We start from the raw sequence: 55,095 nt of genomic DNA, 5'->3' as shown, positions 1-55,095 counted from the left end.
TCTGGTGCAGGGAAAATAATCAAAACGATCGTCTTCAACGCTATATGTCTCGTTTTCGCACCGACGTGAAAAACGGCGTGCCAAGGGAAGCCCTGAACAGAGATTATTATCGTCAGTTTAAAGGTGTGTCTTGTCGTTATCTGGAAGAAATGGGTGAGAAGTGGTTCAGGCGTAAGCTGGAAAGCGAGTTTTTTATTGAGAGTGCTGTTTCAGCCCTTAAAAAACATCAGAACCAGAACATGTATACCGTATTTATATCGGGCTCTATGCTTCCGATTCTTTCACCCATTGCAAAATATCTTGGAGTAACGGAAGTACTCTGTGCGCCGGTGATAATAAATGACGCAGGTGAGTTGACGGGTGAAATCGGCCTGCCTCAAACAATTGGAACAGGTAAAAAAGACGCGCTTATCGCCTTTTGCGATGATAAAGAGATTAACCCCGTGGATTGTTATGCCTACGGCGACGATCTTTCGGATATTCCAATGCTGGAAGCCACTGGCCATCCCGTCTGTGTGGGAGAGCATTCCGCGCTTACCAGATATGCAACTGAAAAAAATTGGCACATTATTTAAATCCTTATTGAGGTAAGTAGTATGACTTCAGAACTCACTCCGCAGAATATGACGTTAAGGTCATGGCTTGCTTTATTCATTCTGGCAATTTCAACCTTTACTATTGTCACCACCGAACTGGCGCCAGTCGGATTATTAACGCCAATCGCAGAGGGGCTACAGTCTTCGGAATCTGCGGTGGGCATGACCGTGTCGCTTTATGCCTGGGTGGGGGCGTTGAGTGCGCTGTTTGCCTCCGTCTTTTTAGGGAATGTGGCCAAGAAGCGGCTTTTACTTGTGCTTACCGTGGTACTTCTGGTCTCTAACGTTATGGCTGCGACGGTAAACGTCTATAGCATGCTGCTTAGCGCCCGCGTACTGGGAGCGCTTGCTCACGGCGCATTCTGGGCGATGATCGGCGCAACGGCGGTGGCTATGGTCCCTGCCAGATATATAGGGGCGGCGACGTCAATCGTATTTGGTGGTGTTTCCGCAGCAAGCGTTTTTGGCGTACCGGTATCCAACTATATTGGTATTCACTTCGGCTGGCGGCAGGCATTTTGGCTGATGGCCGCGCTGAGCGTAATTGCCTTTGTGGGTATTAGCGTTCTTGTTCCCAGGATTACCAGCAAAAGCGCGCTCGGGCTGGATGCGCTTAAAGGCGTGCTGAAATCGTCAACATTATGGAAAATTTACTCAGCAACCTTGCTGGCTGTGACGGCTCACTTTGCTGCCTTTACGTACATTGAACCCTGGCTACACACGCAGAGTTTACTGTCCACCACCATTATTCCTGCTGTGCTTTTTGTTTACGGCATCGCGGGTCTGGCAGGTAATTTCCTGACCGGCGTGTTGATTGATAAGTATCTCAAGCTGACGGTCTCTTTGTCTGTACTGCTGATCTGTGCAGTGCTGCTGTTCCTGGGCCTGTCTGGTTCCTCGCTCTCTGCTGCGTTGATATTTACCAGTATGGTTGTCTGGGGTGTCGCCGTATCAGGAATATTTGTCGGTTTCCAGACGTGGGTTTTACGTATGGCAGAGGATAAAGCCTTCCCGGCCTCCGCAATCTACGTTTCATTTTTCAATACCGCCATTGGTATCGGTGCGTCAGTCGGTGCCTGGATGGTTTCATCATTTTCAATGCCGCTCCTGTATATCGTCGCCGGTACGGCCATCGGTCTGTCCGTTCTGCTTGTCGCGGTTATTCCGGCAACGTTAACCGCAAAACAATCCCGTATGGAGAAATCTTATGAGTCAAATTAATGACCGCACGCGCTATGGCAGAGAGATTATGGACCGTCTTGAAGCGGGGCTCGCGGATAAAGTCACCCGCCGCCTGAGCGAGCTGGACCCGGGGCTGCCCGCCCTGATTACCGACTATGCGTTCGGGGATGTGGTGGGTCGTCCGGGACTGGATCTCAAAACGCGCGAAATGTTGACCGTCGCCTCGCTTGTGACGCTGGGTAATGCCATGCCGCAGCTAGAACTGCATATGCGAGGCGCGCTCAATACCGGCGTGACGCCGGAAGAGCTGCTTGAAATTGTGATACAGATGGCGGTATATGCTGGCGTTCCCGCCTGCATGAATGGTCTTACTGCATACCGCGCGGCAATGGCCGCGACGGGCCATAGTTTGCCAGGACTGAAGGGAAGCGACGCATGAGCGAGATTGTTATTATTGCAGCCCGCCGCACGGCGACGGGCGCATTTCAGGGCGCGCTTGCGGAGCATTCAGCCTCTGATCTGGGAAGCCGCGTCATTCAGGCGCTCCTGAAAGAATCTGGCGTAGAAGCCAGTGATATCTCTCAGGTCATTATGGGACAGGTACTTACTGCGGGGTGCGGCCAGAACCCGGCCCGACAGTCGGCACTGAATGCTGGGTTGCCCGTAGATACGCAATGTCTGACGGTAAACAAAGTGTGCGGGTCCGGGCTTAAGGCGGTCCATCTTGGCATGCAGGCGCTGCAGACGGGGGAGGCTGAGTTTGTTATCGCCGGTGGTCAGGAGAGTATGTCCAACGCGCCGCATATCGCCACGACGTCGCGTAGCGGAACGCGGCTGGGTGATATTACTCTCAAAGATAGCCTGGTTTCTGACGGGCTCTGGGATGCCTTCAACGATTATCACATGGGTATCACTGCAGAGAATGTTGCGACGGAGTTTGGTATCAGCCGCGAAATGCAGGATGAATATGCCCTTGTCTCTCACCACAATGCGCTTGAAGCGCAGGCGCGTGGCATTTTTGAGCGTGAAATTGTCCCGGTTGAATGGCAGACGCGAAAAGGTGAAACGATCAGCGTGGAGAGGGATGAAGGACCCCGTGCAACCAGTATCGAAAAATTGACGAAACTGAAGCCTGTCTTCCGAAAAGAGGGTACGGTGACGGCGGGAAATGCTTCATCGTTGAATGACGGTGCTGCGGCGGTCCTGCTTTGTACGCGTGAGACTGCCGAAGCACGTGGTTTGCCGGTTCTGGCATCGCTGGGCGTATTTTCCAATTCCGGTATCCAGCCGGCATTAATGGGTGCAGCCCCGATTCAGGCCATTGCCGACTGTCTTTCCCGCTCGGGATGGAAGCCTGAGGATGTCGATCATCTCGAATCCAACGAAGCGTTTGCCGCCCAGGCGTTGGCCGTGATTCAGCGGGCCGGGATTTCCCCGGATCGTATCAATCCATACGGCGGGGCAATCGCGCTTGGGCATGCGATAGGTGCATCCGGCTGCCGAATTTTGGTGACGCTGGTTCATTCCCTGATCCGTAATGATGCCAGGCGTGGCGTTGCCGCACTGTGCGTTGGCGGCGGGGAAGGCGTCGCGTTGAGCGTTTATCGCTAACGGCGTATCTATAGATATAAAAAAACCGGGGAAACCCGGTTTTTTATTTTCAAGATGCTGTATCAGGCATTCACGCCCTTCATACCCTCAGCAGAATAACGATCGCCTTTAATCGCTACCCGGCGATGAAGGTTGTTCAACGATTCGATATCGCTCTTCTCAAGCACAATATCGGCAGCGCGCGCGTTCTCGGCCAGATAGCTGACGTGCTTAGTACCCGGAATGGGAACCAGCCGATCGTATTGTGCTAACAACCAGGCAAGCGCAATCTGACCTGCGGTACAGCCGTATTTTGTCGCCAGCGGGGTAATGATATCGAGCAACTGGCGATTATGATCGAGGCTGGACTGAACAAATCGTTCGTTATTCTTGCGGAAATCACCTTCTGCAAAATCGTTGTTGTTCAGGTATTTTCCCGTCAGGAAGCCTCTGCCAAGAGGTGAGTAGGGCACCAGGCCGATACCTAGCGCTTTCACGACCGGCAAAATGTTTTCCTCGATGTCTCGTGTCCACAGAGAATATTCTGTTTGCAATGCGGTGACCGGATGCACCGCATGCGCCCGTTGCAGCGTTGAAGCCGACACTTCGCAAAGGCCGATGTGGTTGATCTTACCCTCTTTAACAAGGGTGCGCAGGCAATCCATACTCTCTTCGATCGGGGTTGCGTTACTCACCCTGTGAAGGTAAAAGAGGTCGATTCGCTCCACGCCAAGCCGCTTAAGGGATTCGTTACAGCAGCGGATGATATAGTCCGGCGTATTGTTGATGGTGCGGGCGTAGGAGTCGTCAGGAGAGCGATCGATGCCGCACTTCGTGGCGATTTTGAACTGGTCGCGAGTGTTTTTATCCAGCCCGGCAAGAAAGTGACCGATTAGCCTTTCATTATGGCCACGGCCATATAAATTTGCGGTATCAATAAACGTCACGTTCAGATCGATGAGGTTATGCAATACCTGCAGTGAGCCTTTGTCATCAGTCTGGCCATAAAATTCACTCAGACCCATGGCACCGTAGCCGATGGCACTGACGGTAAGATTTTGAGATAAAGTACGTGTTTTCATAGTTTCTCCTTTTCAGACCCTATGATTGTTTCACCTCAATTGTGGTTACTGAATTTTCATTTTCGTTATGCTGAAAAGGTATCAGTCACCGCCGCTCTACCTTCCGAATCATTAAAAACGACAAAAGTTGTCTAAACGTTAAATTCGTCACACTTTTGATGATAAACTGCGCGACTTTTCCGCACGTTATTATCTTCAGGTGATGCCATGACAGAACATATCCAGCCCACAACCAGACCGCAGACCAAAGAGGTGTCGCGCCCCAACTGGTCGGCGGTTTTCTCCGTGGCGTTCTGCGTCGCCTGCCTGATTACCGTTGAGTTTCTGCCGGTGAGCCTGCTGACGCCGATGGCGCAGGATCTGGGCATTTCCGAAGGCGTGGCGGGGCAGTCGGTCACCGTGACCGCGTTTGTGGCGATGTTCGCCAGCCTGTTTATCACCCAGGTCATTGGCACTATCGACCGCCGCAAAGTGGTCATTCTGTTCAGCGTGCTGCTGACGGCATCCTGCCTGCTGGTCTCCTTCGCGGAAAGCTTCACCCTGCTGCTGCTCGGTCGCGCCTGTTTGGGGCTGGGATTAGGCGGCTTCTGGGCGATGTCGGCCTCGCTGACCATGCGCCTTGTGCCCGCGCGCACCGTGCCAAAAGCGCTGTCCGTTATCTTCGGCGCGGTCTCTATTGCGCTGGTGATTGCCGCGCCGCTGGGCAGCTTCCTTGGAGGGATTATCGGCTGGCGTAACGTCTTTAACGCGGCGGCAGTGATGGGTGTGCTCTGCATTATCTGGGTGTGGAAGGCGCTGCCGTCCCTGCCGGGCGAAGCGGCGCACCACAAACAGAACATGTTCGTGCTGCTCAAGCGTCCGGGCGTGCTGGCGGGGATGACCGCCATCTTTATGGCCTTTGCCGGGCAGTTTGCCTTTTTCACCTACATCCGCCCGGTGTTTATGACCATGGCGGGCTTTGACGTGGACGGCCTGACGCTGGTGCTGCTGAGCTTCGGTATCGCCAGCTTTATCGGCACGTCGCTGTCGTCCCAGTTCCTGAAGCGCTCCCTGAAGGTGGCGCTGACGGGTGCGCCGTTGCTGCTGGCGGTGAGTGCCACGGTGCTGATTTTGTGGGGTAGCGACAAATGGGTTGCCTCGGCGATTGCGATTATCTGGGGCTTTGCCTTTGCGCTGGTACCGGTGGGCTGGTCGACGTGGATCACCCGAACGCTTGCCGATCAGGCGGAAAAAGCCGGGTCGATTCAGGTGGCGGTGATCCAGCTGGCGAACACCTGCGGCGCGGCCATTGGCGGCGTGGCGCTCGACCATCTGGGGCTGACGTCACCACTGGTGATTTCCGGTACGCTGATGCTGCTGACGGCACTGCTGGTGGCAGGGAAGGTGAAGGCGCGTTGATTGATAAACAGTCACTACATCGATATACTTGTACCGTAACTTGTACAGGAGGAAATATGCAGGTTGTGACGTTTACCGAAGCACGAAGCCGACTCAAAGATGTGTTGGACGACGTGAATGACAATGTGGAGACAACCATCATCAGCCGCCGAAACGGGGGGGATGCGGTGGTTATGTCTCTGCAGCACTACAACTCAATGATGGAAACCATCCATCTGATGAGTTCGCCTGCCAACGCCAGTCGACTGATGGAGTCAATCGCACAGGCAAATTCCGGAAAAACCACGCAGAGGGATCTGATAGATGACCAGGCTACTGATTTGGACTGATAACGGCTGGGATGATTACCTGTGGTGGCAGGAGCAGGATAAGAAAACGCTTCGCAGAATCAATAAATTGATTGAAGATGCGAAGCGTCAACCCTTCGATGGCCTGGGTAAGCCGGAACCGCTTAAAGGTAACCTTTCCGGATACTGGTCCCGCCGAATCAATGATACTGACCGTCTGGTTTACGGGGTGTCGGATAGCGCTCTTACTATTTTAATGTGCCGCTACCACTATTATTCGTAGATCACGCCGATGTCCTCATCCGTCTTCTCGAATCCATCGAAATCAACACCACTGACGACACAATCAATAGCGTTCCCAGCCAGTCCGGCAGGGTGAAGGCCACCCCCAGCAGGATCACCGACAGTAACGCGCTGCTCAACGGCTCGGCGCAGCTCAGAATGCTCGCCTTCGGCCCGCCGATCATCTGTGCGCCTTTCAGGTACAGGCTGAACGTCAGCGCGGTGCCAATCACCACCAGATAGAAAAATGCCAGCAGCAGGCTGCCGTCGATCACGAAGGTGGTACCGCGTCCGGCGTAGAACGGCGTCAGCATTAATCCGGCAATCAACATACTCCAGCCGACAATCGGCAATGTGCCGTAGCGGGCAATCAGCGTTGACGGATAGGTGGTGTAAAACGCGGCGGCAAACGCCGAGGCGATGCCGAAGAACAGCGCGGCTGGCGAGATGGAGAGCGAGGTTGGGTCGCCGTGGGTCACCAGCAGGAACGTCCCGACAAGCGAGGTCACAATCGCGGACAGAACAAACACGCCGGGGCGCGTTTTCCGCGCCAGCGCAAACCACGCCACAATGATGGTCGGTGACAGGAACTGGAGCACGGTCGCCGTAGCGGCGTTGGATTTTTCAATCGTCAGCAGGAAGGTGAGCTGCACGGTGAGCGCGCCGACCAGCGAGAAAAACAGCAGACTGAGGGCGTCTTTACGATGCTTGATGATCGAGAAAATCTTGTCGCCGTGAACGAAGGAGAGCGTCAGCAGGATCACGCCGGTAAACAGCAGGCGAACCATGGTCAGGTAAGGCGAAGAAATGTGGCTTTTCTCCATGATGTACTGCGCGCAAACGCCGGAACTGCCCCATAAAACGGCGGCGATCAGGACGTTCAGCATCCCTTTACGTGTGGAACCCATTTTCTCCCCTGCTATGTTGTCGTTAATTGGCCAACAGCATAGCATGGTTGTGTGCGGCTTGATGCCCTCACCCCCGTAGGCCGGGTAAGCGTAGCGCCACCCGGCATGTTGTTGACCTTAGAACCACGCCTCCCACATCGCGCCGACGTTGAAGTCGTCGAGCGTCTCGTCTTTGGTATTGTTCACGCGCGCGGTGCGTTCATTATCCACTTTGCCGCCGGTGACGTAGAAGCGCAGCATCGGACGGAACTCAGGCCCCATGGCGATAGACATGTTCTGCGACAGGGTCAGCTTCCAGCCCTTGTTGTCGCCGCCGTTATCGTAGTCAACGTGCTGCCAGCCTGCTTCCAGCCAGGTGGAGTGAACGTCGTTCCACCAGTGCATCGGGCGCACGATGGCGTTGTAGTTCTTGCGGTTATCAGTCTTATCGCGGCTGTTGTCGTAGTCGTGGAAGGCGAGGATGTACTCCACCTGCGTGGCCTGGGTGAATTTATACAGCCCTTCGAAGCTGGCGTAGACCGTGGTCAGATCTTCGGTTTTGTTGAACACGCTGTTGTCCGCGTTATCGGAGTAGCGGGCGATCACCTTGTTCACGCCGCTGTCGTTGGTGTGGCTCAGCACCACGCCGCCCTGCCAGGCGTTCAGACGCTCGTCGCTCTCCACCGCTTTGGAGTCAAAGCCGTAGTTGGCGTACAGCTCCATGTCGATCGGGCCGAGCTTCATGCCGTGGATTTTGGAGGTCGCGGCGTAGTTGCCCTTGTCGCCCGTGCCGGAACCGCCGGTACAGGTGATGCGCGACGGGTTCGCTTCGTCTTCCATCACTTCCGGGCTACAGGATTCGACTGCCGCCACGGCAGCCACGTCAAACTGCACGCCGCCGATGTCAAAGTTCTTCACGCCTGCGCCCTGGCCGTCGTGGTTCATCCAGAAGTAATCGTTGATGCCCTGCTGCGGACGCTGGTGGAAATCACGACCAGCCCAGAAGTAGGCATTTGGGTTGGAGGCCATAATGTTGGTCACCCCCGCGTAGGCTTTTTTCAGGTTAACCTCGTCGCCCCAGTGGTCGATCATCACGTTGATGTCCCAGATGGCGCCGTTGTCCCCTTTGAAGGCCTTGGAAAGCTGGAATTCCCCGCCGTTACCTTCGTTACCCAGACGACCAATCGCGGACGCGCCGTTGTACGAGCCGTCCACCGCCACGTATTTCTGATCGGCGGCCTGGAAGTGCGCGCCGTAGCGGGCGTAGCCGGTGAATTTAATGCCGAACGGGATCGCCATATCCGGGGATTGCGCCGCGCTTTGCGGCTCGGTTACCACGTCCGCTTTTTTCGCAACCGCCGCATCCATTTTGGCCTGACGCTCGGCCAGAGCTTTATCTACCGCTTTCGCCACAATGGCGTCGATTTGCTCCTGGGTAAATTCTTGTGCGAGTACGGAAATTGGGCAAAGCGCGGCGATAACCGCCATGGTTAATGGAAGTTTTTTAATCGTATTCATGGTTATCTCAATATAGTTTAATTTTATTCAGACAATAACCATCCCGCTCCGATCTGACAGAGTATGTCGCTATCATCAGAACAAGTGGATCTCTATTTAGGGTACAGAGGTATTACATTAACTTTATTTCGCCATAGACTATCTCTGATATAAATGAATAATTTCTTCAGACAGTTCACGCGCTAATAAGGAATTCATTAAATGATCCTGCGCGTGCACCATGATTAACGTCATCGGCTGGCGGCCTTCGCCCGCATCCTGCTCGATCAGTTTGGTCTGCATCTTGTGCGCCTGGCGCGCGTAGCCGTCGGCTTCGTGCAGCAGGCTTTTGGCCTCGTCAAAGTTGCCCTGACGCGCCGCGTGCAGCGCTTCAAAGCACAGGCTGCGGGACTGTCCGGCGTTGACGATAATTTCCATTACGGCTTCTTCTAGTGCGATCATCATTATTACTCTTTTTCAAAACTATTATTTAAGGCGGTGGCGGCAAACCACTCTCCGCTTTTCTTAATGGTGCGCTGCTGCGTCTCTAAATCAAGCTGGATAAATCCGTAGCGGTTTTTATAGGCATTACACCACGACCAGTTATCAATAAATGTCCACATATGGTAGCCAAGGCAATTGCACCCTTCGCTAATACCTTTGTGCAGCCACGTTAAATGCTCAGAAATAAACTCGATGCGGTATTGATCGTTAATCTGGCCATTTTCAATAAAGCGCTGTTCATTTTCGACGCCCATGCCGTTTTCAGAAATAAAGCAGCGAGGGTTGTCGTAATTGTCGCGCAGGTTAACCAGAATATCGTAAATACCCGGCGCGTAGATTTCCCAGCCGCGGTACGGATTCATCTTGCGGCCCGGCATCTCGTAGTTATCAAAGAACCACTCCGGCATAAACGGCGCCTGCGGGTTCACCGCGCTGTCGCGACACTTCACGCGGCGCGGCTGATAGTAGTTCACGCCGAGCAGGTCGATTTTCCCTTCCGCAATCAGGAAGCCGTCTTCCGGCTTGCAGGCGGGCAACTGATCGTAGGATTTCAGCAACGCCACCAGGTCGGCCGGATACTCCCCGCGCAGTACCGGGTCAAGGAAGCTGCGGTTAAACATCAGGTCCGCGATGTGTGCCGCCTTCACGTCCGCCGGGTTCTGCGAGCGCGGGTAGGACGGCGTCAGGTTCAGCACGATGCCGATCTCACCCGCGTAATGTCCGGCGCGGTAGGCCTGAACCGCCTTCGCGTGGGCCAGCACGGTGTGATACGCCACGGTGGCCGCCCGGCGGAAATCCACCACGTTAGGATAGTGGAAGTCGTACAGATAACCGCCCTCCACCGGGACGATCGGCTCGTTGAAGGTAAACCAGTGCAGTACGCGGTCGCCAAACAGCTCGAAGCAGATCTGCGCATAGCGGGCGTAAGCGTCCACCACGTCACGGTTTTCCCAGCCGCCGATCTCCTGCATCGCCATCGGCATGTCGAAGTGGAACAGGGTGATAAACGGCGTGATGCCCTGTTCATTCAGCTCATCAATGACCTGATTGTAAAAATCGACCGCTTCCGGGTTCACTTCACCGATACCGTCGGGGATCAGGCGTGCCCAGCTAATCGAGGTACGAAAGCTGTTGTGGTTCAGCTGCTTTAACAGCTGAATGTCCGTTTTCCAGTTTTGATAAAACGTGGAGGTCTGCTGCGGCCCCACGCCGTTGTGAAAACGGTTCGGCTCGCGGGCAAACCAGTAATCCCATGTGGTTTCCCCCTCTCTTGCTCCTTCGGTCTGGAGAGCGGAGCTTGCGCTGCCCCACCAGAAGTTATCGGGAAATGCGTATTTCATGTCCTTTCCTCTTTGACTTAATTGCTTGCGGCTTCAGCGGTACCGACGGTTGCCTGGGCTTTCTGCTCTTCGTTTTTCATCAGCGTACGCTCATAGGCGCGCAGGAACGGCAGGTACATCAGCGCGGACATCACCATACAAACCAGGCACATTATCACCGGACTGAGCGCCCAGTTTGCCGCCCATGAGGCACCAATCGGCGCGGGGGTGGTCCACGGGGTTAATGACACCACCTGAGCCAGCCAGCCGAGCTTCGTTGCGCCGTACGCCAGGCAGGCATTGACCAGCGGAACAAACACGAACGGGATAAACAGCATCGGGTTCATGATGATCGGCGCGCCGAACAGAATCGGCTCATTGATGTTAAAGAAGCTCGGCACAATGCCCATTTTGCCGATGGTGCGCAGGTGCGTGGCGCGGCTGCGCAGCAGCAGGAACGCCAGCGGCAGCGTGGAGCCTACGCCACCAATCAGCAGGTAGTGATCCCAGAAGCCCTGCAGGTAAACGTGCGGCAGTGCCGCGCCTGCGGCGAGCGCCGCCTGGTTTGCGGAGAGGTTCGCCATCCAGAACGGATTCATGATGCCGGTGACAATCAGCGAGCCGTGAATACCGGCAAACCAGAAGATCTGGCACAGCAGCACGGAGAGCAGTATCGCGGGCAGGGAGTCGGATGCGGATACCAGCGGCTCCAGCAGGTGCATGATCGCCTGCGGGATGATCATTCCGGTCTGCGCTTCAATGAACAGGTTCAGCGGGTGCAGCGTACCGATCACCACCATCACCGGGATCAGGATCTCAAACGAACGCGCCACGCCGGTGGGCACTTCCTTCGGCAGGCGGATGGTCACATTGTTCTGCTTCAGCCACGCATAGACGCGGGTGGCGTAAATCGCGGTGATAAGCGCGGTAAAGATGCCCTGACCGGAGAGATACTGGGTCGAGATTTTACCGTCGGCATACGGCGCGGCGACCAGCAGGAAGGCCATAAAGGCCAGCAGGCCGGACATCACCGGGTCGAGGTTAAACTGACGCCCCAGGCTCGCCCCAATCCCCACCGAAATGAAGAAGGTCATCACGCCCATGCTGAGGTTAAACGGCAGCATCAGCTGTTCGCGGTAGGTCTGGGAGAAATCCAGCCAGCCGCGGGCGAAGCTGTTGGTGGTATCCGCCGAGAACGGCGGGAAAATGAACACCAGCATAAACGAGCCGATGATCATAAACGGTAGCGCGGCGGTAAAGCCGTCGCGGATGGCAATCACATACTTTTGCTGGCCGAGCTTCGCGGCCAGCGGGGTAATTGACTGCTCAATCACCGCGACCATGGATTGATATAACGAACTCATGTGAACACCTTTTAGTGTGCCGCTTCGATGAGCGACAGAGCATAGTCCAGTACTTTATCGCCACGCTGCATGCCGTAGTCCATCATGTCGATGGGCTGCACCGGAATGCCTTTCGTAGCCGCCTTGTCTGAGAGTGTCTGTAACATGTATTTCACTTGCGGTCCGAGAAGTACCACCTGGTATTGCGGAAACTGCGTATCAAATTCGGAAACACCGTACGCATCAATCTTCACCGGCAAACCACGTTCTTTCGCGACATCGACCATTTTGCTGACCAGCAGGCTGGTGGACATCCCGGCAGAGCAACACAGCATAATCTTGAACATCGACAACCATCCTCTAAATGTAAATAGTTATTGCGAGGATGATTGGACATGATACGGAAACCGGTTTCCATTTATAAAAAGCAGAACTGTGATAACCATCAAGATCCAATGCTTATGAGGCTGATTAACCGGATGTGTGTCACATAATTTGGCTGTTTTGACATCATTTTGAGTGGAAACGGAAAATCGGTTTCCATGAAAAACGGAAACGGATATACTCCGTTCTGGCTATAATGTGAGCCGTAGCGGTTATGGAATTTGCAGGCGCGAGGTTAGCCTGCCAGGGGAAAGAGATGTCGACAATCAATGATGTATCACGTCTGGCCGGGGTGTCTAAAGCCACGGTATCGCGAGTGTTGAGTGGGTCACGTGGCGTTAAGGAAGCCAGCCGTCAGGCCGTGCTGAAGGCGGTGGATGAGCTGAACTACCGGCCTAACGTGATTGCCCAGTCGCTGCTGAGCCAGTCGACGGGCTGCATTGGGGTGATTTGCGCGCAGGAAAACATTAACCAGACCACCGGGTATCTTTACGCGCTGGAAAAACAGCTCAGCCAGCACCAAAAACACCTGCTGCTGCGCTTCGCCCATAGCAAAGCGGAAGTGATGCACGCCCTTGAAGAACTCTCCTGCGGCCTGTGTGATGACATTCTGGTGATTGGCGCCCGTTTCCCGCTGGACGTGGATATGGACAACGTCATCCTGGTGGACTGCATGGAAGCTGATAACTCCAACAGCATTCAGTTCGATCACGCCTTTGCCGCCGAAACCGCCTGTAACTATCTGACCAGCCAGGGGCGTCGCCAGATTGCGCTGATCCACCCGCACGGCAGCGGGTTTGCCGACCAGGTGCTGCTCGGCTATAAGCACGCGCTGGAGAAAAATTTCCTGCCCTTTAATCGCAACCTCGTCTTTATGGACGCGACCTCCTCGTCCGTTGCGCTTCAGGAATTACTCAACAATGCGTCCACGCTGAACTTCAACGCGCTGCTGGTGGCGGATGAGCAGGAAGCCCAGCGGGTGATCCCGCAGCTGCAGGCGTTTAATAAATCCGTACCGGACGACATTATGGTCTTTAGCCTGGCCGGATCGCTGCACCTGCCGGGTATTCCGGTGATCCCGGCGATTGAATATTCAATGGATGCCATGGCGTCACGCATTGTGAGCTGGCTGACGGAGAAAACGCAGATGCTCGGGTCCTATGTTCTGCGCGGGGATCTCATCATTCCGGACGTGCGGAAGCGTTAAAACATTTTCCAGGCCGGGTAAGCGCAGCGCCACCCGGCGAGAACTCAATAATCTTCCAGACAATCCACCTGACCAACCGCAGCCCAGTAGGCGTCCAGGTTGTCGCGCTTCACGGCGGTGATGGCGTTTTTGATCAGCAGCTGATTGGCCTCGGACGACAAAATCATCTCCTGCCAGGCCTTATCGCTCTGCTTTTTCTGTGGCGTACAGGTTTTCTTAATATCTTTCAGGACCTGCTGCTTAATCTGCGCCTCTTTCGCCGGATCGTCCTTTTCCTGAGCATGGACAAACGCGGCGAAGAGCAGACAAACCAGCAGGCAGACCAGGTGCGCAGCTTTCATCAACAACCCCCTTTAGACGTCACAGGCTTCCCATGAAATATATCGTTACATTCAGTGTAGCGATTCCAGTCGAAAGTATGATTTTCTCTTTTCTGCGCATGAGAATCGCCCACCGATAAGGTTACTGGATCCCCCCGCCCAGCGACTGCCACAGCGTGATGCGGTTCTCCAGGTCGGTTTGCTGCAGCGCAATCAGCGATTCCTGCGCCGACCACAGCGACCGCTGTGCGGTCAGTACCGTCAGATAATCCCCCGCGCCCGCCTTATAGCTGCGCGTTGCCACATCCAGCGTTTTTTGCTCGGCCGCCACGTATTCTCGCTGGGCATCAAGCTGCTCGCTGAGCGTTTCACGGCGCGCCAGCGCGTCGGCCACGTCTTTAAACGCGCTCTGGATGGCTTTTTCGTAGGTCGCAATTAACCCTTTTTTCTCGGCTTCTGCATAACGCAGCTGCGCCAGATTGTTGCCACCGCTGAACAGCGGCAGGGTGATGGACGGCGCGAATGACCAGACCTTCATCCCGTGGCTGAACAGGGAGGAGAGCGAGTCGCTGCCGACGCCCGCGCTGGCGGTCAGTGAAATGGTCGGGAAGAAGTTGGCGCGCGCCGCGCCGATATTGGCGTTGGCGCTCAGCAGGTTATGCTCGGCTTCCTGAATGTCCGGGCGACGCAGCAGCGCGCTGGAGCTGACGCCCGCCGGGATCAGCGTGATGGCGTTATCGCTCAGGCTCTCCAGCGTGCCCGGCAGCAGGTTGTCCGGCACCGTGTCGCCCGCAAGCAGATTGAGGGCGTTTTTGTCCTGCATTACCTGCGTCCGGTAGCTCGCTACGCTGGCGCGCGCCTGCTGGTAAACCGCCATCGCTTCACTGACGTCCGTAGCCGCCGCGACGCCCACTTCCTGCTGGCGCTTCACAATCTTCAGCGAGTTTGCCGCGCTCTCCATTGTGGATTTCGCCAGCGCCAGGTTGCTGTTATCCGCCGCCAGCGTCACCCAGGCCGTGGTCAGCTCGCTAACCATCGTCAGGCGCGTGTTCTGCGCGGTGAACTCGCTGGCAAGCCAGGTTTCACGCGCGGCGCGGGAGAGGCTCTGGTTCCGGCCAAACAGATCCAGCTCGAAGCTGGAGACCGCGCCGTTGGCTTCGTCGCTTGTCGCAACGCCGCTTGCCAGCGTGCGGCTGCGGGTGTGGCTCAGTTCTGCATCCACCGTCGGGAACAGGGACGAACGCGTTTCACCGTACTGTGCGCGGGCGGCGTCGATATCCGCGATCGCTTTTTGCACGTCGCGGTTGCTGTTCAGCGCCATCTTCACCACGCTTTTCAGCCTCGCGTCGTTCATCACCTGCTGCCACTGGCTCACCACGGCGGTGGCTTCGCCGTGCGCGCCGGGCAAGGTCGCCGGGACGGGAGCGTCCGGGCGTTGATAGGTAGGGTCTAACGACACACACCCTGCGCTCAGCAGGGCTAACGCTAAAACAGTGACACGAAACATTATGACCTCCGGTTCGCGTGTTTACCGGAGAACAGACGTTTCACCAGTACAAAGAATAAAGGGACGAAGAAGATCGCCAGCAGCGTCGCGGCCAGCGTTCCGCCGATAATGCCAGTACCAATTGCCACGCGGCTGTTGGCACCGGCACCGGTTGCAACGGCCAGCGGCGTCACCCCTGCGATAAACGCCAGCGACGTCATGATGATGGGACGCAGACGCGTCTGGGCGGCACGCAGGGCGGCGCGCGTCAGGGAGTAACCTTCTGCAACTTTGGCTTCGGCAAACTCGACAATCAGGATGGCGTTCTTCGACGACAGGCCGATAGTGGTGAGCAGCGCCACCTGGAAGTAGACGTCATTGCTCAGGCCGCGCAGGGAGGCGGCAAGCGCCGCACCCAGCACCCCAAGCGGGATCACCAGGATGACCGAAATCGGCACCGACCAGCTTTCATACAGCGCCGCCAGACAAAGGAACACAACCAGGATCGAGAGGGCATAAAGGCTCATTGCCTGACCGCTCGCCAGTTTTTCCTGTAAGGACAAACCGCTCCACGCCCAGGTGCTGCCGGACGGCAGGCTGTTTGCCAGCTGCTCCATTTTGCTCATCGCCGTGCCGGAGCTCGCGCCGCTGGCGTTTTCGCCCTGTATCTCATACGCCGCCGAGCCGTTGTAGCGCACCAGGCTTTCCGGGCCATACTCCCAGCGCGTGGTGGCGAAGGCGGAGAACGGGGTCATGGTGCTGTCGCTGCCGCGCACATACCATTTGTTGAGATCGGACGGCACGGCGCGATAGTCGCTGTCGCCCTGGATGTAGACCTTTTTCACGCGGCCGCGATCGATAAAGTCGTTCACGTAGGTCCCGCCCCAGGCGCTGGAGAGGGTGTCGGTGACGTCGCTCAGGGACAGCCCCAGCGACACGGCCTTGTTGTTGTCGATATCCACCTGAAGCTGCGGCATCTGCGGCAGATCGTTGGCGCGCACGGCGTGCAGCGAGCTGTCCTGGTTGGCTTCGCCAATCAGCTGGTTACGCAGTTTCAGCAGCGCATCGCGGTCGGTGCCGCCGCTGGCCATCAGCTCAAAGGTAAAGCCGTTGCTCTGGCCTAAACCATCCACCGCCGGGGGCGTCATGGCGAAAATGGTGGCATCCCGAATGGTGCTCAGCTCCTGCGTGGCGCGCAGGGCAATGGCCTGAGCGGTGTTTTCCTCGCCTTTACGCTCTGACCAGTTTTTCAGGGAGACGAACGCCATCCCGGCGTTCTGACCGCTGCCGCTGAAGCTAAAGCCTTCAATGGTAAAGATCACGTTGGTATTGGCTTTCTCTTTGGTGAGGAACCACTCGCGCACCTGGCGGCTGACTTCGGCGGTACGTACCGTCGTCGCGCCGGCTGGCAGGGTGTACTGCACCATGATTTCGCCCTGGTCTTCCGTCGGCAGGAAGCTGCCCGGCAGCTTAAGCATGGCGAAGCCCATCGCGCCGCAGAGCAGGGCGTAGATCGCCAGCATGCCGCCGGAACGGCGCAGAGCGCGCAGCACCTTGTTCTGATAGCCGTGCTCGGTCCTGCTGTAGAAGCGGTTGAACGCGCCGAAGAAGCCCTTTTTGTGCGGCGCAGTGTGGCTCAGAATCGAGCCGCAGAGCGCGGGCGTCAGGGTCAACGCCACCACCACGGAGAGGAACATCGCCGAAATGATGGTGACCGAGAACTGACGGTAAATGACCCCGGTAGAGCCGCCGAAGAAGGCCATCGGCAGGAATACCGCAGAGAGCACCAGCGCAATGGCGATCAGCGCGCCGGAGATTTCGCCCATCGATTTCTCGGTGGCTTCCCGGGCGGGCAGCCCCTCGTCGCGCATAATACGCTCGACGTTTTCCACCACCACGATGGCGTCATCCACCAAAAGCCCAATCGCCAGCACCATCGCAAACAGCGTCAGGGTATTGATGGAGTAGCCGAACAGCGCCAGCACGCCGAAGGTACCCAGCAGAACGACAGGTACCGCCAACGCGGGGATCAGCGTCGCGCGGATGTTTTGCAGGAACAGGTACATCACCACCACCACGAGGACAATGGCTTCGAACAGGGTCTGAATCACGTCCTCAACGGAGATCTTGATGAACTCGGTGCTGTCCTTCGGGTAGGCCACGTCGTAGCCTTCCGGCATCGACTTTTTGAACTCGGCAATCTTGTCTTTCACCGCCGTCGCAGTGTTGAGCGCGTTCGCACCCGGTGAGAGCATGACTGCCATACCCGCCGCCGGGTGGCCGTTGAGCTTCGCAGTGGCGGTATAATCTTCGCTGCCCATCTCCACGCGGGCGACATCGCTGATGCGCACCACCGCGCCGTTGGACTGGCTCTTCACAATGATGTTTTTAAACTGATCCACCGTCTGCAGGCGCGACTGGGCGCGGACGGTGGCGGTCAGCTGCTGGGCGTTCGACGAGGGCAGCGCGCCGATTTTACCGGCGGAGACCTGCACGTTCTGCGCTTCAATCGCGCTCTGCACGTCGGACGGCATCAGCGAGTAGGACGCCAGCTTCGCCGGATCGAGCCAGATGCGCATCGCGTATTCCGCCCCGAACACCTGCAGGCTCCCGACGCCTTCCACGCGCGCCAGCGGATCCTGCATATTACTCACCAGCCAGTCGGCAATATCCGAGCTGCTGGCGGTGTCGGTTTTATCGTACACGCCCATGATCAGCAGGAAGTTGCTCTGGGATTTTTCGACGGTGATCCCGGACTGCTGCACCTCGGTGGGCAGGCGCGATTCCGCCTGCTGGACTTTGTTCTGCACCTGCACCTGAGCGGTGTCCGGGTCAGTGCCCTGCTCGAAGGTGACGGTAATGCTCACCGATCCGTCCGAGCTGCTGGTGGAGGTGAAGTAGAGCAGGTTATCCAGCCCGGTCAGCTGCTGCTCGATCACCTGCGTCACGCTGTTTTCCAGCGTTTGCGCGGAGGCACCGGTATAGGTGGCGGAGATTTTGATCGACGGCGGCGCAACGTCCGGGTACTGCGCGACCGGCAGCGTGCGGATGGCCAGCATCCCGGCGAGCATGATAAGAATAGCGATAACCCAGGCAAAGACCGGGCGACGCACGAAGAAACGGGAAAACATCAGGCGTTTCCTCCGTTGGCTTTCATCTCTTCGGCCTTCACTTCCTGCCCGGCGGTGACTTTGTCAGTACCTTCCACAATCAGCCTGTCGCCCGCCTTCAGCCCGCTCAGCACCAGCCATTTGTCGCCGTAGGTGTCCCCCGTTTCCAGCTGACGCTGCTCGACCTTGTTGCTGGCATTGACCACCAGAGCGGTAGCGGTGCCTTTGGCGTCACGGGTGATGCCCTGCTGCGGCGCGAGGATCGCGTCGCTCATGACGCCTTCATCCACCCTGGCGCGGACAAACATGCCCGGCAGGAGCTGATGCTGCGGGTTCGGGAAGACGGCGCGCAGCGTGACCGAGCCGGTTGATTCATCCACCGCCACTTCGGTTAACGCCAGGCGGCCTTTCTCGCTGTAGGTGCTGCCGTCTTCGAGGATTAACGACACGCTTAGCGTATCGCTATTGGTGGCAAGGGTTTGCTTGCGTAAACGCAGCAGATCGGCGCTGGAACGGGTTAAGTCGACGTACATGCTGTCCAGCCCGCGAATGGTGGCGAGCGCGGTATCCTGCTGGGCGGTGACCAGCGCGCCGGGGGTGACGGAGGAGATGCCGATGCGTCCGGCAATCGGCGCGGTGACGGTGGTCCAGTTGAGGTTAATGCGCGCGCTCTCCTGCGCGGCCTTCTTTGATTCAACGCTGGCCTTGTCCTGCCCGCAGGTGGACTTCGCGTCTTCTGCGTCCTGACGCGACACGCCGTCGTCTTTCACCAGCTGCGCATAGCGCTGGGCTTTCTGGCAGTCGGCCTGCACCAGCGCCTGGGCCTGTTTCAGCGCCGCGGCGGCTTCATCAAACGCCGCGCGGTAGCTGGAAGGGTCAATTTGATACAGCGCCTGTCCGGCCTTCACGGTATCGCCTTCGGTAAACAACCTCTTCTGAATAATGCCGCCCACCTGCGGGCGCACTTCGGCGCTCATGGCGGCGGTGGTGCGGCCCGTGAGCTCGCTGACGACGGAGACCGGCTGGCTCATGAGGGTGACAATCCCCACATCCGGAAGAGGATGCTGGGGAGCAGATGTTTGCGCATTATCGCACCCGGTCAGGAGGAGTAATGCCGCGATGGAGGTTGTTATGGTTTTCATAATCTTTTTCCAGGGTGAACGATGCCTGCCCTGTTAAAGGATCAACAGGGAGGGGGGCTATTTAAAGGCACAGCGATACCGCATCTCCGGCGTGGCCGGAAATGTTAAATTGGGAAATTACTTATTCCCGCTAATTATTCACATGCGATTACTTCGCAGAGAAAAGCATATTTAAAATATTCTGATAGATAGGCTCTAATTGTTCTGACGGTACTTTTAAAGGCGCGAGTCGACGGTAAATCGTGCCTTCGATCATCACCGCGGTAATTTCCACGCAGCAGCGAATATGTTCATCGCTCAGATGGGGAAATTGTTTTTTCAGGTGCGCACAGGCGTTGGTAAACATCCGGGCATCGGCTGCGATCATCATGGCCGCCACCTGCGGGTTACGGGTCGCCTCGGCAGACATTTCGAGCATCAACGCATCGTCGTCTTCGTTGAGCGTCTGACGCCAGGCGAGCGCCTGCGGCATCCCTTCCACCACCGTTTTGTCCTGCATCCCTTCGATGCGTGAGTCGATAATGCGGCGGATCATCTCTTCAATAATCGCGTCTTTGTTACTGAAATAACGGTAAATTTGCCCGACACTAAGCTTCGCCTCACTGGCAATTTGCGACATGCTGGCGGCGTGAAATCCGCTGGCGCGAAAGCAGCGACGCGCGGCGGTGATGATTTCGTCCTGACGTTGTTTTTGTCGTTCTTCCAGCTTTGTGCTCATCGTCGTCTACCGTGTAAAAGTGAGAATGATCGTTCTCAGTATACGTTTTGGGTGCGTATTGGAAAGGCTTTTTTTATTTAGTTATTGAATGAATGTTTCTGTATTAAAAAAATGGAGGAAATTAGGAGTTTTTATGAAGGTTAAGCTGTGAGATATTCAAATTGCGCGGAAAATAAGGAGAGAAATATGCACCTGAGCATTACTTATAATGTAACACCCGCAGAAAAAGAAGAGCTATTTGTGGGGTTAAGAGCCTATAACGGACAGTTTATCGATCTGACAAACTTTAGCGGCGACATTGGCGTTTATGTACGAGACGATAAAGGCGTCATGCTCGGCGGGCTCATTGGAGTGCGTAAAGGCGACTGGCTGAATATCGACTTTCTCTGGGTCAGCGACACCGTGCGGGGTACCGGCGTGGGCAGCCAGCTTATCAAAACGGCGGAAGAGGAAGCCAGACGCAAAGGCTGCAAGCATGCGCTGGTGGATACCGTCAGCTTCCAGGCGCGCCCGTTCTATGAAAAACAGGGGTACCAGCTGCAGATGTCTTTGCAGGATTATCCGTACCCGGGCATGCAGCGACATTACCTGGCGAAAGCCCTTTAAGCTCTGAATCCGTAGGCCGGGTAAGCGCAGCGTCACCCGGCCATACCCGCATATAACTTATCCTTCTTATTGATTCTTTTTCGTTTTTTATTTCACCGTCTCGTTGTCGATATAGTCACTACAACATTCAGCAAAAGGAACTTTCTCGTGAAACGTCGATTGGGTGCTCTGGTTCTCGCTGGCCTGCTGCTGGCAGGGTGCGATCAAAGTGGCAGCGATGCCAAACACATAAAAGTGGGCGTCATCAACGGCGCTGAACAGGACGTGGCGGAAGTCGCCAAAAAGGTGGCAAAAGAAAAATATGGCCTGGACGTGGAGCTGGTCGGATTCAGCGGCTCGCTGTTGCCTAACGATGCCACTAACCAGGGAGAGCTGGATGCCAACGTTTTCCAGCATCGCCCGTTCCTTGCAGAAGATAACAAGGCGCATGGCTACAAGCTGGTGGCCGTGGCGAACACCTTTGTTTTCCCGATGGCTGGCTATTCCCGCAAAATCAAATCCGTCTCTGACCTGAAGGACGGGGCGACTATCGCCATTCCAAACGATCCGACCAACCTTGGCCGCGCGCTGCTGCTGCTGCAAAAAGAGAAGCTCATCACCCTGAAGCCGGACACCGGGCTGCTGCCGACGGCGCTGGATATTACCGCCAACCCTAAGCAGCTGAAAATCATGGAACTGGAAGGGGCACAACTGCCGCGCGTGCTGGATGACCCGAAAGTGGATGTCGCCATCATCAGCACTACCTATATTCAGCAAACAGGGCTATCGCCGGTGCATGACAGCGTCTTTATTGAAGATAAAAACTCGCCGTACGTGAACATCGTGGTGACGCGCGAAGACAACAAAGACGCGGAGAACGTGAAGGCGTTTATCCAGTCGTATCAGTCACCGGAAGTGGCGAAAGCGGCAGAGACGATCTTTAACGGCGGGGCGGTGCCGGGCTGGTAAAGGTGCCGGCAGAAAACGCGGTGATGAAAATGGCCCGATTCCATCGGTAATCGCCCTTTAACCCACAGCGCCAATTGTGACGGCTGGCTATCCTCCTTATCACACCAACCGGAGGATAGCCCATGAACATTACCCAAATTCGCAATGCCACCCTGCTGATTACCTACGCCGGAAAACGTCTTTTAATCGACCCGATGCTGGCCCCGAAAGGCGCTTATCCGGGCTTTCCCGGTACGGCGCATGCCGAACGCCGTAACCCGACGGTCGAACTCCCCGTCGACGTCAATACGCTGCTGGACGCTGACGCGGTGATCGTCACCCATACCCATGACGATCACTGGGATCGCACCGCGGCAGAGCTGATCGCCAAAGACAAACCGATCTACGTGCAAAACGATCGTGACGCCGCGCTGCTGCGCAGCCAGGGATTTACCAACCTGACGATCATGACCGACGAGACCACCTTCGGGGAGGTTCGGATTGCGAAAACGTACGGCGGCCAGCACGGGACCGACCGCGCTTACGCCGTGCCAGAACTGGCGGAGCGGCTGGGCGAGGCCTGTGGCGTGGTGCTGCGTCATCCTGATGAGAAGACGCTCTATCTTGCCGGGGATACCATCTGGCGCGAAGAGGTGGCAGCCGATCTGCAAAAACACCAGCCAGATGTTGTGGTACTGAACGCCGGTTATGCCCACGTCATCGGCTTTGGGCCCATTATTATGGGGCAGGAGGACGTGCTCAACGTTCATTTCCTGCTGCCGCAGGCTAAAATCGTCGCGAGCCACATGGAGGCGATTAACCACTGCCTGTTGACCCGCAGCGCGCTGCGTGAGTACGTCGAAGCCAACCAGGTGAGCGATGTGGTGAGCATTCCCCAGGATGGCGAAACCGTTATATTCTGAGTGCGTTAACGGGAAAGGAGAGACAGATGTCGCTAATCAACGTCGCGATTGTCGCGGTAGACGGGTTCAGCCCGTTCCACTACTCCGTTCCCTGCATTCTGTTTGGTGATTCGGTCTCCGGCGAAAAGCGCTTTAACGTGACGATCTGCGCCGAAACGCCGGGGTTTCTTACCTCAAAAGACGGGTTTGCCCTCAACGCCACGCAGGATTACACCGCCATCGGGCAGGCCGACATTGTTGTCGTTCCCTACTGGCAGCACGTCCTTGAACGGCCGCCTCAGGCGCTGCTCGACAGCCTTGTGTTGGCGAGAGACAACGGCGCGGAAATTGTCGGCCTGTGTCTGGGGTCGTTTGTGCTGGCCTGGGCGGGGATCCTCGACGGTAAACGGGCCGCCACCCACTGGGAGTTTGAACATCACTTCCAGTCGCTCTTTCCGAACGTCCAGCTGGATATCAATGCTCTCTACGTGGATGACGGCAATATCATTACCTCTGCCGGTACCGCGGCTGCGCTGGACTGCTGCCTGTACATCATTCGCCAGCGTTTTGGCAGCGTCGTCGCCAACCAGATTGCCCGTCGGATGATTGTCCCGCCCCATCGCGAGGGCGGGCAGGCGCAGTTCATCGCCCAGCCGGTTCCGAAAGATACCCGTGACGCACGTATTAACTGCCTCATCGACTACCTGCAGCAGCACATCACCGAACCGCATAGTCTGGACTCGCTGGCGGAGGTGGTTTCGATGAGCCGCCGCACGCTGACCCGCCATTTTATTAAAGCCACGGGGATGAGCGTCGCCGACTGGCTTACCGCCGAACGCCTGCGGCGCAGCCAGATTTTGCTTGAAGCCGGAAATATGCCCGTTGAGAGCGTGGCGGAGCTGGTGGGATTTAATTCCGCCGTCACCTGGCGACAGCAGTTTAAGGCGCGCTTTGGGGTGAGCCCAGCGGAGTGGCGAAAGACGTTCCGTGTTCATCCGTCTTTATAATTCTGTCGCGATTGAATAAAAAGGCGTGGGGGACATTTTCGGGGTGACGGCTACGAACGCCCCTAACGAGCGCGCTTTAAACACCGTAATCTATTATTTTCTACTTTAGCGCCAGTGTCTTTTTAGCGTGGTCCTGTTTTTTTGCTGAAAATGCTGATGTATCAGACGGGTTACAAGACGCATCTCTTCCGGTTAAGATATTGCACGTTACTTTCCAGAAGAAAAGGTAGTGGCATGAACAATATTGAAACGCAGTTACTTGAATCAGGTTTCACCGTAAAAGAGTTAGCGTATCTGAACCGAAACATCAGTCGTTATGGTTCATCCTTGCTCGAGGTCGTGCTTGAGTTAGGTAAGCGATTTATCATGGTTCTGTGTATTACTGCGGCTGTGGCTCTGATTTTCCTGGCGCTTATTTTTTTCGCTGAACATTACAATCTTGTTTCCGGGGGCATCTCTCTTTTCATCGTGTTGGCGATTGTCTGGTTTTTTCAACCCCCGGTCATTACCTACAAAGCCTGGCGCTACAGAAAGAAATACATTAGTTCTGGCCAGACGCATTAGAAATTAAATCAAACGAGACTTTTGCAGAGACACCCCAGCCGACAATTTTCATAGTGAGCGCTGCGCGATTCATACCGTCGACCTTGCGGTAGAAATCCAGCGGGAGATAGCGAAACAGACGCCATGATTCGGGTTTTCGGATGGCGCCAAATACCGTATAGACGCTTGCTGCCAGGCTTACGCTGTTGAAGACTCCCAGTGCTGATTCACGTTTAAATCCCATAAACTGAGCGATATCCATGACGCCATCTGCCAGCATACCTTCAGAATTTGGTTGATGTTGAAGCGTTCTGTTAATTTCTTTTGAAATAGCATTTGCACCATCCATAACCAGAATCGCTCCTGCAAGCGCACCCACTGGATTCATTGTCATCATTGCACCAACGCCTGCAACAATCTGTAACCCGGAAAGTACAACCTTTATCGACGAGATAAAGTAACCGATGACTTTGTTATTTTCTTTAACCAGTTCAATCTGAGCAAAAAGCTGAGCTGTACGTGAGCGAAGCATTCTGCTTTGATCAAGAAGACTTTCGTTCTCAGCCCGGATGTTTTTCAGGCATTCCATGCACTCATCATGACTTCTGGCCGCCCGGGTAGCGCTAAACTGTTGCATTACAAATTGCCGAATATTATCCATAAATTTAATTCGTGCGAGTCCGTCGCTGAGATGTTGCCCTCCGACAATATTCGCAGTATTGATAAGCTTTCGGGCTTCAAGGTTAATCATTGTTTCAGCCCATGCACGGGTGTTCTGACCAGGGAAAAGTGCAATATCCATTTTAATTTTCTCATCTGATAACCAATGTTTACAGATTATCCAGCCAGCAGAAACTGACAACAATAAATTGGATAATGTATCGCGAGCCCTGAATTCGCTGAAGCATATACCTGCGGAAATCATCATCGTCGTTGATGGCGACCATGAGAGGGATGACTGGAGAAAAGTAATTAAGGAAACAAACACTTACCCCAGTCTCTCCACCCTCGTCTCCCCCTCCGCCATCGACAGCTGATACAGCGAAAACGATCTGTGCTTCTCAATCAACGTCGCCAGCTCCGGCGAGTGGCTGGTGAGCCAGATCTGCGAGTAGTGGCTGGCCTCGGCGATTAAGCTCGCCAGAGCGGGCAGCATCTGTGGGTGCAGGCTGTTTTCCGGTTCGTTTAACGCGATAAACGCCGGCGGGCGCGGGCTTAACAGCGCCACCGCCAGGCACAGAAAGCGCAGGGTGCCGTCGGAGAACTCCGCCGGTTCCAGCGGCCTGCTCAGCCCCTCGCGCTGCATCATCATGCGAAAATGTCCGCCGCTGTTGTCGCTGTAAAACACGCAGCCGGGGAAGGCCTGGTCAAGGATGCGCATCAGCAGCAGCTCGTCGCCAATCTCCACGATGGTCTGAAACGCCGCAGCCAGGTTGGCACCGTCGCTGGCCAGCACCGGGGAGCGGAAACCGACCTGCGGGGCGCGCATCGCCGAGCCGATTGATACAGAAAACTCATGATAAAAGCGCCAGTTACGCAGGGACTCGCGCATCTGCGACACTTCCGGGTAAAGGTGCGGTTCGCCAAGCTGCCCGAATACCGATTCGTTCTCGTACAGCGTGCCGCTGTGGGTCACTTTTTCATGATGCACGTTGTTCAGAAACACGGCCTGATTCCTGCGCTTCATCAGCTGTGACGAAGGACGACGGTGCTGGCCGCTCAGCCAGATGGACTCCTCTTTGATCACCGGGTCGAGCTGAAACTGTGAGGGATAGGGCAGCTTCTCCACAAACCCGACCTGCAGCTCGTATTCGTAGGTCTCTGTTTCCACCGCCAGGTTCATCCGCCGCAGCTGGTCGCTGCGGGTTTTGCCTGCCCAGAACACCTTCAGAATGCCGCCCTCGTTCGCCAGCGCCTGGGAAAACTGCCCTTGCGCGGCGCTGTGCATCAGGTGTATCGCCTTGTAAATATTGGATTTCCCGGTACCGTTCGGCCCGAAGACGATATTGAGCTGCTCCAGCTCCAGCGACATCTCGCGGATGGAGCGGTAGTTTTGAATGTGCAGGGTGTTGATCACAGGCAGGCCCCTTTTGCAGAATAAGCCTGTATATAATCACAGCCTTTAAGATGAAATGCAAAAAAGAGACGACAGTGAGGATGTCGTCTAAACGGGGTACTGCTTTGGGCCTCTATGGGTCAATGGGGCCTTCGCATTTTTTTCATCACTTGACTGCCAGACGCAGACCCAAATCATCAGGATAGGGATCAAAGTAGTTTTGCGTCATCAGATACCGGTCGGGGTATTCGGCCAGGTAGTGCTTCAGCAGCGTGATCGGCGCGAGGATAGGCAACTGTCCGTTGCGATAATGCAGGATCACATCGCGCAGCTCGCCGCGCTGGCGGGTGTTGAGCTGGTTACGGAAATAGCCCTGAATATGCATCAGCACGTTGGTGTGATTCTTCCGCGAGGCGGGTTTTTTCAGGATGGTCATCAGCTTTTCCCGGTACGCCACGAAGAAGGCGTCCAGGTCTTCCCACTCGTGCAGCGAGGCAACGAACGGGCCAATCTCACGGTAGCCCGCCTGATGGTGCGCCAGCAGCTGAAGCTTATAGCGGCTGTGGAAGTCCAGCAGCGCGCGGCGCGTCAGGCCATTTTTACGCAGCGTGTTGAGTTCGTGCAGAGCAAAAACGCGCTCGACGAAGTTTTCCCGCAGCACCGGGTCGTGCAGGCGTCCGTCCTCTTCAACGGGCAGCCACGGCAAGGTTTCAAGGAGGGCGGCGGTGAACAGCCCGACCCCCTCCTTGCGGCCCCGGTTGCCGTTTTCATCGTACAGGCGCACGCGTTCCATGCCGCAGCTTGGGGATTTTGCACAGACAACGAAGCCTGCGAGATCGCCGATTTTCGGCAAATAATCTGCCGCAAAGTCGGCCATTTTCTGCGTAACGTCTTCGTGAGGCGCGTGGCTGAAGCGCATCTGCGTTTCTCCGTCTGTCGTGACGATCAGACGCAGCGCCGGGCGAGGCGTCGGCAGGCCGATGGCCATCTCCGGGCAGACGGGCCTGAAATTCACCCACTGGGCCAGCTCATCCATGATGAAGCCCATGCGCTTATGTCCGCCGTCAAAGCGAACGGCGGATCCGGTCAAACATCCGCTAATACCGAGCACAGGTTTCGTTGTCATGGTGTAGTCCTCCCGTTCATATAACTAAAACTTACACAACATGACTAATTTGTCCAAGTATTCGCGGAACTATTTTTATAATCCTTTAAAATCAATGCCTCTTAACTGCCCTTGTAGGTTGAGTAGCCGTACTGGCTAAGCAGAAGCGGGATGTGCAGCTTCTCGTTGGTGCGGGTCACGGTAAACAGCACCGGGATCTCCGGGAAGAAGGTATCCAGCTTTTTGCCGTGGAAGTACTCTGCGGTTTTGAAGATCACTTTATAGACGCCAGGCTGCATGTCCTGATCCTGCGGATAGAGCGATTTGATACGGCCATCCTGGTCGGTTTTGCCGCTGGCAACCTGAGTCCATTTGTCCTGCTGCTGCTTCTCCAGCGTAACGGTAACGTCTGATGGCGGCATTCCGGTTTGCTGGTCAAGAATGTGGACGCTTAGCGTGCCGGCAGGGGCGCTAAAGGCGGCAGGGGCAAAGGCCATCGAGGCCAGGATCAGCAGAGGGGCAGTTTTTTTCATGGTGTTTTCCTGTTGAGTTATTCGTCACAGGAAAACGTTAGCATCTGCGGCGTGGGAAAATATTCAACTTTTCGTGAAGATTCCCGCAGGAGAAAATTATCAGAGGATAATTACTTCAAGCGATACCTGCTGCTGCCACTGCTCCACCTGCTTTTTCCGCCCGGCGGTGAGCTTGCCGCTGGTGACCAGCAGCCATTTCCGCTCCGGGAAAATCTCCGGCGCCAGCGCGTCAGGGGGAACCGGCAGAATGTCGATGCGGTGGCCCTGCCCGGTGCGCGTTAGGGCTTCGAGCCAGATCTCGCACGGGTCGTTCAGGTGCCAGCCGCTGAGCAGAATATTGTCGCCCGGCGCTTTTTTATCGCCTTCGAGGCAAAACGAGGTGTAGGCGATGATGATGCCGTCGAGGATCGCGCGCAGGGTCATGGCGGCGGCGACGTTAGCCGAGACCTGGCTGCGCAGCGGACGCAGTACGTTCGCGACCAGTTCCGGCCTTGGGTACTCGCGTCCGGCGTCGTAAATCATCTGGCGCAGGGACTCGACTTTGCCGTCCTGCAGGCGTTGCAGCATGCTCTGCTGCAGCGTTTGCCAGTTGTTGGTCCGCCCCGGCGTCGGGCGCTCCAGCAGCGGTTTGACCTGGCCGATCGGGACGCCTTTTTTTACCCAGTCGAGGATTTTGAGCGCCTGCTGGACGTCCTCATCGCTGTACTGGCGGTGGCCGCCTTCCGTGCGCTGTGGCTTGAGTAAACCGTAGCGACGCTGCCACGCCCGCAGGGTGGTGGCGGTGATGCCGCTGAGTCTGGCGAATTCGCCGATGGAGTAAGCCATGTCCGTGTCCAGGGTGGAGGAATACTCTCAATATACTACGAATTTTCCCGAACGGGATGAAGCGCCGAAACAGTGCACTACACTTAACATCCAACCGTGCAAATGAAAGGAATTCACATGAAGCTATGGTCTGTTGTGACCGGTGTTGCGATTGCCCTGACGCTGGTCGCCTGTAAATCCCCCACGCCGCCGAAAGGCGTGCAGCCTATTACCCACTTTGACGCCAGCCGCTATCTCGGCAAATGGTACGAAGTCGCCCGTCTGGAAAACCGCTTTGAACGCGGTCTGGAACAGGTGACGGCGACCTACGGCGAGCGCAGCGACGGCGGCATCAGCGTGCTTAACCGGGGCTTTGATCCGGTGAAGAACAAGTGGAACGAGAGCGAGGGCAAAGCCTACTTTACCGGCGAGCCGACCACCGCCGCGCTGAAGGTATCGTTCTTCGGCCCGTTCTACGGCGGGTATAACGTGATCAGGCTGGACGATAAGTACCAGTACGCGCTGGTGAGCGGCCCGAACCGCGACTATCTGTGGATCCTGTCACGCACGCCGACCATCCCGGATGCGGTAAAGCAGGATTACCTGAATACCGCGCGCAGTCTGGGCTTCCGGGTTGACCAGTTGGTGTGGGTGAAGCAGTAAAAATCGTGCTTTCTTCCTGGGGCATTACTGGCTCGCCTAGATAGACTTCCGTTAAAAGCCTAACGGAGGGAAGACGACATGAACTGGCAGCCTTTTCGCGGCGATGCGCCGGAAAATATGACGATTTTCAGCGCGTCATTTCCCGACGTCAGCGACCAGTGGCCGATGAAAGACGATGCTGCCCGGGAGATCGCTGCGCTCGATCGGGCGCTGAAAGCCGAGCTAGCGCTTCGCCCTCCGCAGGTCGAATATCAGGAAGGGGGGCAGGCTGTGCTCGTCCCGCAGAACCGCTATTCCGAACAGGCCTTTCGCAACCGTCCGGCGCTTACCGCATGGCGCACCCGGCTGGTGCCCTCCGCGCTGGCGCTGTTTGTGGTGCAAAACCCGCTTGAGGATCGCCTGCCGGATGGCACAAAGATGGACAGCGACAGTCGTCAGTGGTTTATCCACGCGAACGACGCCATCGGCGTGCGCGCCCGCGCCCGGGTGCTTGCCGCGCTGGTGGAGAAGTACATTCACAATGAGAGCGAGAACAACTGGGTCAGCCTGGCAAGCGGCGCCGCCATTCCGGTGCTGGAGGCGCTGCGCGAAGCAAAGTTCGATGGCCAGCAGGTCTATCTCACCCTGGTGGATAAAGACCCCGTGGCGCTTAGCTGGGCCGAAACCATGGCGGCGCAGGAAGGCATTGTGGTGGGCGAACAGCTGACCCTGCTCAGGCGCAACCTGGTGCACACGCTGGTGCGTAACGAGGACCTGCTGCTGGAGCTGGGCGAGCATCAGGCCGAACTGGTCGACGCGCTGGGGATTTTCGAATACTTCAACGACGCCGACGCGGTGATTTTTCTCCAGCGCGCGCTGCGGCTGGTCAAGCCCGGCGGGGCGGTGATTGTCTCAAACATGCTGACCAGCAGCCCGCAGATTGACTTTGTGCTGCGCGGTATCGGCTGGGAGGATATCCACCCGAGGACGCTACAGCAGCTGCAGGATATTCACCTGGCGGCGGGCGTACCGGTGGAAAACGTCACCGTGGTCGTGCCGAAGGACGGGGTGTATGCGGTGATGGAGATTAGGGTAGGGAATGAAAAACCGCACGGTCAGTTCCCGTACGGTCCGCAAGGAGTGACTTGAATTAACTTACTTATCAGCACATGATCCCCCTATGAAAATTGAAACCGCACTCCCCATACACTTCGAACGTCTGGTCGCGATCTGGGAATCCTCCGTCCGCGCCACCCATCACTTTTTACAGGAAAGCGATATCGCGGCGCTGCGCCCGTTATTGCTTAACGCGTATTTGCCAAACCTCAGCGTTGTGATGGCCCAGGATGACGCAGGCGTTATTCACGGCTTTTTAGGCGTGGATGAAAACCGCATTGAAATGCTATTTGTTGACGACGCGAGCCGCGGGAAGGGCGTTGGGAAATTGCTGCTGCAACACGCCATCGCAGCGTTCGGCGTGAACGAAGTGGATGTGAATGAGCAGAATCCGCAGGGCGTGGGATTTTATCGCCATATGGGGTTTGAGCAGGTCGGGCGCTCGGAAGTGGACGGGCAGGGGAATCCGTTTCCGTTGCTCCATATGAGGTTGGGTGGACAGGCTTAACTCCCCGTTCCTGTGGAAGAGGGAGTCTGCGAACTAGTTGCTGGTAATTTGCCCGATGATTACGCCACGTACTTTTTCGCCATCGAAGTAATACGAGACCGTATTACTCTGGATGAATCCATCCTGCACTGGTGTCTCATGATAAAAGAGCATTGCTTTCTTTTTGGCGATCTCCTTATTACCGAACAGTTTAACTAAATTCCCGTGAGTAGCATTCAACAACGGAACATTAGCGACTGAGACTTTGACAGCTTCCGTTGTTTTTGCACACTCTTTATGAATCCCATCCCTGGCTATGGCTATTGCCGTTAACAATCCTGCACCCATTTCGTTATAAGAGATGAACCAGTAATTCGTGTCATCGTCGTCATGAAGGCAGAACCAACAAGCGGAACTGTCTTTGTTGACTGGTGTGCTGGAGATGTCTGCCAGATGAGTAACCTCCATTTGCACGGTTTTCTTACCGATGGTAATAGTGGGATAGAGGGGCACTTCTGTGGGTTCTTCCGACGTTGTTCCATCATACTGATAATACCTGGCTGCGAAGCCGGACATTTGGGCTGCTGATGTATTTTGAACCAGGAATAGAAGTGCAGCCAAAATTAACAGTACTTTCATTTTAGATACCCTAATACGTAGCTCGGTTATTCCATTCGTCAGTGTAGAGAATGTTCCCATCGCAATGCTTCCATGTAATCTTCTCGTACCGGAGTTGAATATCTTCGAGATGCGTGCTCGTCAAGCCGGTGGGATGCAGCAGGGGTGATATAGAGGTGATCTTCACGTTCTCCATTATCATATTGAAATACTCACTCTCAACGCCCTGGTCAATAATTCGATACATTTTCAATTCTGCTTTTTTTAATGTTCTTCCTTCACACATAGCACGATATAAAACAGGCGTTGCAGCATCAAATTCCTTATGCAAATTTAAGGGGGAATGAACTCTCGTGCCTGTCAAACGACCAGTATGCGAGCTCTCAGGGATCCATACCTGATGGATAACTGAACGGATTTCAAACGATCCTAATCTCGCTGGCAGTAAGGATGGACCAACTATGGGCGAGCCATTTTCATCAAACAACCACAGATGTGCGGGAATTGACATAATTTACTCCTGTTAAATAGTAATTATCTTTTTTTACGTAAAAGGATATTGAGGCCTACAATAACTACAACTGACCATGTTGCATTCATTGCGATTTTTTCGGGTAGCCAGGTTACGGCAAATAGTGCAAATATTACGACAAATAAAAGGGGAGTTGCGCCTCTCAGGAAAAATATGAGTTGGCCTTTTAGCCAGTCTTTAATAGCTTTAATCATCCCTTTATCATCCTTGAAATCGCGTATGCAATGTCGCTGTCTGAAGCATAGGCTTGGTTAAGTATGGGGGACCTCATTATTATGGGCTCAATCAAGAAAAACATCATTTCAAGCTCTTCCTGATAAAGGAGATTATAGTAATAAGCATTATAGTTTTTTAGATGGTTGGCGCTTCTGGATGCTTGCTCAACGATGCCATAAACTTTTAAACCAAGGACAGCATAAGTAGAAAACGATGTGATCTTTTCTTTCATCCAAATGTTGGTATGAACACTACTACAAATTGCAATAGTTGCCGAATATATAAAAGCCTGGCTGGAGAGCATCGATGATGAAATTGATATGCCTAAATACATAAGATTTCGTTGTATGTTATGTATTTTTTTTTCACTCTTGTTGCTTAATAGACTTTTAATATAAATATAGAGCATCTTAAAGATAACTTCTCTGTGTTTTATTAACTGGACGATACCTATCAAAAATCTGGAGTCTTCTTTGCGTAATCGTAAACATACGTCCTGATAGTTTTCAGTAAAGCACGAAAGTTGATAGCTTAATCGTGTTGCCCCATCATCTAACAGTTGTGCTTGCTTTAATACTTCATCTTTTACGCCAGTTAAGGCATGTTCTAACTTTAAAGCCAATATTTTATGTGCATCTATTGATGTTATTAATGAGTCGCTATAATACATATTGCACCCTTTAACAGTAAACATAGGCACAAGTTTCTATTAATATTGGAGTTCTGCTGTGATGCATATCGCAATAATTTATCTTTAATAAAAAATAAAGATATTTTAACCTTCGTATTATATTTATTGTGAATAATTGTTGGCTATTAATTTAGATATTGTATGAGCGTGAGAATGAAGGGGTTAGATCCGTTGTATATTATTTTACTAGCCGTATGGCCGGAAAAGGTGAAACTGGGTGCCACGAGCTGAGCGTAACTACGAGTGTTGCTTTGAGATTGTAGTGATTTCTCACTGGAAATTTGATGTCTCCTTTCCTGGCCAACTATCCGGAATTGCCGGATAGTTGAATGCTGATCAATTTCGCCATCAGAAAATCTTTTTATGAGATGCTAATTGATGGTTCGAACAGGGAGATTGGGTTGCGTCTTTATCTGCATGTCGTCTCCCCATCTACATCGTCTAACGCGCCTGGCTGGTTGTATGCCAGAAAAAGCCGCTAAGCCAGGTGGTTTGTATTTGATTTTGCGAGGCGCATTCCACGATGCTGAGTTTGGATCGCCGCAAGCGCGTCCTCTATCTCAATGAGCTTTGCCTTCGTCCGTTTATAATCGTCCTGCAAACGCTGCTCCTGCTCGTTATACGCCACCAAAACGATGCATCCTTTCATGACTTTTATCGTGACCTGCTGTCCGGTATCAAAGCCCGCCGCGCGCAGCCACTTGCCGGAAAGGATGATTTTCGGCGTAGATTTGTCGAAAACATTCGGGCGGTATCCCACAATTAACGAACGCTCGGTTCCGGATTGGTCTGTGTCTGGGGTAGAATGCGAATCAGCCATAATCAACTCCTTGATAGTTGGTGAGGTTAGACGCCCATTAGTGCTCCAACACTGCTGGGCGTTGTCAGAATTCCGAACCCATGTGGTAGGTACCACATGCGGATAAATTAACCGAAGTGGTACCTACCATGCAAGAGAAAAAGAAACCAAATTTTGATCGCACCAAAAGCACGATGAAGAACATCCGGTTCGAGGATGAGCTTTTGGAGCAGATTGAGAAGGCTGCGGGGAAAGGGAATTTTAGTAGGTGGGTTAAAGAGGCTTGTAAAGCACGATTGGAAACCTTTAAGTAATTGAAATTATATAAATAAATTCTCAAATAATATTATATACTGTTTTTTTACACAGTATTTTATTGAAGTACTACTTCTGATCCGATATTGTCTTGCATTGTGGGGTTGTTGCTCTTGTGGGACTGATATCACATTAATTGATAAACGCTTGTAAATAAATCAATTTTGCTATCAATCAACGAGGTACGTCATGGAAGCAAATGTTTTTATAAAAATAGACTATAAAAAGGATAGACCAAACCCCAGCCAACTTTTTGAAGCTATGAGTTTGTACATTGCTGCGTATGAGCAGTTTGGACAAATTTTGGCTAAATCAATTGATGTAAAGCAGGAATTTAAATTTCATCTCGAAGATATACAAATATCTTCCATTAAAGCCAAGTTGATTCAGTCTCCTGGCCTGGTACATGATTTTTTTATTAATAGAGTGGCTTCTGCTGGCTCAAAATTATTTGAGCAATTACTGGAAACTGATGAGACAGAGACAGAAGAACAAGTCGATCAATTAGCTGCAAATATAGAAGAAACATTAATTAATGATGGATTGGGCAATGAAATCGATTCACATATTGATCGAAAAGCGCTTTCTCATATGTTAGGAACAGTCTCAAAAGCCAATAATCTTATACTTAAGGATGAAATTGTCGAGTTTGGAGGTTCTTCTTATTCACAAAACATTAATACAAAGTGGCGATTCGCGGGAGACCTTTCAACTATGTTCTTAGGGTTGAAAGAAACCGTTGTCGCAAAAGATTATTTATATGTGAAAATCGCAATAAATGAAGGTAAGCAGTTATGGACGTTTAAGAGTTCCAGAATGAATAAAACTTTTACTGCACGAATTCTTGTTAAGGATTGGATAAAGAATTATCAATCTGGTCTGATACCTCCTATTGGGCCTAAAGATACTTTATTGGCAGAGTTTACTTATGATATTTATAAACCTTATGATAAGCGAAAAACAGCAGAAGTAAGAAATGTGAAGATTATAAAGATCGAGGATATCGTTAGGGGTGGAAGCGATGAGCAATTCGAAATACCAGCTTAGTGCGTTACAGAAAAAAGGTTACGTATCAGATCTGAAAGCTGAGTATTTATATATTTGTGTGCCTTTTTTAATTCTTATTTTGGTTAAAATATATTTTGGTCCTTTACGTGACATAATATATTCTTCTGATTGGAGTCTTGCTGCTTCAATAATTCTTGGGCAAAATGCAGCAAAAATCTCACGCTCTATTTCACAGGTCAAACAAAAAATCAATGATAGTAACTTTAGTTGGTATAGTGCCAAAAGATTTATTTTTGTAATTGTAGCCTTGTTTTTTTATTTTGGAATGATCTTCAAACCAAATATCTATATTGCTTGTTCCCAGATCTTTATATTCCTAATTGCCAGTTGGTTACATTTTTCAGATGGATTTACAATAAAGATGCTCGAGAAGGAAGTGAAAAATGAAGGAGCAAAATAGATTGATTTTGGCGGAAGATCACAGGAGTCGAACCTGCCCGGGAACGCTGGCGCCCCCAACTGGATTTGAAGTCCAGCCACCTCACCGGAGATGACGATCTTCCGCGCCTCGATTGCTACATGGAGGCGGGGCGCATTATAGCTACTTTCAGGCATTTACCACATACCCCACACCACTTTTTTCATCTCTCTTTTGACCTGTACCCCCCTGTTTCAGTTAATTCTTAAGAAAATCCTCAGGTTAGCATTTCGTGCTGCCCAACATTTACCGCGATCACAAAAAACAAGAAACGTAATCTGCTAACCAGAAAACGCAATACCCGCCTTTGAAACAATGGTTTAAAACCAATGCAACCGGTCTCAGCGCCCCCTACAGCGTGAAGGATAAAAAATATGAGCGAAGTATTGTCAGTAAAAGAGAAGATTGGCTACGGCATGGGAGACGCCGCCAGCCACATCATTTTTGATAACGTTATGCTTTATATGATGTTTTTCTACACCGATATCTTCGGCATTCCCGCCGGGTTTGTCGGCACCATGTTCCTGCTGGCGCGCGCGCTGGATGCAATCTCTGACCCGTGCATGGGGCTGATCGCCGACCGCACCCGCAGCCGCTGGGGCAAGTTCCGTCCGTGGATTTTGTTCGGTGCCATCCCGTTCGGCATCGTCTGCGTGCTGGCCTACACTACACCGGACCTCAGCCTCAACGGCAAAATGATTTACGCCGCTATCACCTACACGCTGCTGACCCTGCTCTATACCGTGGTCAACATCCCGTACTGCGCGCTGGGCGGGGTAATCACCAGCGACCCGACGCAGCGTATCTCCCTTCAGTCCTGGCGCTTCGTGCTGGCGACGGCGGGTGGCATGCTCTCCACGGTGCTGATGATGCCGCTGGTGAAGCTGATTGGCGGCGAAGATAAGGCGTTCGGCTTCCAGGGCGGGATCGCCGTGCTGTCGGTGGTCGCGTTCCTGATGCTGGCATTCTGCTTCTTCACCACCAAAGAGCGCATCCAGGTGCCGCCGAGCACCACCTCCATGCGGGAAGACCTGCGAGATATCTGGCAAAACGACCAGTGGCGCATCGTCGGCGTGCTGACCATCCTCAATATCCTCGCCGTCTGCGTGCGCGGCGGGGCGATGATGTACTACTGCACCTGGATCATGGGCTCGCCGGAGGTGTTCGTCGCATTTCTCACCACCTACTGCGTCGGCAATCTGATCGGCTCCGCGCTGGCGAAACCGCTCACCGACTGGAAGTGCAAGGTCAGCATCTTCTGGTGGACCAACGCCGCGCTGGCGGTGGTCAGCGTGGCGATGTTCTTCGTCCCGATGCACGCCACCGTGCTGATGTTCGTCTTTATCTTCGTTATCGGCGTGCTGCACCAACTGGTGACGCCAATCCAGTGGGTAATGATGTCCGATACCGTCGACTACGGCGAATGGACCAACGGCAAACGCCTGACCGGCATCAGCTTCGCGGGCACGCTGTTCGTGCTGAAGCTCGGCCTGGCGCTGGGCGGGGCGATGATCGGCTGGATGCTGGCAGGCGGCGGCTACGACGCGGCGGCCAAAACCCAGAACAGCGCGACCATCAGTATCATTATCGGCCTGTTTACGCTGGCGCCGGCGATCTGCTACGTGCTGAGCGCCATTATCGCCAAACGCTACTACACGCTGAAAACCCCCTTCCTGACCAAAATCCTGGGTGAGCTGGCGCAGGGCGCGCGCCGCAATCAGCAGGATTTTGAAAACCTGCCGGTCAGTAAAGAATTGCAGAACTAAGAGGATGAAAGCATGAAAATCAGTGATGGAAACTGGCTTATTCAACCGGGTCTGAACGTGACGTATCCGGTTCAGGTGTTCGACGTGGAGCAGCAGGGCAATGACCTGGTGGTGTATGTTGCGCCGCGCGACGTGCGTGAGCGCACCTGGCAGCTCGACACGTTGATGTTCACGGTGCGTCTGTTTTCCCCGCAGGAAGGGATTGTCGGGGTGCGCATCGAGCACTTCCAGGGCGCGCTGAACAACGGCCCGCACTATCCGCTGAACGTTCTGAAAGACGTGAAGGTCGAGATTGAAAACAACGCCGAATTTGCTGAGCTGAAAAGCGGCAGCGTCAGCGTGCGCGTCACCAAAGGCGAGTTCTGGGCGCTGGATTTCCTGCGCAACGGCCAGCGCATTACCGGCAGCCAGCTGAAAAACAACGGCTACGTGCAGGACAGCAATACCCACCGCAATTATGTGTTCGAACGTCTGGATCTGGGCGTGGGGGAAACGGTCTACGGCCTGGGCGAGCGCTTTACCGCGCTGGTGCGCAACGGCCAGACGGTCGAAACCTGGAACCGCGACGGCGGCACCAGCACCGAGCAGTCCTACAAAAATATCCCGTTCTACCTGACCAACCGCGGCTACGGCGTGCTGGTGAATCACCCGGAAAACGTCTCGTTTGAAGTCGGCTCCGAGAAAGTGTCCAAAGTGCAGTTCAGCGTCGAAGGGGAATATCTCGAGTATTTCGTGATCGACGGCCCGACGCCAAAAGAGGTGCTGAACCGCTATACGCAGCTCACCGGGCGCCCGGCGCTGCCGCCGGCGTGGTCGTTCGGCCTGTGGCTGACCACGTCGTTCACCACCAACTACGACGAAGCGACGGTCAACAGCTTTATCGACGGCATGGCCGAACGCGACCTGCCGCTGCATGTGTTCCACTTCGACTGCTTCTGGATGAAGGCCTTCCAGTGGTGCGACTTCGAGTGGGACCCGGTGACCTTCCCGGATCCGGAAGGGATGATCCGCCGCCTGAAAGAGAAAGGGCTGAAGGTCTGCGTGTGGATTAACCCGTACATCGGCCAGAAATCCCCGATCTTCCAGGAGCTGAAAGAGAAGGGCTACCTGCTCAAGCGCCCGGACGGCTCTCTGTGGCAGTGGGACAAATGGCAGCCGGGGCTGGCGATTTACGACTTCACCAATCCGGACGCATGCCGGTGGTATGCCGACAAGCTTAAAGGCCTGGTGGATATCGGCGTTGACTGCTTCAAGACCGACTTCGGCGAGCGTATCCCGACGGACGTGCAGTGGTTCGACGGGTCCGATCCGCAGAAGATGCACAACCACTACGCCTACATTTATAACGAACTGGTGTGGAACGTGCTGAAAGAGACCGTCGGCGAAGAGGAGGCGGTGCTGTTTGCCCGCTCGGCGTCCGTCGGGGCGCAACAGTTCCCGGTACACTGGGGCGGCGACTGCTACGCCAACTACGAATCGATGGCGGAAAGCCTTCGCGGTGGGCTGTCGATTGGCCTGTCCGGCTTCGGGTTCTGGAGCCACGATATCGGCGGGTTCGAAAACACCGCTCCGGCGCACGTCTATAAACGCTGGTGCGCGTTCGGGCTGTTCTCCAGCCACAGCCGCCTGCACGGCAGCAAATCCTACCGCGTGCCGTGGGCGTACGATAACGAGTCCTGCGACGTGGTGCGCCACTTCACGCAGCTGAAATGTCAGCTGATGCCGTACCTGTACCGTCAGGCGGCGCTGGCCCGCGATTTCGGCACGCCGATGCTGCGCGCGATGATGCTGGAGTTCCCGGACGATCCGGCGTGCGATTACCTCGACCGTCAGTACATGCTGGGGGATTCCATGATGGTGGCGCCGGTGTTCTCCGAGGCGGGGGACGTGCAGTTCTACCTGCCGGAAGGCCGCTGGACGCACCTGTGGCACAACGACGAAATCCATGGCAGCCGCTGGCATAAGCAGCAGCACGATTTTATGAGCCTGCCGGTCTACGTGCGCGACAACACGCTGCTGGCGCTCGGTAACAATAACCAGAAGCCGGACTACGCCTGGAACGAGGGGACGGCCTTCCAGCTGTTTAACCTGGAGGATGGCGCAGCGGCGGTGAGCGAAGTGCCTGCGCCGGACGGGTCTGTGGCATTTACGCTGAAGGCGTCACGTCGGGGCGACATTGTGACCTTTACCGGCGCGGGTGACGCGAAAAACTGGTCAGTGTGCTTGCGCAACGTGCAGAAGGTGAGTGGCGTGAAAGGCGGCTCGCACGCGGGCAGCGAGTGGGGTGTGGTGGTGAAAGCGGAGGGGGATGAGGTGGTGGTTCAGCTCTGAGGTGGAAAATGCCCGGTGGCTTCGCTTACCGGGCCTAAGGTAATTATGCGCTCTGATGCCCTCACCCTGACCCTCTCCCACAGGGAGAGGGAACAAACATCAAAAACTTTATTGCACAGGCGTTGCAACCACGCCGCCCGTCATCGTCTGCTCAACCTGCTGCTTATCCATATTTACCGCGCTCAGCTTCCCATTCACCGTCGGCTTCAGTGGGGCATTCGCCTGCACGCTGCCGCTGGCGGTCATCTGAATATTGCCGTCACCCGTAATCGGTAACGCAGGCCAGCCCCACTGCTGCAGCACGTTGAGCGGTACGCCGCGCCCGTTCAGGCTCACCGTGGTCTGCCGCTGCGGGAGTTGTGAAACGGTCGCCGTGGCTTCCAGAATACCTTTCTCGGTAAAGGCACTCAGGTCGCTAATGTTCACCGTGGCGGCGTTGGCATTCAGCGCCAGCGACGGACGGCGCACGTCGACGCGGTTAAAGGTCGCCGCCGCGCCGTTTAATGTTGCGCTGCCGCCCCAGAAGCCCCACTGGCGATCTTTCGCCAGCTGCAGGTTTGCGCCGTAGCCGTCCAGGGAGGTGATCTGCCACGGGAAGGCGGGATCGATGTCGATCACCAGGTTGCGGCTCAGGCCGAATTTTTGCAGCGTGACGCTGTTCATCCATTCCGGCAGCGGCTCCATCCACAGCGTTTTCCAGTTTTCAGGAAGGGTGTACTCCAGCCCGGCGATGGCAACATCGTCCAGAACCAGCGCTTTACCGTCGCGCAGCCAGTTGCCGGACGTGCGCACCATACCGCCCTCCCAGCGCGAGGTGAACTGACGCAGCGCTATGCCCTGCGGGGAAAACTCCGCATTCAGGATCGGGTCAAACAGATGCAGCGAGCCGAAGATAAACTCGCTGGCGTTCATGGACAGGCGACCTTCCTGGCTCTGCCAGTCGCCTTTGCTGAGAGTCAGGTTGCGCAGGCTTAAGTCGAGATCGGTCACCGCCCAGTCCGGGCCCTGCAGGCGGGCATCGGTGACCTCCAGACGGCCAATTTGCAGGGAGGGGATGGTAGCCAGCGGCGCGAAGAACGCTTTCAGCGTTTTGTCGCTCTGCAGGCGGATCTCGTTCAGGCGCATGGTGTCGATTATCCAGCTTCCGTCAGCGTTACGCAGGGCGGAGCCGGTGAGCGAGCCACGGGCCATATCGGCACCAATGGTGTTCAGCACCACCTCCTTGCCGTTCAACTGGCCGTCGATTAGCACGTTGGTGGCCGGTACGCCGTTCAGGGTCAGCGAGCCGGCGCTCATCTGAATCTTCGCGTTTTTACCCAGCACGTTCCCGGCTTCTGGCTGCCATGGGCTGACGCCGCCCGTGACCTTCTGTGCGCTCAGATCCCATTCAGTATTCGGGCTGTTAAAGGCCATGTTGTTCAGCTGCAGACGATCGGCCTGGAAGGGCAGCGGCGCTGTTTGAGGCGAGAGATTCAGCGTGCCGTCGAACAGGGTGATAGTGCCCATGTGCAGCGGAGCGGTGATCTGACGGCTGCTCAGGCCAATATCGACTTTTTTGGCAACTAATGTGGCGGGTTTACCGTCCCGCCCAAAGGTGACATTTTCCAGAATGAGGTGGGAAGGCGATGAAAAGCGGTGATTCATCTTGTCGAAACTGAGTTCGTAGTCGGTATTCACCGTAATCCAGCTGCTGACCTGTGCCGCGCCCCAGCGGGTCTGGAGCAAAATATAGAACGCCAGCAGCACAATAAGCAGGGCTACCAGAAGATAGACGAGTAGCTTTCCAATAAATTTCATGGTCTTCCATCCCGCGAAACGAACATAAGGGAGTTATGCACGATTTATGCGCAATGCTCAAGGCGGGAATGATGTAATTAGATGTCACGGCAGGCATTGACTGCCTGCCGTAAGGGAGATCAGTTCTTCTCAGGCGGGAAAACGAGGTTCAGCACGATAGCGGTGATACCGCCCGCGGCAATGCCGGAAGAGAGCAGGTTTTTAACCCAGTCCGGCGCAAACTGCAGGATCAGCGGCTGCTGGGAGACACCAAGACCAACGGCCAGCGACAGCGCGATAATCATGATTGCGCGGCGGTTCAGCGGCTCGCGGGAGACGATACGCACGCCGGAGGCCGCGATAGTCCCAAACATCACCAGCGTTGCGCCGCCCAGCACCGGCTCAGGAATGTGCTGCACAAAGCCGCTCACCGCCGGGAACAGGCCGAGGACGATCAGCATCAGCGCCACCACGAAACCAACGTAGCGGCTGGCCACGCCGGTCAGCTGGATCACACCGTTGTTCTGGCCGAAGCAGGAGTTCGGGAAGGTGTTGAATACCGCAGAGACAAACGAGTTAAGGCCGTTCGCCAGCACGCCGCCTTTCAGACGCTTCATGTACAGCGGGCCGGAAACCGGCTGCTCAGAGACGTCGGAGGTAGCGGTGATATCACCGATGGTCTCCAGAGAAGTAATCATAAAGACCAGCATCAGCGGCAGGAGCAGACCCCAGTCTATGCCCAGGCCGTAATAAAGCGGCGTTGGGACGGTGATCAGCGCGCTGTTGGTCGGCGCGGTGTTCTCCGGCAGCATCCCCAGCGCCCACGCCAGCAGATAGCCCGCCGCCATGGCGATCACCAGCGAGGCCACGCGCAGGTAAGGGTTACGCTGACGGTTAAGCAAAATAATGATCGCCAGCACCACGCCCGCCAGCAGCAGGTTTTTCGGCGCGCCGAAGGTGTGGTCGCTCATTGCCGCGTAGCCGCCACCTATGGAGGTGAGGCCCACCTGAATCAGCGACAGGCCGATAATCATCACCACCACGCCGGAAACCAGCGGGGTGATCACACGGCGTGCCAGGTGCAGAACGCGGGAGATGACCATCTCCGTGCAGCTTGCCAGCATCAGGGTGCCGAACAGCGCCGCCATCATGGTCGGAACATCCGCACCGCCGGTTTTCAGCGCTGTACCGCCCATGATCAGCGGCGCCACGAAGTTAAAGCTGGTGCCCTGAATCGACAGTAGCCCAGACCCCACCGGGCCCCAGGCTTTAATTTGAATAATGGAGGCCACGCCGGAGGCGAACAGAGACATACTGATAATGTGCTGCGTGTCCTGCGCCGGTAAACCGAGTGCCTGGCAAATCAGCAGCGCCGGGGTGATCACCGCAACAAACATCGCCAGAAGATGCTGGCAGGCGGCAAAAAGCGTCTGCGGCAGCGGCGGTCGGTCTTCAAGGCGGTAAATCAGTTCGCTATTTTGCTTCTGCGCAATCGGTTGCGCATCTGGCGATTCTATGGTGTTAACGGACATCGGCGGCAATCCCACGGTGGAAAAGCGGGCATTTTATCTGACCACCTGGTAAAAGCAAACGATTGCCAGCAAAAAAAAGGAAGAAAATCTGCCGCTGTGAGCAGGTTTTTTACAACCTATCGGAAAAAAAAATTACACTTTTTGCGCCGGGGGCTCATGACGAGCGCAAACCGGCCCAGGATAACGCCGCGTGTGTATGGAATACGCGCATAACAGGAGCCTTTTATGATTCATCTCGATACGTTGTCGACCCTTGTTGCCGCAACGCTGGTTCTTCTGCTTGGTCGCAAGCTGGTCCACAGCGTTTCCTTTCTGAAAAAATACACTATTCCTGAACCTGTCGCCGGCGGTCTGCTGGTGGCGCTGGCCTTGCTGATATTGAAAAAAAGCATGGGCTGGGAAATTGATTTTGATATGTCCCTGAAAGACCCGCTAATGCTGGCTTTCTTTGCCACCATCGGCCTGAACGCCAACCTGGCGAGCCTGCGCTCGGGCGGTAAGGTGCTCGGCGTATTCCTGATTGTGGTGGTGGGGCTGCTGCTGATGCAGAACGCCATTGGCATCGGTATGGCAACGCTGCTGGGGCTGGATCCGCTGATGGGGCTGCTGGCGGGGTCGATTACCCTTTCGGGCGGTCACGGCACCGGCGCGGCGTGGAGCAAGCTGTTCGTCGAACGCTACGGTTTTGAAAACGCGACGGAAGTGGCGATGGCCTGCGCGACCTTTGGCCTGGTACTGGGTGGCCTGATTGGCGGCCCGGTAGCGCGTTATCTGGTGAAGCACTCCACCACGCCGAATGGCAGACCGGACGATGAAATGGTGCCGACCGCGTTTGAAAAACCGGACGTTGGCCGCAGCATCACCTCGCTAGTGATGATTGAAACCATCGCGATGATTGCCATCTGCCTGACCGTGGGCAAAGTGGTTGCGCAATGGCTGGCGGGTACCGCGTTTGAACTGCCGACGTTTGTCTGCGTGCTGTTTATCGGGGTGATCCTGAGCAACGGTCTGGCGCTGATGGGCTTCTATCGCGTGTTTGACCGTGCGGTATCGGTGCTTGGCAACGTCTGTCTGTCGCTGTTCCTGGCGATGGCGCTGATGAGCCTGAAGCTGTGGGAGCTGGCCTCGCTGGCGCTGCCGATGGTGGCGATTCTGGCGGTGCAGGCGCTGTTTATGGCGCTTTATGCCATGTTCGTGACCTGGCGCATGATGGGGAAAAACTATGATGCGGCGGTGCTGGCGGCCGGTCACTGCGGGTTTGGTCTGGGGGCTACCCCAACGGCTATCGCCAACATGCAGGCGATCACCGAACGATTCGGGCCATCGCATATGGCGTTTCTGGTGGTCCCGATGGTCGGCGCATTCTTCATTGATATCGTCAACGCGCTGGTGATCAAGCTTTACCTGATGCTGCCGATATTTGCCTGAGATCAGGCGTTGGAATACCGTTCGGTTTCCGGCATCCAACGCTCAATTAACGCTGCCGCCTGTTCGGGGTAGCGTTCATGAATATGGCGCGCAAGGCGCTGAACTTCTGGGATCATGGCCTGATCGCGCAGTAAATCCGCCACTTTGAATTCAGCATTTCCCGTCTGGCGCGTGCCCAGTAGTTCGCCCGGGCCGCGTATCTCCAGGTCTTTTTGCGCAATCACAAAGCCGTCGTTGCTGTCGCGCAGCACCTGCAGTCGCATCTGGGCGGTTTTTGAAAGCGGAGCTTTGTAAAGCAGCACGCAGTGAGACGCTACCGCGCCGCGGCCAACGCGCCCGCGCAGCTGGTGGAGCTGGGCAAGCCCCAGACGTTCCGGGTTTTCGATGATCATCAAACTGGAGTTGGGGACGTCAACGCCCACTTCGATGACCGTCGTCGCGACCAGCAAATGCAGTTCCCCCTGTTTGAAGGATTGCATCACCGCCTGCTTCTCGGCAGGCTTCATGCGGCCGTGAACCAGGCCAACGTTCAGCTCGGGCAGTGCCAGCTTGAGCTCTTCCCACGTCGCTTCGGCGGCCTGGGCTTCCAGCAGTTCAGACTCTTCAATCAGGGTACAGACCCAGTAGGCCTGACGCCCTTCATGGGTGCAGGCATTGCGCACCCGGTCAATGATGTCGCTGCGGCGCGTATCCGGTATGGCGACCGTCGTCACCGGCGTTCGGCCCGGCGGCAGTTCGTCGATGGTAGAGGTATCCAGATCGGCGTAGGCGGTCATCGCCAGGGTACGCGGGATCGGCGTGGCGGTCATGATCAGCTGGTGCGGGTGGAAGCCCTGCTGCAGCCCTTTTTCCCACAGCGCCAGACGCTGATGCACGCCGAAGCGGTGCTGCTCGTCGATAATCACCAGCGCGAGGCCGTTAAACTGCACCTGCTCCTGAAAGATAGCGTGTGTGCCGACAATCATCTGCACCTGGCCGCTGGCGATGGCTTCCTGCTGCGCAAGACGCGCTTTGCCTTTTTGCTTTCCGGCGAGCCAGCCCACCTCAATCCCGAGCGGTGCGAACCAGGCGCGGAAATTATTGGCGTGCTGCTCGGCCAGCAGCTCTGTCGGTGCCATCAGCGCGACCTGTTTGCCGTGGGCGATGGCGCGTAACGCGGCCAGGGCGGCAACCAGCGTTTTACCTGAGCCTACGTCGCCCTGCACCAGGCGCATCATCGGCACGTCGAGCGCCATGTCGCGCTCAATCTCTGCGGTGACGCGCGCCTGCGCGCCGGTGGGCTTAAAGGGTAGCGAGGCCAGCAGCTTATCTTTGAGCACATCATTCGGGCTTAACGGCTGAGCGTGGAAACGCTGCGCGCCGGCGCGCAGCGCCAGCATGCTCAGGTTATGCGCCAGTAATTCCTCAAGGATAAGACGCCGTTGGGCGGGGTGTTTACCGCTTTCTAAATCGCTGAGCTGCAGCGTTGGCGGCGGGCGGTGCAGGGTGCGCAGCGCCTCGGGCAGGCTCATCATCCCCTGAGCCAGTTCTGGCGGCAGCAGTTCGGTAATGGCACAGGTGTCCAGCAGCTCCAGCGCCTGATCGGTGAGCTTACGCAGCGTCGCCTGCTTGATGCCTTCGGTCGTCGGGTAAACCGGGGTGAGCGTCTCCTGCAGCTCCGGCGTGCTGAGATCGCCCTGCACGCGGTACTCCGGGTGGATCATCTCTGCGCCGTATTTCCCGCGTTTGGCTTCGCCATAGGCCAGCACTCTGCGGCCTGTCGCCAGGCTGTTTTTCATTGCAGCGCTGAAGTTGAAGAAACGCATGGTGAGGATGCCAGTGCCGTCGCTGATCTGACAGGTCATCATCCGGCGTCCGCCGAAAGTGATATTGCAGTTCAGGACTTCGCCTTCAACGGTGGCGTAAATGGCGGGAAGCAGATCGCCAATCTTGTAAAGCTGGGTGCGGTCTTCGTAACGCAGGGGGAGGTGAAGCAGGAGATCCTGCACGGTGTGCAGGCCAATTTTTGCCAGCTTATTGCTTTGCGCCGCGCCCACGCCCGACAGGCTGTTGAGCGGGATAGCATCCAGCAGGCGGCCTTTCATCGGTTACCCGGCGTACTGCATAGTGGCCCACCACTCGGCATCGGCTTCAATTTCGCCCTGCGCGTTGACGTGGGGGTAAGGCAATTTTTTCTGCTTCGCAACGCGAGCCAGCACCGGATAGCCACCTTCAAACAGCAGGCGCTGCTGTTCTTCTTCCGGCAGCATGCTGTTGCTGCGCTCGTACATCCCGGCGTTCTGACGCTGGCGCTGCGCTTCATACAGAATGAGCGCGGACGCCACGGAGACGTTAAGGGACTGGACCATGCCGATCATCGGAATGATGATGTCCCGATCCGCCAGATCCAGCGCTTCCTGGGAGATCCCGGTTTTCTCCTGACCCATCAAAATGCAGGTCGGGCGGGTATAGTCGATTTCGCGGAAATCCACGGCCTTATCGGACAGGTTTGTCGCCAGGATCTGCATCCCGCGTCCTTTCAGATGCGATACGGCATCGCCAATCGTCTGGTGAGATTTGACGGATACCCAGCTGTTACTGCCTGCCGCAGCAGAGACCATGGTTCGCATCCGGTGACCCGGCCAGACGGCGTGCACTTCATGCACGCCGACGGCATCTGCGGTACGGACGATGGCAGAGACGTTATGAGGTTTATGCACCTGCTCCATGCAGACCGTCAGGTCAGGCTGGCGTCTGGCAAGCATTTCGCAGATACGGGCATAACGTTGTGAATTCATAAACCTAGTTTCGGTTTCGGGTGACTTTAATCACGTCCGGCATGACGCGGATCTTGCGCATAATGTTCGCCAGATGCACGCGGTCGCGAGCGGTCAGACGAATAAAGGCGCTATAGACGCGGCCGTCTTTTTCTTCCGTATTCAGGCTCTGAATGTTGGACGAGGCCGTGTTGATGGCTGCCGTCAGGTTCGCCAGGGCACCCTGGTGGTTGAACATATCCACCTTAATTTCGGTGATAAATTCCTGCGCCGTCTCTTTATCCCACTCGACCGCCATAAACTTCTCGGCTTCTTTCTGGTAGCCGCGAATGTTACGACAGGATTCATGGTGGATAACCAGCCCTTTGCCCGGACTGACGTGAGCAATAATCGGGTCGCCAGGGATTGGACGGCAACATTTTGCGAAGGTGATCAGCACCCCGTCCGCGCCTTTGATCGGCAGATGAGCATGGCCGGATGCGCCTGGAGCAGATGGCGTCGCTTCGCCCTGCTGCAGGTTTTTCGCTACCACGACGCTCATCGCGTTACCCAGACCAATTTCCGCCAGCAGATCGTCCAGAGACGTGAGCTTCATACGGTCGAGTTCACGCTGAATATGCTCCGGTGGGATCTCAGCCAGCTTGCGGCTGCCGCCCAACGCGTGGTTAAGCAGTCGACGCCCCAGGCTGACGGAGTCATCGCGCTTGAGGTTTTTCAACAGCTGACGAATTTTGGCGCGCGCTTTGGAACTCACGACAAAGTTCAGCCAGGCCGCGTTCGGACGTGCGCCCGGCGCGGTAATAATTTCGACCGTCTGGCCACTGGAGAGCGGTTGAGACAGCGGGTAAGGCTGTCTGTCGACGCGCGCGCCCACGCAGGCGTGCCCGATATCGGTATGCACGGCGTAGGCGAAGTCGACCGGCGTTGCGCCCGCAGGCAGTTCGACAATGCGGCCTTCTGGGGTGAAAACGTAAATCTCATCCGGGAAGAGATCGGATTTAACGCTCTCGATAAATTCGAACGAGCTACCCGCACTCTGCTGAAGCTCCAACAGGCTCTGCATCCAGCGCTGGGCGCGGATTTGCGCGGTGGTGCTGCTTTCGCCACCGTGCTCTTTGTAAGCCCAGTGTGCGGCTACACCCATCTCTGCCATCTGGTCCATGTCTTCGGTGCGGATCTGCACTTCAACAGGCACGCCGTGCGGACCGATCATCGAGGTATGCAAAGATTGATAGCCGTTCGCTTTCGGAATGGCGATGTAATCTTTCATGCGCCCCGGGCGCGGTTTATAGAGGCTGTGCATCTGCCCCAGCACGCGGTAGCAGGTGTCAGAGTCGTGGACGATTACGCGGAACGCGTAGATATCCATGATCGAGTGAAAACGCTGCTCTTTGAGCACCATTTTGCAGTAGATGGAGTAAAGATGTTTTTCGCGACCGCTGACGCGGCACGGGATTCCCGCTTCCTGCAAACGCCCTTCAATTTCAGAGAGGATCTTTTGAATCATCTCTTTACGGTTACCGCGTGCGGCTTTCACCACCTCTTTAATCACGCGATAGCGGTTCGGGTACAACGCTTCAAAGCCCAGCTCTTCCAGCTCGGTTTTGATGTGGTGGATACCTAAACGGTGCGCCAGCGGACTGTAAATTTCGAGGGTTTCACGGGCAATGCGGCGACGTTTATCCGGGCGAAGTGAGCCCAGCGTGCGCATGTTGTGGGTACGGTCAGCGAGTTTGATGAGAATGACGCGGATATCCTGCACCATCGCCATAATCATCTTGCGGAAGTTTTCGGCTTGCGCCTCTTTCTTGTCGCGGAATTTCAGCTTATCAAGCTTAGAGACCCCTTCCACCAGCTCGGCAACGCTTTTGCCAAACAGCTGTTCCATATCCTGGTAGGTGGCAGGGGTATCTTCGATCACGTCGTGCAGCAGGGCAGCCATCAGCGTTTCGTAGTCGAGTTTCATCTCGGCCAGAATACAGGCTACCGCAACCGGGTGCGTGATGTAGGGTTCACCGCTTGAACGTGTCTGGCCCTCGTGAGCGTCACGTGCAACGAGATACGCCTGCTGAAGACGCTTAATCTGGTCTTCAGGCAGGTAGATTTGAATCAGTTGATTCAGGCTTTCAAACAGATACAAGGGCGACCCGCAGGTTTAATTAACGACGACCTTCAGCAATGGCGGTTACGGCCTGCAGTTCTGCGGCTTCCTGCTCTTGCTGCTCCTGGCGCTCACGCACGTCGAGGATCTGGTTGTTGATCAGACCTTCTTCGATTTCGCGAAGTGCAATAACGGTGGTTTTATCGTTTTCTTCCGGTACCAGCGGATCTTTACCGCCCACCTGCATCTGACGAGCGCGACGCGCGGCGACCAGCACCAGGTCAAAACGGTTACCAATTTTCTCTACAGCGTCCTGAACAGTTACGCGTGCCATACTTAAAATGCTCCACAGGTGAAGAAATGACTGGGCATGATACTGAAAGTGGGTTCAGTCTGCCAACAGTTTGGTGATTAATGCGTCATGTCGCTGCTTCTGGCGGCTCATACGCAGTCGTTCTGCGCGAAGAATGGTTTTGAGATCGCTCAGCGCGGCATCAAAATCATCATTCACAATAAGGTAATCATATTCCGCGTAATGGCTCATTTCTGCAACTGCCTGTTCCATACGCTTTGCGATGACTTCTTCACTGTCCTGACCGCGGCCACGCAGGCGGCGATCCAGCTCATCCTTCGACGGCGGTAAAATAAAGATACTGCGCGAGTCAGGCATTTTCTTGCGAATTTGCTGTGCGCCCTGCCAGTCGATGTCGAGGAACACATTCACGCCCGTCGCCAGAACCTGCTCAATGGTTTCACGCGAGGTGCCGTAGTAGTTACCAAACACTTCTGCGTGTTCAAGAAACGCATCTCTGCCGATCATCGCTCTGAACTCGTCGTGATCCACAAAGAAATAGTGTTCACCGTGCACTTCACCCGGACGCGGCGCTCGCGTGGTGTGAGAAACAGAAACCTGTGTGTCGTACAACGGTTGGGTTTTTAACAGTGCCTGAATAAGGCTGGATTTACCCGCGCCGCTAGGGGCAGAAACAATATAAAGCGTGCCTTGAGCCATGAGAGTCTTTTGTATGTGTTAACGAAGAAGTCCTACATACGGGCTTATTATACACGTCGCCGCTGTGTGACGTAGCCTTTGTCACACTTTTTCCCCTGGATTATTGAATTTTGCGTACCGTTTTCAGGTTTTACCTGCGGTTTGCAGCTATAAAAATTAACGCTGGATAGCGCCTCGCAACGTGAAAGGTTGCTATTAGCGTCGTTTCTCACGTCAGGTTATACCTCCTGCATTGCAAAGGAGGGATAGCGATGTGGCGGTGGATAAGCGGGTTAATGCTGTTGTGGTGTGGTTACGGGGCGGCGGTGTGCCCGGTGTGGTCACAGGCAAAAGCCGAAAAAGAGATTGCGTCATTAAGTGCACAAATCAAACGCTGGGATGAAGCTTACTGGAAGCTGGGGGTGAGCGAGGTCAGTGACGAAGTGTATGACCAGCTCAACGGCCGTTTAACCCAGTGGCAGCGCTGTTTCGGCAACGATTTTGCTGAGAGCGCCCTTCCTGCGCTGGAGGGAAACGTAAAACATCCTGTTGCCCATACGGGGGTACGTAAAGCAGCCAGCAAAGAAGCGCTGGGTCACTGGATGCACGGCCGGAAAAATCTCTGGATGCAGCCAAAAGTTGATGGCGTGGCGGTGACGCTGGTGTATCGCAACGGAAAGCTAGCGCGGGCCATCAGCCGTGGTAATGGGCTAAAAGGCGAGGACTGGACAGCCCGCGTGCGTTTGATCCCGTCCGTGCCCAAGGAGGTATCCGGCGCGCTTGCAAACAGCGTCTTACAGGGGGAGCTTTTCTGGCTACGCGAAAACCACGTCCAGCGGCAGATGGGCGGAATGAATGCTCGCGCAAAAGTGGCGGGCGCGATGATGCGACAAAAGGACAACGCGCTTTTGAGCCAGACAGGAATATTTATCTGGGCCTGGCCGGATGGACCGAAGGGAATGGAAAACAGGCTGTCTGAGCTGTCCAGCGCAGGCTTTTCCCTGACGGCGCGCTATACGTTGCCCGTACAAGCGGTTGATTCTGTTGAAAAACAGCGTTTGGCCTGGCAAAACACGGCATTGCCTTTTGCCACGGATGGCATAGTGGTTCGGTCTGCGGAGCCACCTACAGGGGAGAGTTGGCTGCCCGGCGAAGGCAACTGGATTATCGCGTGGAAATATTCGCCTGCGGCACAGGTGGCAGAGGTCAGGAATATTCTTTTTTCCGTGGGGCGCACGGGCAAAATTTCTGTCGTGGCGGCACTTGAGCCTGTGCAGTTGGACGATAAACGGGTGCAGCGCGTGAGTCTCGGTTCGGTTGGACGCTGGCAGAGGCTGGATATTGCCCCGGGCGATCAGATCCAGGTCAGCCTGGCAGGGCAGGGTATCCCCCGGTTTGATAAGGTGGTCTGGCGAGGGGCGGACAGACAAAAACCAGAGCCTCCGGCCTCGCGTTATCACTCCCTGAGTTGCTTTTATGCCTCGCCGGAGTGTATGGAACAGTTCTTTGCCCGGCTGACGTGGCTCAGTTCAAAGCAGGTATTCAACATTGAAGGATTAGGTGAGTCAGGCTGGCGCACACTCTGGCAGGCGCATCATTTTGAACATCTCTTTTCGTGGCTGCTATTAACGCAGGAGCAACTGCAGTCGACGCCGGGATTCTCTGCCGCACGCGGGCTGGCGCTCTGGCATCGCTTTAATCAGGTGCATGAGCAGCATTTATCCGCTGGATTATGGCGCTGGGTGTTCCGCTGCCACAGGCCTCGCTGAAGGCGTTGGAAGATGTGTCGTGGCAGAAGATGAGCGAACGCAGTGAAAAGGCCTGGCAGGCCTTGCCGGGTACGGGAGCGGAGAAGGCGCGGCAAATCGTTGCCTGGCTGCACGCGCCAGAGATCGATGTGCTGGTCAGGTGGCTTGCTCAGCAGCACATCAATGGGTTCTGAGATCAGTGGGCGCTGTGCTTATAGTGAAACACGGGCAATCCGAGCTTCAGACGCAGCGCCAGCATGCGGGCCGTAAAGCCAAACAGCAGCGTGGAGATGACCACCACGTCGTGGTTTGAAACGTAATGCTGCAGGGCAATGTAGAGCACCGCTGCGGCGAAGGAGATACCGGCATACAGCTCTTTTTGGAAGACCAGAGGAATGCGTTTGCAGAACATATCGCGCAGCACGCCGCCGAAAACGCCCGTCACCACGGCAGCAATGGTGGCGATAACCGGGCCTTCCCCCATATCGAGCGCGATTTGCGCGCCGATGATCGAAAAGACGATCAGCCCCAGCGCGTCAAGCACCAGGAACAGGCGGCGAAGGTGCGGCATAACGGGTGCCACGATGGTGGTTAATACGGCAGCCGTTGCGACGATAATCACATACTCAGGATGCTTCACCCAGCCGAGCGGGTAATGACCAAGCAGGATGTCGCGCACGGAACCGCCGCCCAGGGCGGTCGCTGTAGCAATAATGATCACGCCGAAGGTGTCCATCCGGCGACGCCCGGCGGCGAGAGCACCAGTCATGGCTTCAGCGGTGATACCAATAAGATAAAGAATGTGAAGCAGCATATACCCTCCGGTGTGAACGCGGAAAGGTTAGCGATTTGTGCGCAAGATCACGATTGAGATTTTCTAAGGCGATTGGGTTTCACCTATAAAATTTAATCAATACATGTTGAATATCTTTGATACTTGGCTGCTGAATTAGAAAAGAGACGGGAATTCGGATTAGAAATAATAATGGATGGCGTCAGCCGGCGCCATCCAAAAAGCGATTACTCAATATTCTGGATCTGCTCGCGCATCTGCTCAATCAGAACCTTGAGTTCAATCGCTGAGTTGGTCACTTCAGCGTTGATAGACTTAGACGCCAAAGTGTTCGACTCGCGGTTGAACTCCTGCATCATAAAGTCCAGACGGCGGCCCACCGCTTCCTTCTTCTTCAGGATGTTATAGGTCTCTTTAACGTGCGCTTCCAGACGGTCCAGCTCTTCAGCAACATCGATACGCTGCGCCATCAGCACCAGCTCTTGTTCCAGACGGGTGTTTTCCAGCTGAACTTCTGCTTCTTCCAGCTTGGCGACCAGACGCTCGCGCTGCCACTGCAGCACTTCCGGCATATGGGCGCGAACCTTCGCCACTTCAGCGCTGACGCCTTCAAGGCGCTGCTCAATCATCGCTTTCAGCGCCTGACCTTCGGTTTCGCGGGCAACGATAAAGTCATCCAGCGTGCCGTCGAGGGCTGCCAGAATTTCTGCGGCAATCGCGTCCAGATCCTGCTCGCCGGCGGCCATGACGCCAGGCCAGCGCAGAATATCAACCGGGTTGATTTCGCCTTCATCGCTCTGCATTTTGACCCAGTTCGCCGCATTCACGAGCTGTTTCGCCAGTTTTTCGTTGAGGATCAGCTCGCCCTGCGCGCTGGCATCTGGCTCAAAACGCAGGTTGCATTCCACTTTCCCGCGGGTCAGACGCGTACGGATACGCTCGCGCACTACAGGTTCAAGGCTGCGGAACTGTTCCGGCATACGGAAATATGTTTCCAGATAGCGCTGGTTTACCGAACGCATTTCCCAGGTAGCGCTACCCCAGCTACCCTTGATTTCACGCCGGGCGTAGGCGGTCATACTGCGGATCATAGACATTCCCGTTTTTAAAGGAGAGATGGGGGGATTATAGCTTTCGGGGGCTTCTCAGGATAGGAATAAGCGTCCTTTATCCGTATAATGCGCAGCCACATTCGTTTCAAGCCGGAGAATCCATCATGCGTCCATCAGGTCGTAGCGCCAATCAGGTGCGTCCCGTCACCCTGACCCGTAACTATACAAAACACGCTGAAGGCTCCGTGCTGGTTGAGTTTGGTGACACCAAAGTGCTTTGCACCGCGTCCATCGAAGAAGGTGTTCCGCGCTTTCTGAAAGGTCAGGGCCAGGGTTGGATCACCGCCGAGTACGGCATGCTGCCGCGCGCGACCCATACCCGTAACGCCCGTGAAGCGGCAAAGGGTAAGCAGGGTGGACGTACCATGGAAATCCAGCGCCTGATCGCACGTGCGCTGCGCGCCGCCGTTGACCTGAAAATCCTCGGTGAATTCACTATTACCCTGGACTGCGACGTGATTCAGGCAGATGGCGGCACGCGTACCGCGTCCATTACCGGTGCCTGTGTGGCGCTGGCCGATGCCCTGAACAAGCTGGTTGCAGCTGGTAAGCTGAAAACCAACCCTATGAAAGGGATGGTCGCGGCGGTTTCCGTGGGGATCGTTAATGGTGAAGCGCTTTGCGATCTGGAATATGTTGAAGATTCTGCCGCCGAGACCGACATGAACGTGGTGATGACCGAAGATGGTCGCATCATTGAGGTGCAGGGGACGGCGGAAGGTGAGCCGTTCACCCATGAAGAACTTCTCTCCCTGCTGGCGTTGGCCCGAGGGGGAATCGAATCCATTGTAACGACGCAAAAAGCGGCGTTAGAAAATTGATTTTAAAGGCGACCAATGAGTCGCCTTTTTTTTGCCTGTAAGACAGAAAAAACCAAAGGAGCGAATCCATGAAATCGTATCAGCGCCAGTTTATTGAGTTTGCAATTAATAAACAGGTACTTAAGTTTGGCGAATTTACGCTGAAATCCGGGCGTAAGAGCCCGTATTTCTTCAACGCCGGGCTGTTTAATACCGGGCGCGATCTGGCACTGTTAGGCCGC

General features: G+C 55.3%; 55 protein-coding genes, 1 tRNA gene and 1 pseudogene (2 of these 57 running past the window's edge). 25 read left to right on the top strand and 32 right to left on the bottom strand.

All coding sequences use genetic code 11. From position 1 onward, the window contains the following. The 4 genes in view from AC2FAJ_RS15375 to AC2FAJ_RS15360 are tightly spaced (at most 21 nt apart) and all read left to right on the top strand, a layout consistent with a single transcriptional unit that may run on beyond the window. Positions 1 to 575, top strand: partial view of an HAD family hydrolase gene (locus AC2FAJ_RS15375; RefSeq protein WP_045260826.1) — the 3' portion only. 76 nt of this gene lie to the left of the window's left edge; only the last 575 of its 651 coding nucleotides appear in the window; the start codon falls outside the window, past its left edge; its stop codon occupies positions 573 to 575. Positions 576 to 596: 21 nt separating this feature from the next. After that, on the top strand, positions 597 to 1,817 hold the full coding sequence (locus AC2FAJ_RS15370; RefSeq protein ID WP_041911706.1) for an MFS transporter: 1,221 nt from the start codon (positions 597 to 599) through the stop codon (positions 1,815 to 1,817). Further along, positions 1,804 to 2,217: a carboxymuconolactone decarboxylase family protein gene (locus tag AC2FAJ_RS15365; RefSeq protein ID WP_485454294.1), complete on the top strand. Its 414-nt coding sequence runs from the start codon at positions 1,804 to 1,806 to the stop codon at positions 2,215 to 2,217. Before AC2FAJ_RS15370 ends, AC2FAJ_RS15365 begins: the two co-directional genes overlap by 14 nt. After that, a complete protein-coding gene (locus AC2FAJ_RS15360) occupies positions 2,214 to 3,389 on the top strand; it encodes an acetyl-CoA C-acetyltransferase (RefSeq protein WP_028014974.1) in 1,176 nt (391 codons plus the stop codon). The genes AC2FAJ_RS15365 and AC2FAJ_RS15360 overlap by 4 nt, the downstream gene beginning before the upstream one ends. A 62-nt stretch (positions 3,390 to 3,451) precedes the next feature. Here AC2FAJ_RS15360 and AC2FAJ_RS15355 read toward each other — a convergent pair whose 3' ends face one another. Continuing rightward, a complete protein-coding gene (locus tag AC2FAJ_RS15355) occupies positions 3,452 to 4,450 on the bottom strand; it encodes an aldo/keto reductase (protein ID WP_193357855.1) in 999 nt (332 codons plus the stop codon). Positions 4,451 to 4,657: 207 nt separating this feature from the next. Here AC2FAJ_RS15355 and nepI point away from each other — a divergent pair, with 207 nt between their 5' ends. Genes nepI through AC2FAJ_RS15340 form a run of 3 tightly spaced genes read left to right on the top strand, consistent with a single transcriptional unit; the run spans position 4,658 to position 6,418 of the window. After that, complete coding sequence (nepI, locus tag AC2FAJ_RS15350; protein WP_485454293.1) at positions 4,658 to 5,848, top strand: purine ribonucleoside efflux pump NepI; 1,191 nt, start codon at positions 4,658 to 4,660, stop codon at positions 5,846 to 5,848. 56 nt (positions 5,849 to 5,904) lie between these two features. Next, positions 5,905 to 6,177 carry a type II toxin-antitoxin system Phd/YefM family antitoxin gene (locus AC2FAJ_RS15345; protein ID WP_045631197.1) on the top strand — a complete coding sequence of 91 codons (273 nt, stop codon included), beginning with the start codon at positions 5,905 to 5,907 and terminating at the stop codon, positions 6,175 to 6,177. After that, complete coding sequence (locus AC2FAJ_RS15340) at positions 6,152 to 6,418, top strand: Txe/YoeB family addiction module toxin (RefSeq protein ID WP_041911701.1); 267 nt, start codon at positions 6,152 to 6,154, stop codon at positions 6,416 to 6,418. The genes AC2FAJ_RS15345 and AC2FAJ_RS15340 overlap by 26 nt, the downstream gene beginning before the upstream one ends. A gap of 1 nt (position 6,419) precedes the next feature. On the opposite strand, the gene AC2FAJ_RS15335 is transcribed toward AC2FAJ_RS15340, so the two are convergent. From AC2FAJ_RS15335 to AC2FAJ_RS15310, 6 genes are all read right to left on the bottom strand, one after another. Then, the gene (locus AC2FAJ_RS15335; protein ID WP_045631198.1) at positions 6,420 to 7,325 is read right to left on the bottom strand and encodes an EamA family transporter; all 906 of its coding nucleotides are present in this window, start codon (positions 7,323 to 7,325) and stop codon (positions 6,420 to 6,422) included. Between the two features lie 117 nt (positions 7,326 to 7,442). Then, positions 7,443 to 8,822 (bottom strand): carbohydrate porin, encoded by a 1,380-nt coding sequence (locus tag AC2FAJ_RS15330; protein ID WP_041911699.1) that lies wholly within the window; start codon positions 8,820 to 8,822, stop codon positions 7,443 to 7,445. A 138-nt stretch (positions 8,823 to 8,960) separates the two neighbouring features. After that, complete coding sequence (locus AC2FAJ_RS15325; RefSeq protein WP_028014979.1) at positions 8,961 to 9,263, bottom strand: PTS lactose/cellobiose transporter subunit IIA; 303 nt, start codon at positions 9,261 to 9,263, stop codon at positions 8,961 to 8,963. Between the two features lie 5 nt (positions 9,264 to 9,268). Then, positions 9,269 to 10,645: a glycoside hydrolase family 1 protein gene (locus tag AC2FAJ_RS15320; protein WP_485454292.1), complete on the bottom strand. Its 1,377-nt coding sequence runs from the start codon at positions 10,643 to 10,645 to the stop codon at positions 9,269 to 9,271. A gap of 17 nt (positions 10,646 to 10,662) precedes the next feature. Then, positions 10,663 to 11,988, bottom strand: a complete 1,326-nt coding sequence (locus tag AC2FAJ_RS15315) for a PTS sugar transporter subunit IIC (RefSeq protein ID WP_028014981.1) — start codon at positions 11,986 to 11,988, stop codon at positions 10,663 to 10,665. 11 nt (positions 11,989 to 11,999) lie between these two features. Further along, positions 12,000 to 12,314, bottom strand: a complete 315-nt coding sequence (locus AC2FAJ_RS15310) for a PTS sugar transporter subunit IIB (protein ID WP_014830072.1) — start codon at positions 12,312 to 12,314, stop codon at positions 12,000 to 12,002. Between the two features lie 293 nt (positions 12,315 to 12,607). Here AC2FAJ_RS15310 and AC2FAJ_RS15305 point away from each other — a divergent pair, with 293 nt between their 5' ends. Then, complete coding sequence (locus AC2FAJ_RS15305; protein WP_485454291.1) at positions 12,608 to 13,558, top strand: LacI family DNA-binding transcriptional regulator; 951 nt, start codon at positions 12,608 to 12,610, stop codon at positions 13,556 to 13,558. A gap of 44 nt (positions 13,559 to 13,602) precedes the next feature. Here AC2FAJ_RS15305 and AC2FAJ_RS15300 read toward each other — a convergent pair whose 3' ends face one another. From AC2FAJ_RS15300 to AC2FAJ_RS15280, 5 genes are all read right to left on the bottom strand, one after another. Further along, a complete protein-coding gene (locus tag AC2FAJ_RS15300; protein WP_028014983.1) occupies positions 13,603 to 13,899 on the bottom strand; it encodes a YicS family protein in 297 nt (98 codons plus the stop codon). A gap of 121 nt (positions 13,900 to 14,020) precedes the next feature. Then, positions 14,021 to 15,385: an efflux transporter outer membrane subunit gene (locus AC2FAJ_RS15295; RefSeq protein ID WP_252008779.1), complete on the bottom strand. Its 1,365-nt coding sequence runs from the start codon at positions 15,383 to 15,385 to the stop codon at positions 14,021 to 14,023. Continuing rightward, entirely contained in the window at positions 15,385 to 18,495 is a 3,111-nt protein-coding gene (locus AC2FAJ_RS15290; protein ID WP_041911694.1) for an efflux RND transporter permease subunit, read from the bottom strand. The genes AC2FAJ_RS15295 and AC2FAJ_RS15290 overlap by 1 nt, the downstream gene beginning before the upstream one ends. Further along, positions 18,495 to 19,616, bottom strand: coding sequence for an efflux RND transporter periplasmic adaptor subunit (locus AC2FAJ_RS15285; RefSeq protein WP_041911693.1), 1,122 nt, complete (start codon positions 19,614 to 19,616; stop codon positions 18,495 to 18,497). The genes AC2FAJ_RS15290 and AC2FAJ_RS15285 overlap by 1 nt, the downstream gene beginning before the upstream one ends. Positions 19,617 to 19,764: 148 nt before the next feature. Then, on the bottom strand, positions 19,765 to 20,334 hold the full coding sequence (locus AC2FAJ_RS15280; RefSeq protein ID WP_041911692.1) for a TetR/AcrR family transcriptional regulator: 570 nt from the start codon (positions 20,332 to 20,334) through the stop codon (positions 19,765 to 19,767). A gap of 186 nt (positions 20,335 to 20,520) precedes the next feature. Between AC2FAJ_RS15280 and AC2FAJ_RS15275 the strand changes: the two genes are divergently transcribed. From AC2FAJ_RS15275 to AC2FAJ_RS15255, 5 genes are all read left to right on the top strand, one after another. Beyond that, complete coding sequence (locus tag AC2FAJ_RS15275; protein ID WP_041911691.1) at positions 20,521 to 20,940, top strand: GNAT family N-acetyltransferase; 420 nt, start codon at positions 20,521 to 20,523, stop codon at positions 20,938 to 20,940. A 147-nt stretch (positions 20,941 to 21,087) separates the two neighbouring features. Continuing rightward, positions 21,088 to 21,888 carry a lipoprotein NlpA gene (gene nlpA, locus AC2FAJ_RS15270; RefSeq protein ID WP_028014989.1) on the top strand — a complete coding sequence of 267 codons (801 nt, stop codon included), beginning with the start codon at positions 21,088 to 21,090 and terminating at the stop codon, positions 21,886 to 21,888. 122 nt (positions 21,889 to 22,010) lie between these two features. Then, positions 22,011 to 22,790, top strand: coding sequence for an MBL fold metallo-hydrolase (locus tag AC2FAJ_RS15265; RefSeq protein ID WP_041911690.1), 780 nt, complete (start codon positions 22,011 to 22,013; stop codon positions 22,788 to 22,790). A 26-nt stretch (positions 22,791 to 22,816) separates the two neighbouring features. After that, positions 22,817 to 23,776, top strand: coding sequence for a GlxA family transcriptional regulator (locus AC2FAJ_RS15260; protein WP_041911689.1), 960 nt, complete (start codon positions 22,817 to 22,819; stop codon positions 23,774 to 23,776). Between the two features lie 234 nt (positions 23,777 to 24,010). Beyond that, positions 24,011 to 24,340, top strand: coding sequence for a hypothetical protein (locus AC2FAJ_RS15255; RefSeq protein WP_041911688.1), 330 nt, complete (start codon positions 24,011 to 24,013; stop codon positions 24,338 to 24,340). Here AC2FAJ_RS15255 and AC2FAJ_RS15250 read toward each other — a convergent pair. The 5 genes from AC2FAJ_RS15250 to AC2FAJ_RS15230 all read right to left on the bottom strand — a co-directional run bounded on the left by AC2FAJ_RS15250 (position 24,318) and on the right by AC2FAJ_RS15230 (position 28,838). Then, the gene (locus tag AC2FAJ_RS15250) at positions 24,318 to 25,121 is read right to left on the bottom strand and encodes a DUF4225 domain-containing protein (RefSeq protein ID WP_485454290.1); all 804 of its coding nucleotides are present in this window, start codon (positions 25,119 to 25,121) and stop codon (positions 24,318 to 24,320) included. The genes AC2FAJ_RS15255 and AC2FAJ_RS15250 overlap by 23 nt on opposite strands. A 186-nt stretch (positions 25,122 to 25,307) precedes the next feature. Next, complete coding sequence (locus tag AC2FAJ_RS15245; RefSeq protein ID WP_193359844.1) at positions 25,308 to 26,396, bottom strand: AAA family ATPase; 1,089 nt, start codon at positions 26,394 to 26,396, stop codon at positions 25,308 to 25,310. Between the two features lie 145 nt (positions 26,397 to 26,541). Then, on the bottom strand, positions 26,542 to 27,501 hold the full coding sequence (locus AC2FAJ_RS15240; RefSeq protein WP_041911685.1) for a YbgA family protein: 960 nt from the start codon (positions 27,499 to 27,501) through the stop codon (positions 26,542 to 26,544). A gap of 101 nt (positions 27,502 to 27,602) precedes the next feature. Beyond that, the gene (uraH, locus tag AC2FAJ_RS15235) at positions 27,603 to 28,013 is read right to left on the bottom strand and encodes a hydroxyisourate hydrolase (protein ID WP_485454289.1); all 411 of its coding nucleotides are present in this window, start codon (positions 28,011 to 28,013) and stop codon (positions 27,603 to 27,605) included. 99 nt (positions 28,014 to 28,112) lie between these two features. Then, positions 28,113 to 28,838, bottom strand: coding sequence for a MerR family transcriptional regulator (locus AC2FAJ_RS15230; RefSeq protein ID WP_028014996.1), 726 nt, complete (start codon positions 28,836 to 28,838; stop codon positions 28,113 to 28,115). Positions 28,839 to 28,955: 117 nt separating this feature from the next. Between AC2FAJ_RS15230 and AC2FAJ_RS15225 the strand changes: the two genes are divergently transcribed. The 3 genes from AC2FAJ_RS15225 to AC2FAJ_RS15215 all read left to right on the top strand — a co-directional run bounded on the left by AC2FAJ_RS15225 (position 28,956) and on the right by AC2FAJ_RS15215 (position 31,083). Then, on the top strand, positions 28,956 to 29,480 hold the full coding sequence (locus AC2FAJ_RS15225; RefSeq protein ID WP_485454288.1) for a lipocalin family protein: 525 nt from the start codon (positions 28,956 to 28,958) through the stop codon (positions 29,478 to 29,480). Between the two features lie 78 nt (positions 29,481 to 29,558). Further along, positions 29,559 to 30,608 (top strand): class I SAM-dependent methyltransferase, encoded by a 1,050-nt coding sequence (locus AC2FAJ_RS15220; protein ID WP_485454287.1) that lies wholly within the window; start codon positions 29,559 to 29,561, stop codon positions 30,606 to 30,608. A 31-nt stretch (positions 30,609 to 30,639) separates the two neighbouring features. Beyond that, positions 30,640 to 31,083, top strand: coding sequence for an acetyltransferase (locus tag AC2FAJ_RS15215; protein ID WP_060571987.1), 444 nt, complete (start codon positions 30,640 to 30,642; stop codon positions 31,081 to 31,083). A 33-nt stretch (positions 31,084 to 31,116) separates the two neighbouring features. On the opposite strand, the gene AC2FAJ_RS15210 is transcribed toward AC2FAJ_RS15215, so the two are convergent. The 5 genes from AC2FAJ_RS15210 to AC2FAJ_RS15190 all read right to left on the bottom strand — a co-directional run bounded on the left by AC2FAJ_RS15210 (position 31,117) and on the right by AC2FAJ_RS15190 (position 33,939). Beyond that, entirely contained in the window at positions 31,117 to 31,701 is a 585-nt protein-coding gene (locus tag AC2FAJ_RS15210) for a hypothetical protein (protein ID WP_485454286.1), read from the bottom strand. 10 nt (positions 31,702 to 31,711) lie between these two features. Next, positions 31,712 to 32,191: an Hcp family type VI secretion system effector gene (locus AC2FAJ_RS15205; protein ID WP_023326420.1), complete on the bottom strand. Its 480-nt coding sequence runs from the start codon at positions 32,189 to 32,191 to the stop codon at positions 31,712 to 31,714. A gap of 23 nt (positions 32,192 to 32,214) precedes the next feature. Continuing rightward, complete coding sequence (locus AC2FAJ_RS15200) at positions 32,215 to 32,406, bottom strand: hypothetical protein (RefSeq protein ID WP_060571989.1); 192 nt, start codon at positions 32,404 to 32,406, stop codon at positions 32,215 to 32,217. After that, positions 32,403 to 33,098, bottom strand: a complete 696-nt coding sequence (locus tag AC2FAJ_RS15195; RefSeq protein WP_485454285.1) for a hypothetical protein — start codon at positions 33,096 to 33,098, stop codon at positions 32,403 to 32,405. The genes AC2FAJ_RS15200 and AC2FAJ_RS15195 overlap by 4 nt, the downstream gene beginning before the upstream one ends. A 499-nt stretch (positions 33,099 to 33,597) precedes the next feature. Further along, positions 33,598 to 33,939: a SymE family type I addiction module toxin gene (locus AC2FAJ_RS15190; RefSeq protein WP_485454284.1), complete on the bottom strand. Its 342-nt coding sequence runs from the start codon at positions 33,937 to 33,939 to the stop codon at positions 33,598 to 33,600. A gap of 128 nt (positions 33,940 to 34,067) precedes the next feature. On the opposite strand from AC2FAJ_RS15190, the gene AC2FAJ_RS15185 reads away from it, so the two are divergent. The 3 genes from AC2FAJ_RS15185 to AC2FAJ_RS15175 all read left to right on the top strand — a co-directional run bounded on the left by AC2FAJ_RS15185 (position 34,068) and on the right by AC2FAJ_RS15175 (position 35,701). Then, the gene (locus AC2FAJ_RS15185) at positions 34,068 to 34,232 is read left to right on the top strand and encodes a YlcI/YnfO family protein (protein ID WP_213826993.1); all 165 of its coding nucleotides are present in this window, start codon (positions 34,068 to 34,070) and stop codon (positions 34,230 to 34,232) included. Positions 34,233 to 34,422: 190 nt separating this feature from the next. Further along, positions 34,423 to 35,280, top strand: coding sequence for a hypothetical protein (locus AC2FAJ_RS15180; protein WP_485454283.1), 858 nt, complete (start codon positions 34,423 to 34,425; stop codon positions 35,278 to 35,280). Beyond that, complete coding sequence (locus tag AC2FAJ_RS15175) at positions 35,255 to 35,701, top strand: hypothetical protein (protein ID WP_485454282.1); 447 nt, start codon at positions 35,255 to 35,257, stop codon at positions 35,699 to 35,701. Before AC2FAJ_RS15180 ends, AC2FAJ_RS15175 begins: the two co-directional genes overlap by 26 nt. A gap of 8 nt (positions 35,702 to 35,709) precedes the next feature. Here the strand turns inward: AC2FAJ_RS15175 and AC2FAJ_RS15170 are convergent. Further along, a tRNA-Sec gene (locus AC2FAJ_RS15170) sits at positions 35,710 to 35,804 on the bottom strand. A 289-nt stretch (positions 35,805 to 36,093) separates the two neighbouring features. Here AC2FAJ_RS15170 and AC2FAJ_RS15165 point away from each other — a divergent pair. Then, entirely contained in the window at positions 36,094 to 37,485 is a 1,392-nt protein-coding gene (locus AC2FAJ_RS15165; protein WP_485454281.1) for a glycoside-pentoside-hexuronide family transporter, read from the top strand. A 12-nt stretch (positions 37,486 to 37,497) separates the two neighbouring features. Further along, positions 37,498 to 39,816: an alpha-xylosidase gene (gene yicI, locus AC2FAJ_RS15160; RefSeq protein WP_485454280.1), complete on the top strand. Its 2,319-nt coding sequence runs from the start codon at positions 37,498 to 37,500 to the stop codon at positions 39,814 to 39,816. A gap of 108 nt (positions 39,817 to 39,924) precedes the next feature. Here the strand turns inward: yicI and AC2FAJ_RS15155 are convergent, their stop codons facing one another. Together AC2FAJ_RS15155 and xanP are read right to left on the bottom strand one after the other, a co-directional pair. Next, on the bottom strand, positions 39,925 to 41,613 hold the full coding sequence (locus tag AC2FAJ_RS15155; protein WP_485454279.1) for an AsmA family protein: 1,689 nt from the start codon (positions 41,611 to 41,613) through the stop codon (positions 39,925 to 39,927). Positions 41,614 to 41,732: 119 nt separating this feature from the next. Then, positions 41,733 to 43,124, bottom strand: coding sequence for a xanthine/proton symporter XanP (gene xanP / locus AC2FAJ_RS15150; protein WP_014881972.1), 1,392 nt, complete (start codon positions 43,122 to 43,124; stop codon positions 41,733 to 41,735). A 225-nt stretch (positions 43,125 to 43,349) separates the two neighbouring features. Here xanP and gltS point away from each other — a divergent pair, with 225 nt between their 5' ends. Then, positions 43,350 to 44,552, top strand: coding sequence for a sodium/glutamate symporter (gene gltS / locus AC2FAJ_RS15145; protein WP_045630230.1), 1,203 nt, complete (start codon positions 43,350 to 43,352; stop codon positions 44,550 to 44,552). Positions 44,553 to 44,554: 2 nt separating this feature from the next. On the opposite strand, the gene recG is transcribed toward gltS, so the two are convergent. Genes recG through gmk form a run of 5 tightly spaced genes read right to left on the bottom strand, consistent with a single transcriptional unit; the run spans position 44,555 to position 50,421 of the window. Beyond that, positions 44,555 to 46,636, bottom strand: a complete 2,082-nt coding sequence (gene recG / locus AC2FAJ_RS15140; RefSeq protein WP_485454278.1) for an ATP-dependent DNA helicase RecG — start codon at positions 46,634 to 46,636, stop codon at positions 44,555 to 44,557. Positions 46,637 to 46,639: 3 nt separating this feature from the next. Next, positions 46,640 to 47,329, bottom strand: coding sequence for a tRNA (guanosine(18)-2'-O)-methyltransferase TrmH (trmH, locus tag AC2FAJ_RS15135; protein WP_028015010.1), 690 nt, complete (start codon positions 47,327 to 47,329; stop codon positions 46,640 to 46,642). A 4-nt stretch (positions 47,330 to 47,333) separates the two neighbouring features. Next, the gene (spoT, locus tag AC2FAJ_RS15130; protein WP_045630233.1) at positions 47,334 to 49,448 is read right to left on the bottom strand and encodes a bifunctional GTP diphosphokinase/guanosine-3',5'-bis pyrophosphate 3'-pyrophosphohydrolase; all 2,115 of its coding nucleotides are present in this window, start codon (positions 49,446 to 49,448) and stop codon (positions 47,334 to 47,336) included. A 19-nt stretch (positions 49,449 to 49,467) separates the two neighbouring features. Beyond that, on the bottom strand, positions 49,468 to 49,743 hold the full coding sequence (rpoZ, locus tag AC2FAJ_RS15125; RefSeq protein ID WP_000135058.1) for a DNA-directed RNA polymerase subunit omega: 276 nt from the start codon (positions 49,741 to 49,743) through the stop codon (positions 49,468 to 49,470). A 54-nt stretch (positions 49,744 to 49,797) separates the two neighbouring features. After that, complete coding sequence (gmk, locus tag AC2FAJ_RS15120; RefSeq protein ID WP_010426438.1) at positions 49,798 to 50,421, bottom strand: guanylate kinase; 624 nt, start codon at positions 50,419 to 50,421, stop codon at positions 49,798 to 49,800. 251 nt (positions 50,422 to 50,672) lie between these two features. Between gmk and ligB the strand changes: the two are divergent. Next, a pseudogene (gene ligB, locus AC2FAJ_RS15115) lies at positions 50,673 to 52,342 on the top strand (NAD-dependent DNA ligase LigB). Positions 52,343 to 52,344: 2 nt separating this feature from the next. Here ligB and AC2FAJ_RS15110 read toward each other — a convergent pair. Together AC2FAJ_RS15110 and AC2FAJ_RS15105 are read right to left on the bottom strand one after the other, a co-directional pair. Next, positions 52,345 to 52,962, bottom strand: a complete 618-nt coding sequence (locus AC2FAJ_RS15110; protein WP_023334014.1) for a trimeric intracellular cation channel family protein — start codon at positions 52,960 to 52,962, stop codon at positions 52,345 to 52,347. Between the two features lie 206 nt (positions 52,963 to 53,168). Next, positions 53,169 to 54,032 (bottom strand): YicC/YloC family endoribonuclease, encoded by an 864-nt coding sequence (locus tag AC2FAJ_RS15105; protein ID WP_028015013.1) that lies wholly within the window; start codon positions 54,030 to 54,032, stop codon positions 53,169 to 53,171. 125 nt (positions 54,033 to 54,157) lie between these two features. Here AC2FAJ_RS15105 and rph point away from each other — a divergent pair, with 125 nt between their 5' ends. Continuing rightward, on the top strand, positions 54,158 to 54,874 hold the full coding sequence (gene rph, locus AC2FAJ_RS15100; RefSeq protein ID WP_010426431.1) for a ribonuclease PH: 717 nt from the start codon (positions 54,158 to 54,160) through the stop codon (positions 54,872 to 54,874). Between the two features lie 68 nt (positions 54,875 to 54,942). Then, positions 54,943 to 55,095, top strand: the start of a protein-coding gene (gene pyrE / locus AC2FAJ_RS15095; protein ID WP_041911672.1) for an orotate phosphoribosyltransferase. It continues 489 nt past the right edge of the window; the window shows 153 of its 642 coding nt (coding positions 1-153); it begins with the start codon at positions 54,943 to 54,945; its stop codon lies off the right edge, out of view.

Source organism: Enterobacter cloacae complex sp. 385G4 (assembly GCF_057320665.1).
This window is presented reverse-complemented; position numbering and strand designations above follow the sequence as displayed.

What these genes read in the sequence shown, in the direction of transcription:
- AC2FAJ_RS15370 (WP_041911706.1), top strand. Translation starts at nt 597, where the DNA reads ATGACTTCAGAACTCACTCCGCAGAATATGACGTTAAGGTCATGGCTT.
- AC2FAJ_RS15365 (WP_485454294.1), top strand. Translation starts at nt 1,804, where the DNA reads ATGAGTCAAATTAATGACCGCACGCGCTATGGCAGAGAGATTATGGAC.
- AC2FAJ_RS15360 (WP_028014974.1), top strand. Translation starts at nt 2,214, where the DNA reads ATGAGCGAGATTGTTATTATTGCAGCCCGCCGCACGGCGACGGGCGCA.
- AC2FAJ_RS15355 (WP_193357855.1), bottom strand. Translation starts at nt 4,450, where the DNA reads ATGAAAACACGTACTTTATCTCAAAATCTTACCGTCAGTGCCATCGGC.
- nepI (WP_485454293.1), top strand. Translation starts at nt 4,658, where the DNA reads ATGACAGAACATATCCAGCCCACAACCAGACCGCAGACCAAAGAGGTG.
- AC2FAJ_RS15345 (WP_045631197.1), top strand. Translation starts at nt 5,905, where the DNA reads ATGCAGGTTGTGACGTTTACCGAAGCACGAAGCCGACTCAAAGATGTG.
- AC2FAJ_RS15340 (WP_041911701.1), top strand. Translation starts at nt 6,152, where the DNA reads ATGACCAGGCTACTGATTTGGACTGATAACGGCTGGGATGATTACCTG.
- AC2FAJ_RS15335 (WP_045631198.1), bottom strand. Translation starts at nt 7,325, where the DNA reads ATGGGTTCCACACGTAAAGGGATGCTGAACGTCCTGATCGCCGCCGTT.
- AC2FAJ_RS15330 (WP_041911699.1), bottom strand. Translation starts at nt 8,822, where the DNA reads ATGAATACGATTAAAAAACTTCCATTAACCATGGCGGTTATCGCCGCG.
- AC2FAJ_RS15325 (WP_028014979.1), bottom strand. Translation starts at nt 9,263, where the DNA reads ATGATCGCACTAGAAGAAGCCGTAATGGAAATTATCGTCAACGCCGGA.
- AC2FAJ_RS15320 (WP_485454292.1), bottom strand. Translation starts at nt 10,645, where the DNA reads ATGAAATACGCATTTCCCGATAACTTCTGGTGGGGCAGCGCAAGCTCC.
- AC2FAJ_RS15315 (WP_028014981.1), bottom strand. Translation starts at nt 11,988, where the DNA reads ATGAGTTCGTTATATCAATCCATGGTCGCGGTGATTGAGCAGTCAATT.
- AC2FAJ_RS15310 (WP_014830072.1), bottom strand. Translation starts at nt 12,314, where the DNA reads ATGTTCAAGATTATGCTGTGTTGCTCTGCCGGGATGTCCACCAGCCTG.
- AC2FAJ_RS15305 (WP_485454291.1), top strand. Translation starts at nt 12,608, where the DNA reads ATGTCGACAATCAATGATGTATCACGTCTGGCCGGGGTGTCTAAAGCC.
- AC2FAJ_RS15300 (WP_028014983.1), bottom strand. Translation starts at nt 13,899, where the DNA reads ATGAAAGCTGCGCACCTGGTCTGCCTGCTGGTTTGTCTGCTCTTCGCC.
- AC2FAJ_RS15295 (WP_252008779.1), bottom strand. Translation starts at nt 15,385, where the DNA reads ATGTTTCGTGTCACTGTTTTAGCGTTAGCCCTGCTGAGCGCAGGGTGT.
- AC2FAJ_RS15290 (WP_041911694.1), bottom strand. Translation starts at nt 18,495, where the DNA reads ATGTTTTCCCGTTTCTTCGTGCGTCGCCCGGTCTTTGCCTGGGTTATC.
- AC2FAJ_RS15285 (WP_041911693.1), bottom strand. Translation starts at nt 19,616, where the DNA reads ATGAAAACCATAACAACCTCCATCGCGGCATTACTCCTCCTGACCGGG.
- AC2FAJ_RS15280 (WP_041911692.1), bottom strand. Translation starts at nt 20,334, where the DNA reads ATGAGCACAAAGCTGGAAGAACGACAAAAACAACGTCAGGACGAAATC.
- AC2FAJ_RS15275 (WP_041911691.1), top strand. Translation starts at nt 20,521, where the DNA reads ATGCACCTGAGCATTACTTATAATGTAACACCCGCAGAAAAAGAAGAG.
- AC2FAJ_RS15265 (WP_041911690.1), top strand. Translation starts at nt 22,011, where the DNA reads ATGAACATTACCCAAATTCGCAATGCCACCCTGCTGATTACCTACGCC.
- AC2FAJ_RS15260 (WP_041911689.1), top strand. Translation starts at nt 22,817, where the DNA reads ATGTCGCTAATCAACGTCGCGATTGTCGCGGTAGACGGGTTCAGCCCG.
- AC2FAJ_RS15255 (WP_041911688.1), top strand. Translation starts at nt 24,011, where the DNA reads ATGAACAATATTGAAACGCAGTTACTTGAATCAGGTTTCACCGTAAAA.
- AC2FAJ_RS15250 (WP_485454290.1), bottom strand. Translation starts at nt 25,121, where the DNA reads ATGGATATTGCACTTTTCCCTGGTCAGAACACCCGTGCATGGGCTGAA.
- AC2FAJ_RS15240 (WP_041911685.1), bottom strand. Translation starts at nt 27,501, where the DNA reads ATGACAACGAAACCTGTGCTCGGTATTAGCGGATGTTTGACCGGATCC.
- uraH (WP_485454289.1), bottom strand. Translation starts at nt 28,013, where the DNA reads ATGAAAAAAACTGCCCCTCTGCTGATCCTGGCCTCGATGGCCTTTGCC.
- AC2FAJ_RS15230 (WP_028014996.1), bottom strand. Translation starts at nt 28,838, where the DNA reads ATGGCTTACTCCATCGGCGAATTCGCCAGACTCAGCGGCATCACCGCC.
- AC2FAJ_RS15225 (WP_485454288.1), top strand. Translation starts at nt 28,956, where the DNA reads ATGAAGCTATGGTCTGTTGTGACCGGTGTTGCGATTGCCCTGACGCTG.
- AC2FAJ_RS15220 (WP_485454287.1), top strand. Translation starts at nt 29,559, where the DNA reads ATGAACTGGCAGCCTTTTCGCGGCGATGCGCCGGAAAATATGACGATT.
- AC2FAJ_RS15215 (WP_060571987.1), top strand. Translation starts at nt 30,640, where the DNA reads ATGAAAATTGAAACCGCACTCCCCATACACTTCGAACGTCTGGTCGCG.
- AC2FAJ_RS15210 (WP_485454286.1), bottom strand. Translation starts at nt 31,701, where the DNA reads ATGAAAGTACTGTTAATTTTGGCTGCACTTCTATTCCTGGTTCAAAAT.
- AC2FAJ_RS15205 (WP_023326420.1), bottom strand. Translation starts at nt 32,191, where the DNA reads ATGTCAATTCCCGCACATCTGTGGTTGTTTGATGAAAATGGCTCGCCC.
- AC2FAJ_RS15200 (WP_060571989.1), bottom strand. Translation starts at nt 32,406, where the DNA reads ATGATTAAAGCTATTAAAGACTGGCTAAAAGGCCAACTCATATTTTTC.
- AC2FAJ_RS15195 (WP_485454285.1), bottom strand. Translation starts at nt 33,098, where the DNA reads ATGTATTATAGCGACTCATTAATAACATCAATAGATGCACATAAAATA.
- AC2FAJ_RS15190 (WP_485454284.1), bottom strand. Translation starts at nt 33,939, where the DNA reads ATGGCTGATTCGCATTCTACCCCAGACACAGACCAATCCGGAACCGAG.
- AC2FAJ_RS15185 (WP_213826993.1), top strand. Translation starts at nt 34,068, where the DNA reads ATGCAAGAGAAAAAGAAACCAAATTTTGATCGCACCAAAAGCACGATG.
- AC2FAJ_RS15180 (WP_485454283.1), top strand. Translation starts at nt 34,423, where the DNA reads ATGGAAGCAAATGTTTTTATAAAAATAGACTATAAAAAGGATAGACCA.
- AC2FAJ_RS15175 (WP_485454282.1), top strand. Translation starts at nt 35,255, where the DNA reads ATGAGCAATTCGAAATACCAGCTTAGTGCGTTACAGAAAAAAGGTTAC.
- AC2FAJ_RS15165 (WP_485454281.1), top strand. Translation starts at nt 36,094, where the DNA reads ATGAGCGAAGTATTGTCAGTAAAAGAGAAGATTGGCTACGGCATGGGA.
- yicI (WP_485454280.1), top strand. Translation starts at nt 37,498, where the DNA reads ATGAAAATCAGTGATGGAAACTGGCTTATTCAACCGGGTCTGAACGTG.
- AC2FAJ_RS15155 (WP_485454279.1), bottom strand. Translation starts at nt 41,613, where the DNA reads ATGAAATTTATTGGAAAGCTACTCGTCTATCTTCTGGTAGCCCTGCTT.
- xanP (WP_014881972.1), bottom strand. Translation starts at nt 43,124, where the DNA reads ATGTCCGTTAACACCATAGAATCGCCAGATGCGCAACCGATTGCGCAG.
- gltS (WP_045630230.1), top strand. Translation starts at nt 43,350, where the DNA reads ATGATTCATCTCGATACGTTGTCGACCCTTGTTGCCGCAACGCTGGTT.
- recG (WP_485454278.1), bottom strand. Translation starts at nt 46,636, where the DNA reads ATGAAAGGCCGCCTGCTGGATGCTATCCCGCTCAACAGCCTGTCGGGC.
- trmH (WP_028015010.1), bottom strand. Translation starts at nt 47,329, where the DNA reads ATGAATTCACAACGTTATGCCCGTATCTGCGAAATGCTTGCCAGACGC.
- rpoZ (WP_000135058.1), bottom strand. Translation starts at nt 49,743, where the DNA reads ATGGCACGCGTAACTGTTCAGGACGCTGTAGAGAAAATTGGTAACCGT.
- gmk (WP_010426438.1), bottom strand. Translation starts at nt 50,421, where the DNA reads ATGGCTCAAGGCACGCTTTATATTGTTTCTGCCCCTAGCGGCGCGGGT.
- AC2FAJ_RS15110 (WP_023334014.1), bottom strand. Translation starts at nt 52,962, where the DNA reads ATGCTGCTTCACATTCTTTATCTTATTGGTATCACCGCTGAAGCCATG.
- AC2FAJ_RS15105 (WP_028015013.1), bottom strand. Translation starts at nt 54,032, where the DNA reads ATGATCCGCAGTATGACCGCCTACGCCCGGCGTGAAATCAAGGGTAGC.
- rph (WP_010426431.1), top strand. Translation starts at nt 54,158, where the DNA reads ATGCGTCCATCAGGTCGTAGCGCCAATCAGGTGCGTCCCGTCACCCTG.